We start from the raw sequence: 55,609 nt of genomic DNA on the forward strand, positions 1-55,609 counted from the left end.
CCCGGAGAAAACCGTGCTGATGCCCACCCTGGAAGCCGAGTGTTCCCTGGATCTGGGCTGTCCTATCGAGGAGTTTACCGAATTTTGCGATGCCCACCCGGATCATACGGTGGTGGTCTATGCCAACACCTCGGCGGCGGTCAAGGCCCGGGCAGATTGGGTGGTAACGTCCAGCATCGCCCTGGAAATCGTCGAGTACCTGGATAGCGAAGGCCACAAGATCATCTGGGCGCCGGACCGTCATCTGGGCGCCTATATCGAAAAGCAGACCGGCGCGTCCATGTTGCGTTGGCAGGGTGCCTGTATCGTGCACGACGAGTTCCGTGCCAAGGCCCTGAAAGAATTGAAGGCCCAGCACCCCGAGGCCGCCGTACTGGTGCATCCCGAATCGCCCATGTCGGTGATCGAGCTGGCCGATGCGGTGGGCTCAACCAGCCAGCTGATCAAGGCGGCACAGACGCTGCCCCAGAACAAGCTGATCGTGGCGACCGATAAGGGTATCTTCTACAAGATGCAGCAGGCCTGCCCTGACAAGGACATGGTCGAAGCGCCCACCGGCGGCAACGGTGCCACCTGCCGTAGCTGTGCCCATTGTCCCTGGATGGCGATGAATGGCCTGGTGGCGATTCGGGATGCCCTGAAAGCGGGCGGCGCCAGCCATGAAATTCATGTGGATGAGGACACCCGGGTCAAGGCCCTGATCCCCCTCGACCGCATGTTGAACTTTGCCGAGCAGCTGAAGCTTAAAGTCAAAGGCAACGCCTGACCCAAAAAAACCGGAGCATTCAGCTCCGGTTTTTTTTTGCTTTTCCTATATACCCTTGCGAACCCTCGCTCCGAGGCCGAATCTCCGCGCCCAAAATGGCGCAGCGGAGCCTATATGGAGCTATTCACGGCGAGTCGGCGGGGTAGGCCATCTGTCCGACCTTGACAGAGCAACCCAATAAATCGGTTATTAAATCTGTTTGATATAACTCGTTTGACGATCTCGCTCTGAACAGTCGAGTGTCAGCGTATGCCGATCACCGGCCGCCAGGGGAGGGAGTTCGAGGATGGCGGTTTCTATGCAGACAAAGTCCGACCAGCCAAGGGGCGGGATATCGGCGGGCACCCGGGATCCCGGATTCCACAGTACCAGGCTGTCATGGCCCTGGTGCCGCAATCTGGTCTCATGGCGGGAATGATGTATCCGGGTGATCGGTGCCGGGGTTGCGTAAATACGATCCACCGGCTCCTTGAATACCGTTTCCTCCCGCTTGCTACAGGCTTGCTGTAACAGGCTGTCGAAATACTCGTGACCCAGACCTTCAATTCGACATTGCTGCACATGGGCGCAACGAAAATAACTGTGCAGGGCCGCCTGTATCTGCATGGGGTCGCTACCGTTATTCTCGCTGTGCAGATGCAGCGTCAGGTCGGCGCCTATTTCAATTTCCAGTACCAGTCGCCACTGTTCACCCTGATGACCAGGACAAAGCTCCGGTGTCAGCACCAGGGTCAGGTGGGTACCGGTCTCGGTTTCTTCCAGTCCATCCAGGTGCCAGCTCTGCAGGCGGGCAAAGCCGTGTTGAGGCTGCCCTTCGGCGCCTTTGCCGAACCAGGGCCAGCAGATGGGAATGCCGCCCCGAATCGCCTTGCTGCCATCGAGCACGGCGGCCTCGCTCAACCATAACAGCGGGCGTTGGCCATGGCGCTGGTAGTGCAATAGCTGTCCGCCGAACAGGCTGATCAGGGCGCTTGCATGGGCATTGTCTACCCGAATAAAGGCCAGGCCGGCGTCGTTGTACATTAGTTGTGCCCGGGGCGAAAGGGCACTGTGTTGGGTTAGCTGGGGCAGCATGCTGGGATGTCCGGTGTGTAAATAAAACGAAAAAGCGGCCTAAGCCGCTTTTATTCTACGCTGGTCACTCAACCATTTTTAGCGGTATCTGGAAATATGGGCGATCAGATCCAGTACCTTGTTGGAGTAACCAATCTCGTTATCGTACCAGGCCACCAGTTTGACGAAATTGTCGTTCAAGGCGATGCCGGCCTTGGCATCGAACACAGAGGTGCAGGTTTCACCGAGGAAGTCGGTGGAGACCACCTCATCATCGGTGTATGCCAGGATACCCTTCAGTTCGTCTTCGGCAGCGGCCTTGATGGTGGCACAGATCTCTTCATAGCTGGCGGCTTTCTCCAGACGTACGGTCAAATCCACCACGGATACATCCGGAGTCGGCACCCGGAACGCCATACCGGTCAGCTTGCCATTCAGCTCGGGGATCACCTTGCCGACGGCCTTGGCGGCACCGGTGGAGGAGGGGATGATGTTCTGAGCGGCCCCACGGCCGCCGCGCCAGTCTTTGGCAGAAGGGCCATCGACGGTCTTCTGGGTGGCGGTGGTGGCATGCACCGTAGTCATCAGGCCTTCGACGATACCAAATTTATCGTTGATAACCTTGGCCAGGGGAGCCAGGCAGTTGGTGGTGCAGGACGCGTTGGACACGATATCCTGGTTATCGTAGTGACCGTGGTTGACGCCCATCACGAACATGGGGGTGTTGTCCTTGGAGGGACCGGTCAACACCACCTTCCTGGCACCGGCCTGGATGTGCTTGCGGGCGGTTTCATCGGTCAGGAACAGGCCGGTGGCTTCGGCCACCACGTCAACATTCACCTGATCCCATTTCAGGTTGGCAGGGTCACGCTCGGCGGTGACCCGGATGGTTTTGCCGTTAACAACCAGTTGGCCGTCCTGGACGTCGACGGTCCCCTTGAAACGGCCGTGTGTGGAGTCGTATTTCAGCATGTAGGCCATGTAGTCGGCGTCGAGCAGATCGTTGATGGCAACGATTTCAATGTCGTTACGTTCGAAAGCGGCACGGAATACGAAGCGACCGATACGGCCAAAGCCGTTGATACCTACCTTGATTGTCATAAGATTCACCTGACTCTGTAAGTTATTAAAGTGTAAGTTTTATGAAATTTGATGCTAGTAAAATTACAAAAATAATCGATTCAGTCAACCTTGAGTAGGGGTAAATCTTGTAATTCAATGTTATTTATGAAATTTAATTTCTTCTTTTTGTGTGGTTTATCACATTTGGATCTAATGCTGGCCCCCTGTAAAGGCCTGGGGCCGGGGCCAACAAATAGTCTTGTTTTAAGTTTAGTATGTGGGGGAAATTCAGCTTTCACCTTGATCTTCAGCACCTTTATAGATTTCCGCGACGGCGGTAACTTGCTCAGAGGCTTATGGCGTTTAGCGACTGAATATCTGAGGCCAGTGGCAGTTCGACCATGGTCGGCGGGAGGTAAAGGTTGGTCTCACATGGTGTTTTTCTTCCCATGGATGAGTGGGATCCGGCTCACAGCCTGTTAATAAGGAATGGGGATCTCTTCGAAGTTAGGGTATTTTGGTTTTCGTTTGAATCTCAATTGGCGGGCCCCGATCTGGTAATCCCCCCCCCTATCCACTAAAATAGCCCTGCTTCCACACAGAGCAGGTGAGGCACATCATGCTGCCCGCTACAACTAAAACGGTTACGTGAAATAAAAGGATCTGGTCGATGACCCACGAGAGCTACCTGTCCGCTTGGCAACAGAGCCAGGAACTGGCGGAGTCTATGCAACCCCTTATCGGTAAACTGTATCGCAACCAGGGTATCGAAACCTGTGTTTACGGTCGGCCACTGCTGAACGCCTCTACCATTGACATTCTCAAGGCCCACCGGGTGGTGCGTCGCCACGAAGGTCATGTGCTGTCGGTAGAAGAGAGCTTCCCGGTATTGAAGGCCATCAGTGAGCTTGAATTGGCACCGGCCACCATCGACCTGGGTAAACTGACCGTCAAGTACTGGGCCAACCATAAAGATGAGTCCGGCCTGGACGATTTCCTGAAAACCGAGCTGGCCGCGGGCCTGGCTGCCGGCCACAGCTCTCAGAGCACCGATGTAGTGCTTTATGGTTTCGGTCGTATCGGCCGTCTGCTGGCCCGGCTGCTTATCGAGCGTGCCGGTAACAGCAACGGCATGCGCCTGCGCGCCATTGTGGTTCGCGGTTCAGGCGATGATCTGGAAAAACGTGCCAGCCTGCTGCGCCGTGATTCCGTGCATGGCCCCTTCAACGGCTCCATCGAAGTCGATGAAGAAAACAATGCCATCATTGCCAACGGCACCTATATCCAGATCATCTATGCCAACAGCCCGGAAGAGATCGATTACACCCAGTACGGCATCGACAATGCCCTGGTGGTCGATAACACCGGAAAATGGCGTGACGAAGCCGGCCTGAGCCTGCATCTGAAGTCTAAGGGTGCCGCCAAGGTACTGTTGACCGCGCCGGGCAAAGGCGACATCAAGAACATCGTATTCGGTGTTAACGATGACATGATCCTGCCGGAAGACCGTATCATGTCCGCCGCCTCCTGTACCACCAATGCCATTACCCCGGTATTGAAGGCGGTGAACGATGCCTATGGTGTGAAAAACGGCCACGTGGAAACCGTGCATTCCTACACCAACGATCAGAATCTGATCGACAACTACCACAAGGGCGATCGTCGTGGTCGCAGTGCCGCCCTCAACATGGTACTGACCAGCACGGGTGCGGCTTCAGCGGTAGCCAAGGCGCTGCCCGAACTGAAAGGCAAGCTGACCGGCAACGCAATTCGCGTGCCGACACCCAATGTTTCGATGGCGGTAATCAACCTGAACCTCGAAAAGGCCACCACACTTGAAGAGCTGAACGATTACCTGCGCCAGGTTGCCCTGGATTCGCCGCTGCATAATCAAATCGACTTCAGCACCAGCAGCGAGCTGGTGTCCACCGACATGGTTGGCTCCCGTTTCGCCGGTATTGTCGACTCACTGGCGACCATTGTGGATGGTGATCGTGCCGTGCTGTACGTATGGTATGACAACGAGTTCGGCTACAGCTGCCAGGTAGTGCGGGTTATGCAAAAAATGGCCGGCATCAACCTGATGGACCTGCCTGCCTTGTAAGTGAGGTGGATGGGATAAAGGGGCACAGGCTGCCCCTTTTGTGTTTCTGGAGGGTAAACTATGTCTTTTCAACAAGTGGTCGCCAATATGCCCCGCGAGGTATATGAGCGGTTAAGGACAGCGGTAGAGCTGGGGAAGTGGCCCGATGGCAACCCCTTGACCACCGAGCAGAAAGAACACAGCATGCAGGCTGTGCTGGCCTGGCAGTCCATGCACAATGACAGCCTCGAGCACATGACCATCGCCAGGGGCGGCGAGCTGGTGCTGAAGAGTAAATCCGAGCTGCGCCGCCAGTTCCGCGATGAACAGGAAATTACCCGCTTCAAGCCTGAGTAATCCCTGCTTGTATACTGTTTAAAAAAATCGGCCTCGGGCCGATTTTTTGTTTTTTGCCTGGGCTGAAATGTAGCAGGCCCGACCCCGGCCGATATGCATCGCGGCCGGGGCATCTGTAAACATCCCTATTTGTTGTACATTATTTGCCATGTTGTACAACCTTGGCTATGGTATAGCTAGGGTTGTACAAGAGGGGTTTATATGTACAAGTTTGACGCAGGCAAGATACAGGTAGGCATCAGCGGCTGCCTGTTGGGTCAAAAGGTTCGTTTCGATGGCGGCCACAAACGATCCGATTTCTGCACCGAAGAGCTGGCCAGGCTGGTGGATTTCGTGCCCGTTTGCCCGGAAATGGCCATCGGCCTGAGTTCACCCAGGCCCAGCATACGGCTGGTGCAGCGTGATGCCGACGTCCTCGCGATCACCGCCAATGGGCAGGATGTCACTGCGCCGCTGCGCGACTACGGCCGGCAGCTGGTCGGCCGGCTCGGCTACCTTAGCGGCTATATCCTCTGTGCCAAATCTCCCAGCTGCGGCATGGAGCGGGTACGGGTCTATCATGCCAGCGGCGAGGGCTGCGAGAAGTCAGGGGTTGGCGTCTACGCCGCCGAGCTGATGCGCAGTCATCCCCTGCTGCCGGTAGAAGAAGACGGCCGGCTCAACGATCCCCTGATCAGGGAAAACTTTATTACCCGGCTTTATGCCTACCACGACTGGCAAAGCCTGGTCCACCAGGGCATCACGCCTGCCCGCCTGATTGACTTTCACAGCCGCTATAAATACCTGTTGCTGGCCCATCACAGGAGCAGCTATCTGCGGCTGGGACAATTGTTGTCGGACTTGTCCGCAGAGCCTGAACACAAGGCCAGACACTATATCGAAGGGTTGATGGCGGCGCTTGCCCGTCAGGCCAGCCGCAGTAATCACACCAATGTACTGCAGCATTTGCAGGGCTATTTCAAACAGCAGCTGAACTCGCGACAGCGTCAGGAGCTGGCCCATACCATTCATCAATACCAGGATGGCCTGCTGCCGTTGTTGGCGCCGATCACCCTGTTGCGTCACTACCTGGCCGAGTATCCCAATGAATATCTGCAACGACAGGTATATCTCAATCCTCATCCGGAGACCTTAAGGCTGCGCTATGGCATCTGATCCCCAATATCCAATCCGGGATGTATCCCGATTGACCGGCATCAACCCGGTCACCCTGCGCGCCTGGCAACGGCGTTATGGCCTGCTCAAGCCGGCCCGTACCGAAAAGGGCCATCGCCTGTATTCGGACGACGATATTGCCCTGATCAGGCAGATCCTGCACTGGCTGGATCAGGGGGTGAGCATAGGTCAGGTCAAGGGACTGCTGGCCAGTCCGGAGCCGGTTATCGGCGGCTCCAACTGGGAGCAGGCCAGGACGCGCCTGCTGGATGCGGCTCAGGCGCTGAATCTGGGGCGGCTGGAAACCGAGCTCCATGAGCTGGCCAGCCTGTATCCGGCCGAGTTGTTGCTGCGCCGGGTGATCGAGCCCTGGCTGGCTGCGCTTGTCCGGCAGGCCCGGCCTGACCGGGCGCTGATCGAGCAAAGCGCCCGCGGCCTGCTGACCCGGGTGTTGTACCAGATACTGACCATCCAGAGCGGACCGCGCATCGCCGTTGGGCGGGTTGGCCAGGTGAATGAGCTGAATGTTGTCATGGCCCAGTTCGAATTGCAGGGGCTGGAATGCCGCAGCATTAACCTGGGGCAGCTGGAGCCGCAGCAACTGCCGTTGATGTCCGGTCGACTGCAGCCGGATGGCCTGGTGGTCTTGCTGGGGGCGGGACTGAACGCCGCCTGGTTCAAGGAGATGGCGCCGTACTGGCCCGACAACTGTTGTTTTGTCGGCGAACTGGGCACCCTGTATCAGCAACAGGGCTGGCTGGACCGGCCGTTCGCCGTCAGCATCAATGACATCGCAAGGGGGCCGCATGCGCCATTTGATATGGTTCAGAACTGATCTGCGGGTCGCCGATAATCCGGCCCTGCACGAGGCCTCCGCCGAGGGGGCCGAATTGCAGGCGGTGTTTATCGCCTGTCCGGGACAGTGGCGGCAGCATGGCATGGCCGCCATTCAGCGGGACTTTCTCGCTCGCAACCTGATGGCCCTCAGTCGAGAACTGGCGGCACTGGGCATTCCCTTCACCCTGCTGGAAGCTGACACCTTTACCGAGGTGCCGGGGCTGCTCGGTAGTCTGGTAGACGAGCAGGGAATCGATGCCCTCTACGCCAACCTGGAAATCGGCATCAACGAGCGGCGTCGCGACCAGGCGGTGCAGCAGGCCTTGTCCGTTCCCGTGCGGTTGTTCAACGGCGATTGTGTGGTCAGTCACGGCAGCTTGCGGCCGCGTAGTGGTGACATGTACAAGGTATTTACTCCCTTTGCCAAGGCCTGGCTGGCCCAGGTGCGGGCCAGCGGTTATCGGCTGTTGCCGGTGCCCTGCAGCCGCGGGCCGGCTCTGGAGGTGACCCCTGTCGAGCTGTCGGATGGACAGGTTTCGAGTGAAGCCTGGCCCGTTGGGGAACGGGCCGCGTCTCGGCAACTGACGGCATTTTGTCATGGGCAGCTCAGGGAGTACGGTGAACAACGAGACTACCCGGATGCCGAGGGGACCAGCAGGTTGTCACCCTACCTGGCACTGGGAGTCCTGTCACCGAATCAGTGTCTTGCGGCGGTGGAGGCCGAGCTCGGTTACCTGCCCCTGAGCCGGGGCGAGCAAGGTTTTACCTGGATCAACGAGTTGATCTGGCGTGAATTCTATCGACACCTCATGGTGGTCTATCCCCGCCTGTCCATGAATCGACCATTCAAAGTGGAAACCGGGGCCTTGAAATGGAGCAACAATCACCTGTCGTTCGAGCTTTGGTGTCGGGGCCGGACCGGCTATCCGCTGGTGGATGCGGCCATGCGTTGCCTGAATGAAACCGGCTGGATGCACAACCGGTTGCGCATGGTAGTGGCCAGCTTCCTGACCAAGGATCTGCATATCGACTGGCGCTGGGGAGAAGACTACTTCATGTCCCGGCTGATCGACGGCGATCTGGCCGCCAACAACGGCGGCTGGCAGTGGGCGGCGGGTACGGGGGCGGATGCCGCCCCTTATTTTAGGGTGTTCAACCCCACCACCCAGAGCGAGCGTTTCGATGCCGACGGTCGCTTTATCAGGCGCTGGCTGCCGGAGCTGGCAGCCGTGCCGGCGAAAGTCATCCATGCGCCCCACGAGTGGCTGACCCGGCACGGCATGGCCCAGGCGTATCCGCCCCCCGTGGTGGATCATGCCCGGTCCCGGCTGCATGCCATTGCCATGTTCGATGCCCTCAAGGATCGGCAGGAGGCGCCATGAGCCCGGCCATCAGCGCGTTCTGCGCCCTTTACCGGCAGCTTGGTGCCGATAACCTGCACCTGTTGTCCTCTGTCTACCGCCAGGACGTCCGTTTCTGCGATCCGGCCCATGAGCTGCAGGGGATCATAGCCCTGAGCGCCTATTTTGAAGGGCTGTTTACCCAGGTCAGCCATTGTCGTTTCGATATTGAACAGGTCATGGAGCAGGACGGGGAAGCCTATGTGCGCTGGCAGATGCACTTTGGCCATCCTCGTTTAGGGGGCGGCAGTGACATCGCCGTGCCCGGAGTCAGCCACCTGCGTTTTGATCAGCACATCTATTTTCACCGGGATTATTTCGATCTGGGCGCCATGCTCTATGAACAGCTGCCGCTGCTGGGTGGAGTGGTCCGCGCCCTCAAGAGGAGGCTAGCGTCATGAAACGGGTATTGATTACCGGTGCCAGTTCGGGCATCGGCCTGCAGCTGGCACGGGATTACGCTGCCGACAGCTGGCAGGTGGTGGCCTGCGGTCGCGATCGGGAAAAACTGCAACGGGCCCTGGCCGGTACCGATAGCGAATTCTGTGTGTTTGACATGCAGAACAGGGGAGAGTGTCAGGCCGTCTTGTCTGCGGTTGTCGAGCCTGATCTGGTGATCCTCAATGCGGGGACTTGTGAGTATGTGGATGATGCCCGGCACTTTGATGCAGCCCTGTTCGAGCGGGTGATCGCCGCCAACCTGATCGGCACGGCCAACTGCATCGCCCCCCTGATCGGGCGCATTCGTGCCGGTGGTCGGCTGGCGCTGGTCAGTTCGTCGGTGACCTTTCTGCCGTTGACCCGCTCCGAAGCCTATGGCGCATCCAAGGCGGGCCTGGATTATCTTGCTCGCACCCTGGCTATCGATCTGGCGCACCATGACATAGGGATCAGCCTGATCCGCCCGGGGTTTGTCGATACCCCCCTAACCCGAAAAAACGACTTTCCCATGCCCGGACGGGTCAGCATGGCGGAGGCCAGCCAGGCCATCCGTCAGGGGCTGGCCCGAGGCAAGCGGGAAATCTGCTTTCCCTTTGCCTTTATCACTGTCATGCGACTGCTGTCCTGGCTGCCCAGGGGGATATGGTTCCGTCTGGGACAAAAGATGGTCGGGAGGCCGTCATGAGCAGGATTGCCGTTATCGGCAGCGGCATCTCGGGGCTGACGGCGGCCTACCTGCTTGATGGTCGGCATCAGCTGACCCTGTTCGAGGCCAATGATTACCTGGGCGGCCATACCGCCACCGTCGACGTTACCCTGGGTGGCCGGCACTATGCGGTGGATACCGGTTTTATCGTGTTCAATGATCGTACCTATCCGAATTTTCAGGCCCTGCTGGTAAAACTCGGAGTGCCGGTCCGGCCTACCGAAATGAGCTTCAGTGTACACAATGCGCTGACTGGGCTGGAATATAACGGCCATAGCCTGGGCACCCTGTTTGCCCAGCGAAGCAACCTGTGGAGCGCTCGTTTTTACGGCCTGCTGGCGGAAATCGTACGCTTCAACCGTGTGGCCAAACGGGCACTGATAAACAATGAACTGAGCGACAATGACACCCTGGGCGGTTTCCTTGACCGGCACGGCTTTTCGGATTTCTTCGCCGGTCATTACCTGCTGCCGATGGGGGCTGCGATCTGGTCGGCCTCCCTGGATGACAGTCGGGAATTTCCGCTGGCGTTTTTCCTGCGTTTTTTCAATCACCACGGGCTGCTTAACCTGATAGACAGGCCCAGGTGGTATGTGGTGGAGGGAGGATCGCGCAGTTACATTCCTTACCTTACCGCATCCTTGCATGATATTCGCCTGAATTGCCCGGTGAGACGGGTTATCCGTCATGCCGACGGGGTACAAATTGAAAGCGGGCGTGGAGCCGAGCGGTTCGACGAGGTGATATTTGCCTGTCATGCGGATCAGGCGCTGGCGCTGCTGGCCGATGATGCCAGTGTCGTCGAGCGGGAGCTGCTCGGGGGGCTGGCCTACCGTAGCAACGAAGTGGTGCTTCATACGGATACCCGGCTGCTGCCTCGTCATCGCAGGGCTTGGGCCAGTTGGAACTACTGGCTGGATGGTCGGCCCGAAGCCCTGCCCTGTGTCACCTACAACATGAATATATTGCAGGGTCTGGCCGCCCCCGAGACGCTGTGCGTGACCCTTAATCGCAGCCGGGATATCGCCCCCGACACAATCCTGAGGCAGTTTCACTATGCCCATCCGGTATACAACCGGACGGCGATTACCGCCCAGGGGCGGCGGCGGGAAATATGCGGCCGCCAGCATACCCATTTCTGTGGTGCCTACTGGTACAACGGCTTTCACGAAGACGGGGTGAACAGTGCCCTGGATGTCTGTGCCCGTTTTGGAGTGGGATTATGAACAGTGCCATCTACACAGGCCAGGTCCGTCACCGGCGCTTCAGCCCCCGGCGGCACAGTTTCCTTTACCGGCTGTATATGCTGGCGCTGGATCTGGACGAACTGGGGCAACTGGATGCCCGGTACCGCTGGTTTGCCTGTGAACGTTTCGCCCCCTTGAGCTTTTGTCGTCGCGATTACCTGGGGGATCCGACCCGGCCGCTGAAGGCGGCGGTGCTGGACGAGGTGCAGCGACTGGGCGGTTATCCCGGCGGGCTCGATCGGGTGGTGATGCTCGGTCAGGTGCGCTGCTTCGGGCTGTACTTTAGCCCGGTCAACTGTTTCTTCTGCTACCGGGACGGGCAGGCTCGTTACCTGCTGGCCGAGGTGCACAACACGCCCTGGAACGAACGGCACACCTACCTGGTGAATCTGGAGCGGCCGGCGGCCACGCCCAAGGCCTTCCATGTCTCCCCCTTTATGGCGATGGACATGGCCTACCACTGGCGCATCCGGCCGCCCGGACGGCGGCTGCTGGTGCATATCGAAAGTCGGGCCGACATGCGGCTGTTTGATGCCACCCTGGCGCTGCAGCGCCGGCCGTTCGGTACAGGCACCCTGAAGGCAGCCCTGCTGCAATGGCCGATGATGACCCTGACCATAGTACGCGGCATCTACTGGCAGGCAGTCCGGCTGTGGTTAAAACGCATGCCTTACTACTCACACCCTTAAGGAGCCAAGATGGACACGACCCTGACTATCTCGCCACCACGCCTCCTGGAGCGGTGGGCCCGGCAACTGGCCTTTTCCCTGCTCGGCGGACTGAAGGGGGCAGGATTGACCGTACTGGAGGGCAATGACCGCTTTGTGTTTGGTGACCCGGGGGCCGAATTGCAGGCCTGCGTGCGGGTGTTCGACCCCCGTAGCTATCGTCGCTTTCTGACCGGCGGTAGTATCGGGGCCGCCGAAGCCTGGGTTGACGGCGGTTGGCACAGTCCGGATCTGACCGCCCTGACTCGGCTGTTTGCCCGAAACATGGCGGTACTCGACCGGATTGAGCGTCGCCTCGGCTGGTTGACGGCGCCTTATCACCGCTTGCTGCACCGGGTGAACCACAACTCCAGGGCAGGAAGCCGAGCCAATATTGCGGCTCATTACGACCTGGGCAATGACATGTACCGGCTGTTCCTGGATCCCCATATGCAGTATTCCTCGGCGGTGTTTCCGGTGGCGGATGCCAGCCTGGAAACGGCCCAGGAACACAAGCTCAGGCTGATCTGCGAGCGACTGGCGTTACGGCCGGAACATCATCTGCTGGAAATCGGTACCGGCTGGGGCGGGCTGGCCTGTTACGCCGCCCGCCATTATGGCTGTCGGGTGACCACCACCACCCTGTCACGGGCTCAGTATGACTATGCCAGGCAGCAGGTGGAACGGGGGGGCCTGACCGGAAAGGTAACCCTGCTGTTGCAGGATTACCGGGAACTGGACGGCCGTTATGACCGGCTGGTGTCGGTGGAGATGATCGAGGCGGTGGGCCATGAATACCTGCCGGTGTATTTCAAGGCGTTGAACCGTCTGCTCAAGCCTGATGGCCGGCTGTTGATCCAGGCGATAACCATTGACGATCAGCGCTACGACCAGTACCGAAAGGGGGTGGATTTTATCCAGCGTTATATCTTCCCCGGTGGCTGTGTACCCTCGGTGAGCGAAATGTGCCGACAGCTGAGAGAGCAGACCGACATGACCCTGACCCGGCTGCATGATTACGGCCTGCACTATGCCGAGACCCTGAAGATCTGGAGCGAGCGCTTCCGGCGGGCCGAGCCGGGGCTGATGGCACTGGGTTACGGTGAGGATTTTCAGCGGCTGTGGGCCTTCTATTTTGCCTATTGCGAAGGCGGTTTCCGTGAAGGCAGCCTGGGGCTGGTGCATTTCGAGGCGGCCAAGCCGGGGGCGAGGCGATGTCAAGGCGGCAATGGGCTTGGTGGCTAGCCTGTCGGGCTGACGGGGTAGCGGCGATGAAGGGAGGAACCGGAAAATGTCGAAATGGCAATGGGGACAGCTGGTCGCCTTCCAGGCCTACTGGTTGCTGGCGGTAGTGGGCCAGAACAGTGGTATCGGGCTGACCCTGCTGTTGCTGATGATGCACTTCTACCTGACCCCCAGTCGGCGGGCCGATGGCCGGGTGATGGTGCTGGCGTTAATCGGCATGGTCAGCGACAGCCTGCTGACCTGGCTGGGGGTATTTCGCTTCGATGCCTTCCCGCTGTGGTTGGGTCTGTTGTGGTTTGGCTTTGTGCTGACCCTGGGGCACAGCATGCGCTGGCTGCGCCGCCTGCCCTGGTATGGACTGGTGCCGGTTGGTGCCGTGGCCGGGATGGCATCTTACATGGCCGGTTGGAAACTGGGGGCGGTGGCGCTGCCCCTGGGACCCGGCCCCAGCAGCCTTGTCCTGCTGGCGGTATGGGGCGGCCTGTTGCCACTGCTGGTGGCACTGGATCAATCATTCAGGAGGTGGGTATGAAAACCCTGATATTACTTGGCTGGCTGCTGGTATTCCCGGTGCTGGCTACCCCTGTGTCCGATCTTACCCTGGTGGGAGAGGGCAAGATGCGCTGGCTGTTCTGGGAATTGTACCAGGCCCGGTTTTACAGCCAGGATGGTGAATATCGGCCGGGAGACTATCCGCAGGCACTGGAGCTGCGTTATGCGCGCAATATTGACCGTGACGATCTGCTCGAGGCGACCGTGGTCGAGTGGGAGCGGCTGGGCATCGACTGGAAGCCGGAGTGGCCCCGTCAGCTGGCCCGGATCTGGCCCTCGGTGAGCCGGCGTGACGAGCTGGTGCTGCGAGTCGACGACAATGGCATCAGCCGTTTCTATTTCAACTGGCAGCTGCTGGGCGAAATGACCGACCCCGAGTTTGGTCCCGCCTTCCTTGAAATCTGGATGTCGTCCAACAGCCGGGATCCTGCCCTGACCCGCCAACTGAAAGGGAGCTGATATGCGTATCCTGATAGCCAGCCTGAGCCTGCTGCTGATGTCCTGCAGCAGCCAGATTGCCGAGTATGCCGGCACCACCCCGCGCTTTGAACTGGACCGCTTCTTCAACGGTGAGCTGGTGGCCCACGGCATGGTACAGGACAGATCCGGTCGGGTGTTGCGCCGCTTCAAGGTGGACATGGTGGGCCGCTGGAACGGTAACAAGGGGGTGCTGGAAGAGGACTTTGTCTACGATGACGGTGAACGGCAGCGGCGGGTATGGCGGCTGGAAAAATTGCCCGATGGCGGTTACCGGGGCAGCGCCGATGATGTGGTGACGACGGCACAGGGACAGACCCGGGGCTTTGCGCTGAACTGGCGCTATACCCTGGCGGTGCCGGTAGAGGGCAAGGTCTGGAATATCGACTTTGACGACTGGATGTACCTGCTCGACGAGCAGCGGCTGATCAACCGGGCCGAGATGAGCAAATGGGGCTTTCGGGTCGGCGAAGTGACTTTGCTGATCGAGAAGCGGGGCTGACTGTCTTTGTGGGAGGCTGAGTGGCGAAATGTGGGAGGCCCGACCTCGGGGCGATATGGCCCAGGCCATCAAAAAATGAGAATCCAGCCCCTGGCCGATAACCGCCAACTATTATCGCGCCGAGGTCGACGCTCCCACAATGGTCGCCCCTCCTACCGCACAATCAGCATTCGGCAAATGTCCCTGTGGGAGGCCCGACCTCGGGGCGATGGGAGCAGGCAGCGAACTCACACCTGCGGCTTTCATCGCGGCGAGCTTGCCGTTCTCACAGGGGCCAGCGTTTCCAGAAACCGCCTCAATCCCTGAAGGAACTCAGAACTCCGGGGTGGAAATCTCGTCCAGCGACAGCGAGAAGCTGGGCACGAATACCTCCAGAAAGTAGCGGGTTTCGTCGTTCATCCGCTGTTCCAGCATGGTAAACAGGCGCTGCTTGGCCTGGGCAAATTCCCGGTTGCCGGCGGTCAGCTCTTCTTCGCATTTCAGGTAGGCGCAGAGGATGTCGGCGGACTTGACCAACCGGCCGTACTCATCGTCGTGGGTGCCATTGAGCAGCGGGGCATAGGCGGCCTGCAGTTCGGCGGGCAGCATCCTGGTCAGGGTATCTTCGGCGGTTTTTTCAATGTCCTTGTAGGCGCGGGCGATGTCTTCATTGAAATATTTGACCGGGGTCGGCAGATCGCCGGTCAGTACTTCGCTGGCGTCGTGAAACAGCGCCTGCACCGCCGCCTGGTTGGGATCCAGCCGACCGTTGAAAAAGGTGTTTTTGATAAGGGCCAGGGCATGGGCCACCATGGCCACCTGCAGGCTGTGCTCGGCGACGTTCTCGGGCTCTATGTTGCGCATTAGCGGCCAGCGCTGGATCAGTTTCATTCTGGCCATATGGGCAAAAAAATGGCTGCGGTTCATGGGCGCTCCTGTTGGTCCGGGCTGCGGTCTGGCTATAATGGCACTCTTTAGTTCAATGGAGAAGATAATGGACAAGCAAACCCAAACCGAGCTGGAAGCCGCCGCCTTTCGCGCCTTGGTCGCCCACCTGGACAAGCGCAAGGATGTGCAGAACATCGATTTGATGAATCTGGCCGGGTTCTGCCGCAATTGCTTGAGCAAATGGTATCTGGCCGCCGCCCAGGAGCAGGGCGTGGACATGAACTATGATCAGGCGCGGGAAGTTGTGTACGGCATGCCTTACGAACAGTGGAAGGCCCAGTATCAGGCCGAGGCGACCGCCGAGCAGAAGGCTGCCTTCGAGAACAACCACAAGCATGACTGAGCCCTGGTAGGTTAGAATTTATTCTGGCAGCAGGGAGTCAGGTTGAAACCTGACCTACAGGTGCATGCCGGATCTCCGGTCTGTTGTAGGTCAGAATTTATTCTGACAGCGAGGTGTCAGGTGAAAACCTGACTTACTGGTGTATGCCGGCTCTCTGGATTGTTGTAGGTCAGAATTTATTCTGACAAGGGGCAGGTTAATACCTGCCCTATAGACAACCTATTCCCTATTTACTGTTGATAGTGCTTGAGGAAACGGGCGATACGGCCGATGGCGTCTTCGATGTCTTCCACCCGCGGCAGGGTGACCAGGCGGAAGTGATCCGGCTTGGGCCAGTTGAAGCCGGTGCCCTGTACTACCAGCATCTTTTCCTGCAGCAGTAGATCCAGCACCATCTTCTGGTCATCCTTGATCTTGTATACCTTGGGATCCAGCTTGGGGAACATGTAGATGGCGCCCTTGGGCTTGACGCAGGACACTCCGGGAATGGCGTTTAGCAGTTCCCAGGCCTTGTCCCGTTGTTGGCGAAGACGGCCGCCGGGCAGTATCAGTTCGTTGATGCTCTGATAACCTCCGAGCGCGGTCTGGATAGCATGCTGCATCGGAACATTGGCGCACAATCGCATGGACGCCAGCATTTCCAGCCCCTCTATATAATCCCGGGCCAGGTGCTTGGGACCACTCAGCATCATCCAGCCCTGGCGGAAGCCGGCGGCGCGATAGCTTTTCGACAGGCCGTTGAAGGTGGCGACCAGCACGTCGTCGCACAGGGTACAGACCGACTGATGGGCGACATCGTCGTACAAAATCTTGTCGTAGATTTCATCGGCGAAGATGATCAGCTTGTTCTGGCGGGCGATTTCAATCACTTCCAGCAGAAACTCGGTGCCGTACACGGCGCCGGTGGGGTTGTTGGGGTTGATCAGCACTATGCCCTTGGTGCGCGGGCTGATCTTGGCCTTGATATCGTCCAGATCCGGGTACCAGTCGGCCTCTTCATCGCACATGTAGTGCACGGCCTTGCCCCCGGACAGGGTGACGGCGGCGGTCCATAGCGGATAATCGGGCGAAGGCACCAGGATTTCGTCGCCGTTGTTGAGCAGCGCCTGCATCGCCATCACGATCAGTTCGGAGACGCCGTTGCCAATATAGATATCGTCCAGATCGGTGGTGCGCAGCCCTTTCTGCTGGTAGTACTGCATGACCGCCTTGCGTGCCGAAAACAGGCCCTTGGATTCACAATAGCCCTGGCTGGTGGGCAGGTTGGAAATCACGTCCTTGAGGATTTCTTCCGGCGCCTCGAAGCCGAAGGGGGCCGGATTGCCGATATTGAGCTTGAGGATGCGATGGCCTTCTTCTTCCAGGCGGCGGGCTTCCTTGTGCACCTGTCCGCGAATGTCATAGCAGACGTTATCCAGTTTGTGTGATTTTTCTATGGAATACATGGGTGTTAACGGCCTCGTGTTCAATAACTGGCAATGATCGCTGCTGACTAACAACTTGACGCCGAGCCAAGTTCATCTCGTTTGGATGACACCGGGACGGGAATATATCCGGGAGCAGGCAAGCCAGGGGAATCGTGTATTGGCCCCATAATGGGCTTTTGGTTCACGGAATAAAAGGGGCAAATAGGAGGTTTTGGCTAAAATTTGCTGTCAAAGGGGATTTTTAACCAAAAAGCGGCCCGCAGGCCGCCTTTGCTGAAATATACGATTACTGGAACAAGCCCAGGTGCTCCTTGGCGTAGGCTTCGAACTCGGTGCAGCCGCCGATGTGTTTCTGGTCGAGGAAAATCTGCGGCACGGTTTCCACCGGCTTGCCGACGGTTTTTTCCAGATCTTCCTTGCTGATACCCTCGGCGTGGATATCCACATAACGGTATTTGAAATCTTCGCGGCTTTCGGTCAGTTTTTCCGCCAGTTCTTTGGCGCGCACACAGAAAGCGCAACCGGGACGACCAAAAATGACTGCAAACATCTGCCTTCTCCTGTTTCGTTAGATTGCCGCCAGTATAAGGGCCGGCAATCGGGAATGAAAATCGTTAGTGCATTAGCCATCAATCGGCTTTGACTATTGCCTGTCCGTTGACCACGGCTTCCAGCAATTGGCGCTCGAAACGACGGGCCGGCCATTCGCCCTGGCCCCGGGCGATTTGTTGCTCCTGTTCGGGGCTTATCGACAGGTTGTTTTGCAGTAATACGAAGGCCTTGCGCCGGCCGTCTTTGGTATCGATAAAGCCGGCCAGGTTCTGCACATGGGCGATGGTGCCGCTCTTGGCCTGCACCTTGCCCCTGAGCGGGGGATTGAGCAGACTGCGGCGATAGAGCAGGGTGCCACTTTCACCGGCGATCGGCAGCTTGTCCATCAGCCAGTTTGCCCGTTCGTCCCTGGCCATAAACAGCAATACCGCCAGTAGATCCCGGGCGCGCAGCAGGTTATGGGCCGACAGCCCGGAGCCGTCGGCCAACCAGCTCGGCCCCAGGTCGATATCGGCCTGCTGTTGCAGTATTTCCCGTACCGCCTGGGTGCCGTTGCGGAAGCTGCCTGGCTGGTCGAAATATACCCGACCCAGGGTACGCAGCAGGCTGTCAGTATAGAGGTTGTCGGAATGCAACAGGATCCGCCCGGTCAGCTCACGCAAGGGGGGAGAGTCGTGGTGAGCCAGGGAGCGCCAGCCGGTGGTATCCTGCCGGCTGGCGGTGATCTTGCCGCCGATGACGATACCGGCCTGGGTCAGGGCCCAGCGGGTCAGCTGCCGGCCCCAGTCGTCCACATCCTGAATGGCGAAGCGCAGCGGCCAGGGGTCTTTGCGCGGCCCTGTACAACCGGTCAGCCGATACTGGTTGGGTGGACTCATCTCCACTTCCAGCGCGCAGAAGGTGCGCTTTCGTTCCGCGGTGTCGAGCACTTGCACCTGGGCGCTGACCTCGACCGGCTGGTGGGCCGGCACCGTGGCCCGGGCCGGCTGGCCCGCCTGGGCATAGAGGGCGCCCTGTACGCAGTTGCGATCCAGGATCAGTGCCGCCACCGGCGCGCTGTAGCACACGCTGAGATCATTCCAGGACCAGCCGTTGCCCAGGTCATAGCCGCTGAATTGCTGCTGGTTGAGCAGCACATCACCTTCAATGCGGCGGACCCCCTGGCGGGACAGCTGGGCCAGCAGGGCCCCGAGCTGTTCCCGGGTCAGGCTGGGATCGCCGACAAAGTCGATCAGCAGGTCGCCCTTGAGGGTGCCGTCTTGTATCTGGCCCCGGGTCTTGAGGTGGGTCCGGTAGCGCCAGTCCGGGCCCAGCTGCAGGGCGGCGGCCAGGGTGGTGATCAGTTTCTGGGTGGAGGCGGGCTTGAGCAGCAGATCTTCGCCCCGGGCCGCTTCTATATGGCCGCTGTCGGCATCGGCCAGCATCCAGCCGAGCTGGCTGTTGGCGGGCGGGGTGACGGCATTGGCCAGCCCGCTCAGGCCCAGCATCAGCATGGCCAGCACCGAAGAGGTTGTGCGGGCATGGCGGGGGAAGGCACAGCACGCCGACACGCCGTCAATACTTCCCTGTAGGCTCGGCGGCGCCATCCCTGGCGCCAACGGTCGGCTTAGCTGACGCTTTTCCTCGCCTTGGGGAATAAGGGCTATGGTCAGCGACTTTAATAAAGCAAACAGGCGTGGTCTCATGGTCTCACTTATAACGAATGGGCGGTGCGATACCGGCCCTGGTAATCAAAAATCTTGTCTTTAATTTGCCAGCCCCGCTTCTTCTGGCGGGCAATCACGAAATCGGGATGGCGGAACTTCTGGGCCTGCTCCAGGACCTCGTCCAGGCTGGTAAAGTTCGGCTCGGATCCGGGCGCCGGCCAGTGGGGCTGCACAAAGTCCCGATAAAACCGGCCCTGTTTGCCCTTGTCGTCGAAGCCTATCCATTGCTGCAGCTCGGTGCCGTCTTCGTCGTGGTAGGTGACCTTGAGCGCCGGACCGTACTTGCCCCTGGTCTGCGCCAGGCTCAGACCCGCGCAGCGTAGCACCAGGGCATCCTTCAGGGCCAGCGCCTCTTTTAGCTGTTTGTCCGGATCGACCAGCAGCTGGCCGCAGTGGCTGCATTCCCGGGCGGCGATGTCGTTTTCCTGCAGGCAGGCGGGGCAGGACTTGAAGCGAAAACGATAACCGCAGGGCTCTTTATTGCCGTCGTCATCTTCAAACAAGCCCTGGCACAGGCGGCCAAAATGTTCCAGCAGTTGGCCCTGTTGGTCCGTTCTGCCCCAGAAAATATTGGCGAAACCGCAGGCGGGGCAGGGCACCTGTACCTGGGTGGTGTCGGCGGCGGGCTTGGGCTCGCCCACCTCGGGCGCAAACAGATCCATGTTGTTGCCCGCGTAGTCGAGCACCAGGCAGTCTTGCTTGCCCGGTGACAGCCGCAGGCCACGGCCGACGATCTGCTGATAGAGGGCCACCGACTGGGTGGGACGCAGCATGGCGATCAAGTCCACATGGGGGGCATCGAAGCCGGTGGTCAGCACCGCCACATTGACCAGAAACTTCAGCTCCCGCTCCTTGAAACGGCGGATGATATCGTCTCGCTCGGGCCCCGGGGTACTGCCTGTGATCAGTGCGGTGTTATCTTCGGGCAGCAGGCCGGCGATTTCCTCGGCATGGCGCACGGTGGCGGCGAACAGCATCACTCCCTCACGCCCGACGGCGTATTCCTCTATCTGCCGCACTATATGGGGGGTAACCCGGGGCTGGCGCGCCAGGGCCCGGTCCAGCTCCTGTTCGCTGAACAGCCCCTGCTCGAACAGCCGGGAAAAATCATAATGCACCACGGGGGCGTCTATCTGGACGGGCGGGCACAGATAGCCCTGCTTGATCATCAGCCGCAGCGGCAGCTCGAAGATGCACTGCCGGAAGAAGCGCGGCTCACGGCTGCGCACCATGCCGTGATAGTGCTGCTGGTAGATCCAGCCCAGCCCCAGCCGGTAGGGGGTGGCGGTCAGCCCCAGCACCTTGAGCCGGGTATTTTGCTTGGCGAGGTGACTAATTACCTGTCGGTACTGGTTGTCGTCTTCCATCGACACCCGATGGCATTCGTCGATGATCACCAGGCTGAAATCCCTAAAGGGCTCCAGGTTGCGAGCCACCGACTGCACCGAGCCAAACACCACCTGGGTATGGCTCTGCTTCTGCTTGAGCCCGGCGGAAAAAATCGCCGCATTCACCCCGTAAGACTGATACTTGGCGTGGTTCTGCTCGACCAGCTCCTTGACGTGGGCCAGCACCAACACTCGGCCACGGGCGATGCGTGCCAGTTCGGCGATCACCAGGCTCTTGCCGGCGCCGGTGGGCAGCACCAGCACCGCCGGCTCGCTGTGGCGGCGAAAATACTCCAGGGTGCGGGTGACCGCTTCCTGCTGATAGGGTCTTAGGGTAAACATCTTTTTTCTCTGAGTCTGGCGATGGCAGGCACAACACGCCGACGCGCAGCAAGTACATTGATGTATGCTCGACGACGGCATCCTTGCCGTCGTCGGTCGGCTTGGTTGCACCCTGCTATTCCACTGAAATATTGTGCGGCGAAAAGAGACAAAAATACGGTTAATTGGAACTTGCTGATAGCGGTTAAGGATAAACATATTTCAGCCAGTTATGAAACCAGCGGTGTGTTTTGGCAGGACACCAGGCAGACAGCACTGAAGACAGAGGGCGGCTGGAAAGCCCCGTCGGCCGACCTTCCGCTTCAGGGATGACGCGACAGAGCGTATAGGGATGTATTTACAGCGTGTCGGCGGAGGAGGCGTTTCAGCCGACTGACACCTGGCATGACTCACAGATCCTGTATCACCAGCAGCTTCAAACATCACATCAGGCCTCACATTTGCCCCGGAATAAGGTATCTTTAGCCTTTCTTTACGAACAACCGAGGCAAACTTCCCAATGATCATCAAACCCAAGGTTCGTGGTTTTATTTGTACCACCACCCATCCCGTTGGTTGTGAAGCGAATGTGCGTGAACAAATCGCCTACGTCAAGGCCAAGGGCGGCCTGGAGCAGGGCCCCAAAAAGGTGCTGGTAATTGGGGCCTCCACCGGCTATGGCCTGGCCTCGCGCATCAATGCCGCCTTCGGCAGCGGTGCCGCCACCATTGGCGTCTTCTTTGAAAAGCCGGGCACCGAGAAAAAGCCCGGCTCCGCCGGCTGGTACAATGCCGCCGCCTTCGACAAGGCCGCCAAGGAAGAAGGCCTGTATGCCAAGAGCATCAACGGCGACGCCTTCTCCAATGCCTGCCGCGAGCAGGTGATTGAGCTGATCAAACAGGATCTGGGACAGATCGACCTGGTGGTCTACTCTCTGGCCTCGCCGGTGCGCAAGATGCCCGACTCCGGTGAAGTGGTGCGCTCCGCGCTCAAGCCGATCGGCGAACCCTACAAGTCCACCGCCCTGGATACCAACAAGGATGTGCTGGTGGAAGCCGTGGTCGAGCCGGCCAACGAGCAGGAAATTGCCGATACCATCAAGGTGATGGGTGGCCAGGACTGGGAACTGTGGATGAATGCCCTGGCTGACGCCGGTGTGCTGGCCGACGGCGCCAGATCCGTGGCCTATTCCTATATCGGTACCGATCTGACCTGGCCTATCTATTGGCACGGCACCCTGGGCAAGGCCAAGGAAGATCTGGACCGTGCCGCCCGCGCCATCGACGCCAAGCTGAAGGCCAAGGGCGGTTCCGCCAACGTGGCCGTGCTCAAGTCGGTGGTCACCCAGGCCTCTGCCGCCATTCCGGTGATGCCGCTGTATATTTCCATGGCCTTCAAGGTGATGAAGGAGCAAGGTATTCACGAAGGCTGCATCGAGCAGATCCAGCGTCTGTTTGCCGAGCGCCTGTACAGCGGCGAAGCCACCCCGCTCGACGAAAACCACCGTATCCGCCTGGACGACTGGGAGCTGCGCGACGAAGTGCAGAATGCCTGCCGCGAGATCTGGGCCCAGGTGAAAGACGACAACATCTACCAGCTGACCGACTATCAGGGCTACAAGGAAGAATTCCTGCGCCTGTTTGGTTTTGGTCTGACCGGCGTCGATTACGATGCCGACGTCAACCCGGAAGTGAGCTTCGAGGTGATTGAGCTGGCCTGAGCCGGTTTAACACTTCGCTAAAAACCCCCTGCAGATGCTGTCTGCAGGGGGTTTTTGTTTGCCTGCATGACAGCCCGGCATGGAGCTGTCCAGGCAAGGCGATGGATGGCCACCAGGACGCCGGTTTCCTGATCCCGGCCAGGTGGCTACCCTGTGCATCAGGTTCAGGGAGAGTACGCGGACGTTAGGCGTGTGATACCGGCTACACTGTCAGCAGCGCCGACTTTCATGGCCGCCGCCTGTTTTCAGCGCAACACAGCCGCAGGGCTGGCGGTCTGGTTGCCGTGTCAGCGATAACAAGGAGAATGCGATGGCCGACGACAATCACTGGCAGTTGATAGCGGCAGACGAATTTTGCTGCCCGGCTGCCCCTACGGTTACCCGCTTTCAGCAGGCCTGGCAGCGGGTGCTGCGCATCCTCGGGCTACGTAGCAAGGACGCGGTGGAGCAGGGGGATGACATCAGGTTGCCTGGCTACCGGGAGTTTGACCGAACGCCTGCGGTGACTGCCCTGGGCGAAGACCTGGCCGGATGGATTGAGGGTAATGAACACAGTGTCTGCTTTCTGCTGGATCCGCCGTTCAGTGGCTCTGCCGCCATCGTCCGAGACTGGGCCTGGCAACAGGGCTGGGTCATGCTGACTCCACCGGATATCGAGCTGGTGAGGGCGGTGCGGGTAGAGGAATGGTGGCAGCAACAAAAACTGATCGGTGGTCCCTGGGTGATTGATGATTTGGCCCGTTACCTGCTGCGTAGCGCCGATGGCCTGCGTTTTATCCGGGCGCTGTTGCCCAGGCTGCTGCACGGTGAATTCGGTCAGGGACTGGTCGTGTGTGACAGCTGGACCTTTGCTTTCCTGCGGCGGACCTGGCCACTCGGTTTGCCGCGGGTGTACTGCTTTGCCCCGGCCGAAACGGATTTGTTGCGTCAGGTGGGGATCAAGGGCTCGGATCGGCAGCTCCACCGGCTCGCCGCCCGGGCGCGGGGCAATGTCGGCCTGGCGCTGGCGTTATGGGCTTGTCGACTGAATGAAGACAGGGCGCTGCCAGAGCTGCCGCTGGAAGCGGACGATAGCACCGCCTTTGTGCTGTATTCACTGTTGTTGCACCGGGGCCTGAGCGGCGAGGGCTTGCAGCTGGTGCTGCCGGTGGTGGTGCCGGACCAGCTTAATGTGCAGCTGTTGCGGCTGGAACAGTTCGGCATTATCGAGCGGGAACGAGAGTGCTGGCGGCTGAGCGTGTATGGCTATCTGGCGGTACGCGACTTTCTCGGCGGCCGGGATTATTTGCTGGACGACTTTTAAGGGGGAAGCATGGATACGGAGCGGGTAGCCAGGTTATTCCGGGATATCACCACCCAGACACTGATTGAAGCCCTGATGGTGGTGGTGGCGGCGATAATGCTGGTGTGGCTGAGCCAGAAGCTGTTGCCCTGGCTGGCTGAAAGGCTGCACAGCAACCGGCGGCTGTTTGTGCTGGCGCTGATCCCCACCACGCGCATCCTGGTGATTCTGGTTGCCCTGATCTGGATCGTGCCGTTGTTTATCGAGCCTTCGGTGCAGAATACCCTGGCGATTCTGGGGGCCGCCGGCCTGGCTATTGGTTTTGCGCTCAAGGATTATGTCAGCAGCCTGTTGGCGGGCATAGTGGCGGCCTATGAGTTGCCCTACCGTCCCGGTGACTGGATCGAGGTAGAGGGCTGCTACGGCGAGGTGAGGCACGTCGGCATGCGGGTGGTGGAAATCGTGACAGCTGACGATACCGTGGTGTTTGTGCCGCATCAGAAGCTGTGGACCGGACTTATCCGTAATGCCAACAACGGTGGCGCCAGTCTGATGTGTGTGGTGAGCTTTTATCTGGCGCCGGATCACGATGCTCATGAGGTTCGCAGGGTGCTGGAAGACGTGGCCCTGTCCAGTCCCTATCTCAAGCTGAGCCAGCCGGTGCTGGTGGTGCTGGAAGAGAAACCCTGGGGCACCCATTATCGTATCAAGGCCTATCCCATGGATCCGCGCCAGCAGTTCCAGTTTATGTCCGATATCACCGCCCGTGGCAAGACAGCTTTGCGGCAGATGCCGGTAAGCTTTGCCCGCCTGCCCGCGGACTATGCCACCGGCGGTACTGAGATGAGTCCGTAAACAGCGGTGAGGTTGCAAGGCAGAGAAACGATATAAAGGACCGATTTATACAGTGTCATCCGGCATCACTGCCGGTCAAGTCGTTTTGCATCAAGACCAGGGGAGCGCGTAGAGGGCACCCGATTGGCTCTGGCGGTAGCCCAACTGTGGGCGGCCACAGGGTGATAGAGTGTTGCTTAAAATTGGTAACTTCAAGAGTGCCGCAATGAGCGGTATGCCAATCCCGGCGACCACCCTGACGGCACTCATTTCGAAAGGCTCATCGTGCGGAATTTTTTGTCTCATCGCTAAACGCAGCTCCCATACGCCTGTATGCCTCGACGAGGAGGCCGTCAATACCCCAGTCCACTATGGTCGACCTCATCGATAACGACCATAGTGGTTGCCGGGGATTTTTGGAGGTCATCGACCAGCAAATCGGTGATACCTTTTACAAGGGCCGATTTTTGCTATTAGCTCACTCCTTCACGGGTGACCTTGATATTAACGTAGGGCACTATCCTCTCATGTCGGAGAGAGGAAAGCAGGCTCCCGGTGGCGAAGGTATATTCAAGGTGCGGGATCAGCCGAAATGTTTGCCGCGACGAATTGCGGGCTGGAAGAGGAGCAGGATATGGCCAGTGGTTGGGCGAAAGACGGGGCGGTACAGGATCAGATAGACGCCAATGTGGAAGACGCGGTCAAGGAAGCCAGAAACCGCTTGGGGGCGGGCGAGAGCCTGACCCATTGCGAGGAATGCGATGCGCTGATTCCCGAGGCGCGGCGCAAGGCCTTGCCCGGCGTCAGCCTCTGTGTCAGCTGCCAGTCGGCGCTGGAAAAGCAGCGGACGACGCAGGCCGTCATCAACCGGCGCGGGAGCAAGGACAGCCAGCTAAGATAATTCATGGTACCGGCAATGGATGAATGCCAACCCATTAGCCAGCCGTGCGGGACCTTGCCCATGAGGCGTGGGTCCGGGCGGTGATAACAGGCCCGTGCCGAATGCGCCGGATTTGGCTCTGCCGTTAAAGTTTCTGTACAATGGACGTCCTTTTTTCTTCCTTTTCCCCCGGTTTCCTCCCAGGATACGCCCCTGGCATGACTCACCACTTGATCGGAGCAGCACGTTGACGCAGCAAACTGAACAGTTTAAAGATTTTGGCTTGGATACCCGCCTGCTAAAGGCACTGGATCATCTGGGTATAGACACGCCTACCGAGATCCAGTCCCGGGCGATCCCGGCGGCGCTTACCGGCCATGATCTGATAGCGTCATCAAAAACCGGCTCCGGCAAGACACTGGCGTTTCTGCTGCCGGCGATACACCGGCTGATTAAAACCCGGGCCTTAAGCAAGCGGGATCCGCGCGCGGTGATCCTGGCACCGACCCGAGAACTGGCCAAGCAGGTGTATGTGCAACTGCGCGCCCTGACCAGCGGCACCTCCATCAATATCGCCCTGGTGCTGGGCGGTGAAAACTTCAACGATCAGCTCAAGGCGCTGCGCAGAGAGCCGCACGTGATTGTGGCCACGCCAGGCCGGCTGGCGAACCATCTGGATGAGCGCTCGCTGAACCTCAATGGCCTGGAGCTGTTGATTATGGACGAGGCGGATCGCATGCTGGATTTGGGTTTTGCCAAGGAGCTGAACCAGATCAACGAGGCGGCCGATCATCGCCGTCGCCAGACGCTGATGTTTTCGGCCACCCTCGATCACGCCGAAGTGGACGCCATGGCCGAGAAGCTGCTTAAGTCACCCAAGCGCATTGCGGTGGGGGCGGCCAACGCCGAGCACCTGGATATCGAACAGCGCCTTTATCTTTGTGACCACCTGGATCACAAACAGGCGTTGCTGCATCACATCCTGGCCAGCGAAAGCTATCCGCAGGCGATCGTATTCACCGCCACCCGCGCCGACACCGATAGGCTGGCGGCCCTGCTGCAGGAGCAGGGGCTGGCGACCACGGCGCTCAGCGGCAAGATGAGCCAGGCGGAGCGCAACCGCATTATGGACGGATTCAGCCGTGGCCAGCAGCAGATTTTGATCACCACAGATGTCGCCTCCCGAGGCCTGGATCTGTTGCAGGTTGCGCTGGTGGTGAACTTCGATATGCCCAAGCAAGCGGAAGAGTATGTGCACCGCATCGGGCGTACCGGTCGAGCCGGCGCCAAGGGCACGGCGGTCTCCCTGGTCGGTCCCAAAGACTGGGATGCCTTCAAGCGGATCGAACGCTTCTTGCAGCGGGAGCTCGGTTTTATGACCATCGCCGGGCTGGAAGGCAAGTTCAAGGGCGTTAAGCCCGCCCCCAGCAAACCGGCCCACCCGCCGAAAGGCGGCCCGGCGGCCAAGCACGCCGGTCACAAGGGCAAGGCCGCTCCGGGCTCGCGCAAGCCGGGCAAGGCCGTGGTCAAGGCGCCCCAGGATCGCAGTGATCGTTTCCAGCCGGGTACCGGCCTGGGATCCGATGACGGCATGGCGCCGATGAAGCGCAAGAAGCCCACAAACAGCTGAGCCAGCGGCCGTTAACTGCCGGGTTATCGTGATTGGCTGGCGGCGGCCAGGATAAGCCCAAAGCCGACGAGCAGGCCGCCGAAGGCGCGCTCAATCCAGTGGCGGACCGCCAGCAGCCGGTCGCGCACCGAGCTGCTGGAAAAGAACAGTGCGACCATGGTGAACCAGGCGATGTGCGCCAGCGAGATGAAGGCGCCGTAGCCTGCCTGTACCGTCAACGATGTCGTGGGTTGCACCACCTGCATAAACAGGCTGAGGATGAAGATGGTTGTCTTCGGGTTCAGGGCGTTGGTGAAGAAGCCGGTGCGCAGGGCGGTCAGGTCCGACAAGGGGGTCAACCTGGCCGTATCGGCCACCTGAGCAGATCTGGCGCGCAGCATCTTGATCCCGAGGTAGACGAGGTATGCGGCCCCCGCCAGTTTGATGGTGTTGAACAGCCACAGCAAGTGCTGGATGAGCAGACCCACCCCCAGCACCGTATAGCTCACATGCACCAGCACCCCCAGCCCGATACCCACCGCCGTCAGTACGCCCGCCCGGCGCGACAGCATCAGGCTGTTGCGCGATACCATGGCGAAGTCCGGACCCGGGCTGATCACGGCGAACAGGGTAATGGTGACTACTGCTAACAGTTCAGTCATAATGAGTATCCCTAAAGGTTCAATAAAGAACCTGATCTTAAAGCGGCAGAGCCGTGATGAATAACGATCAATGCTGACATGAAGTGTGAATTTGGCTCACAGAAAGAGGCGTCTCAGCTTCCCTCACTCACGGCGCTGCGCTGTTTCGAGGCGGCGGCCAGGGCCGAAAGCTTCAGCCGGGCCGCCGATGAACTGCATCTTACCCATGGGGCCATCAGCCGTGCGGTGCGCCAGCTCGAGGATGATCTGGGTGTGGCCTTGTTTGAGCGGCGTAACCGCCGGGTTTTCCTGACCGATGCCGGCCACAAGCTGTTCCGGGCGGTAAGCGATGGCTTGGGGCTGATCCGCCAGGCCTCACGCGAGCTGCGGGACAAGGCACAGTCGCGGCCATTGGTGGTTTCCTGCGAGCCGACCCTGCTGATGCGCTGGCTGATCCCGCGCTGGCCCGCCTTCCAGGTCTTACATCCCGGACTGGACATCCATCTGGTGGCCGGGGGCGGGCCTGTCTCTTTTGACAGTGGCATCGATCTGGCCATTCGCCGCAATGACTTCGACTGGCCTCCCGGCCTGTACGCCTGCCGGATGTTCAATGAACAGGTTGGCCCCGTGTGTCATCCCGGCAGGGTGGAGCAGTTTTTCGATATGGCGGCGGTTCCGGCGCTGCGCGCCCAGGCGCCACGCCTGCACACCAAGACCCGTCCGCAGGCATGGCGGGAATGGATGACGGCATCCGGTCTGGCGTTGGCAGACCGGGCCCCGGGCCAAACCTTCGAGCATTTCTACTTCAGCCTGCAGGCGGCGGTGGCCGGTCTCGGCGTGGCCATCGGTCCTTACCAGCTGGTACGCGATGATCTGGAAGCCGGCGTACTGGTTGCCCCCATGGGCTTTACGGAAGACGGCAGCAGCTACTGCCTGCTGGCAGAACGGGAGCCAACTGTCGGCAGCGCCCATGCCCATCTGCAGGCCTGGCTGCAATCCGTTATTTCCTAGCCCCTGGCTGATGCGCGACAGATACGGTTAGAGGCGTTTCATAAAGCGCTGTTTTAAACGTCAAGATGGCGAGCCCATCAATATCACGGAAATAACGCTCGCCCATGGTTTCCTGCGTATTGGGGGTCTAACTAACTGTTCCTAATTGTGCTACAGAAATCAGGCTCGAACGCAGACTCGCCGTAAACCCATCCCTGGGGGCTCCGCCGCGCCATCCATGGCGCGGAGGGTCTGCTTATCGAATCCTGACTTCTGTCTCGAAATGGTGCGGTATTTGTGTCAGTTATGTAGTAGCGCACTATAAGCAGTCATTTGGCTGTAGTCATTCCGCCATTGTAAAAAAGCCAGGATGCTCACTGATGGGATCAAGGTCAATGGCCTGTCTGCATCTGTCCAGATACCGAAATGCGCTAAACCATGCCAAGCGCTAAATGGTAAAACAGCGGCCCTTGATCTATCCCAGTGATAATTCAAGGGCCGCTTTTGCCGTTTAGTCAGGCAAGTTCACCCCGTTCAGCCGGACAGATAATTCGGCAGCCACAGCACTATCTCCGGGTAGATGCTGACGATGGCGGCCGCCAGGCACATCAGCACAAAGAAGGGGATGGCCGACCAGGCGACGCGGCCGATGCGTTCGCCGGTGAGCCCCTGCAGCACAAACAGGTTGAAGCCGACCGGCGGGGTGATCTGGCCGAGCTCGACCATAATCACCAGAAACACGCCAAACCAGATGGGGTCGAAGCCGGCCTGGATCACGATGGGCAGGGTGATCGGCAGACTCATTACTGTGATGGAAATACCGTCCAGGAACAGCCCCAGCATGATATAAAAAAGCGCGAGCGCCACCAGCAGCAGGGCGGGGGACAGCTCCAGGCTGGCGATATAACCGGCCAGCTCCCGGGGCAGGTGCAGGTAACCCATGGCGGTAGAGAGCAGCGCGGCCGCCACCAGTATGCTGCACACCATGGTGGAGTTGAGCACGGTGGAGGCGAGCGACTCTTTGAACAGGGTCCAGCTCAGTTGCCGCTCCAGCGCCAGCAGCACCAGGGTGGCGGCCACCCCGACCGCCGCCGCTTCGGAAGGCGTGGCGATGCCCGAATAGATGGAACCCATTACCAGCAGGATCAGGATGATCACCGGGGCCAGCAATGCCAGGCTCGAGAACATGGACACCTCGGACGTCAGTCGGCGGGGGGCCTTGTCCGGCCGCCTCAGGGCGATGGTGACGATATAGCCCGAATACAGCAGGGCGATCAGCAGGCCCGGGATCACCCCGGCCATAAACAGCTGGCTGATCGACACCTCGGCCTGCACGCCGTAGACGATCATCACGATGGAGGGCGGGATCAACAGCCCCAAGCTGCCGGCGCCCGCCAGGGAGCCGATCGACAGGTTGCGATCATAGCCGCGGCGCGACAGCTCGCTGGTGGTGATTTTGCCGATGGTGGCGGTGGTGGCGGCACTGGAGCCGCTCACGGCGGCAAAGATGGCGCAACCGAAGACATTGGTATGCAGTATGCCGCCGGGTATTTTCTGTGCCCAGGGTTCCAGCCCCCGGAACAGCCGGTCGGATATATCCGACCTGAAGATCAGCTCGCCCATCAAAATAAACAGCGGTATCGCCGACAGTTCCCAGGCGTTGCCGGCACGGAACAGGATGCGGCTCAGGATCACCCCGGCGCGATCCAGGTTGAAATCCCCCAGCCAGACCAGCGACCCCAGCGCCACCGCCACCAGGCCGGCGAACACCCAGGTACCCAGCCCCAACACCAGGAAAATCAAGCCGATGACCCCAGCCGCTATCAATACGGTTTCCATTACCCCTCTCCCTTTGCCGTGGTGGGAACATCGCCGGCGGCCAGGCTAAGGGCCCTTGCCAGCAGTGTCAGGCAGAGCAGCAGCATGCCCAGCAGCACCATGCCTTCGGGCAGCCACAACGGCGTTTCGGCAAGGGTGTCGCTGACCGTGCCGCGCTGATAGCTGCGCCAGACGTTGTGCCCCCAGTACCAGGCGAGGGTGGCGAAGGAAAACAGTGCCAGCAGGGTAGAGGCCAGCTCGGGTAGCCAGTGCAGCCGGCGCGGCAACTTGTCCAGCAACACGCTTACCCGGATCAGGGAGCCCCGCTCCAGCGAGTAGCCCAGCCCCAGGAAGGTCAGGGTGGCCACCGCGTAGCCGACGAACTCGTCGAGCACGAAGGTGGAGGCTCCGAACAGCCGCATGGCGATCTCCAGCAGAATATGCCCCGCAATATAGAGGATCAGCAGCATGGCAAGCAGTCCCGCCAGCTGATTGAGCCGGCGGGTGATGTAGCCTAACAGGCGGGCCATGGGTCAGCCTTCCTGCCTGAACCGAGCCAGGATGTCCCGGCCGCGCTCCCCGGTTTCCTCCACCCATTTCTCGATGGCTTTTGCTGCCGCCTGCTCGAGTTGGGTGGTGAATTCTCCGGGCAGCTGGTCGTTGATGCTAACCCCGTGCTGGCCCAGCTGCTGATAGTTCTTGGTCACCCGCGCGCGGACTTCCTGCCAATTATGCGCGTCGGTCAGCCTGGCCGCCTCCAGGATGGCCTGCTGCTGGGCATCGTCGAGCCTGTCAAATTCGTCTTTATTCATATGCACCATATTGAGCGGGATGGCGTACTGGATGGCGCTGTAGTGATTGAGGTGTTCCCAGAAGCTGGCGTTGGCTCCGGCTTCCGCCGAGGTCAGCACGGCTTCGATGCCGCCGGTCGACAGCTGGGGCACCACATCGGCCCAGGACAGGTTCACCGGTGAGGCACCGGCTTCCCGCAGGGTAATGGTACCGTTCTTGTCATAGGTGCGGATCTTCAGGTTTTTAATACTGTCTTTTGAGGCCACTTCCTTTTTTGCCCAGATGCCGCTGGCCGGCCAGGGGGAGGCGTACAGCAACACCTGATTGTTGTCGGCGAAGACCTTTTCGTAATGGGGGCGGGCTATCCGGTACAGTTTTTCTGCCTGATCTTCGTTGCTGGCCAGGAAGGGCAGGGAGGACAGGGAAAATATCGGGTCTATGCCGCCCAGGGTGCCGGCCAGGGTATCGGCTATCTGGATGGCGTTGTCGGCTACCGCATAGAAATGATCCGCCGACTTGAAGCCCAGGGCGCCGCCGGTATGCAGGGTGATGTTCACCTCGCTGTTGGTCAGTTCGCTGACCTTGCCGATAAAGTAGCTGTCGCCTTCGGCGTGTATTGAGCTGTAGTTGTATTCGTTGGAGAAATCCATTCTGGTTTCGGCAACGGCGTGGAGGGGCATCAGTGTCGAAAGTGCCAGTGCAAGGGCCGAAAGTGAGCTTTTCATATGGTCTACATCCCTGAGAGTATGGTGCGTCCTCTCGAGTCTGAGGGCTCGGAGCATGAATTATGGTCTCATATGCGACCATGATGTACTCAATTGCGTCCTTCCCCCAGTGGTTTTTTGCCCGCCGTGGGAGCATTATCCCCGGCGGCGGGTCCATTGGGTGTCATGTGGATTTAACGAGGACAGTACCCATGCACAAGTTTATGTGTGGCCTGATATTGGCTGCCTGTTCCGGTGCGCTTGCCGCCGATAACGGCCTGATCAGCGTCAAGAGCGATTACGACGTCAAAACGACCGCTGACCGGCTAGTAAACCTCATGGCCACCAAGGGCATGAGCGTGTTTATCCGGATCGATCATGCCCGGGGTGCGCAGCAGATCGGGGAAACCCTGCGGCCCACCGAACTGGTTATTTTCGGTAACCCCAGGGTCGGCACGCCATTGATGCAGTGCAGCCAGAGCATGGCTATCGATCTGCCCTAGAAGGCGCTGATCCGGGAAGACGAAGCCGAGCAGGTGTGGCTGTCTTACAACGACCCCCGATACCTGGCGCAACGCCACGGCATCGAAGGTTGTGATGAGGTGCTCAATAAGGTGGAGGCGGCATTGGCCAGCTTCGCCGGGGCAGCCACGGCCGATCAGGCTGCCGGCGAATAAGGCTGCTCAATCAACTCCCCCTGCAGTTTTGCCTGCAGGGGGCCAAGAACAAGATAGATGACCTTCCCGGTGAGCAGCCTGGCTGATAGATACTCCCCGGGCTCGTCAAGCATCAATGATGCATGCCGGCATGTGCATCTTTCTTTACTGCCGATTCCACGGCGATTTCCACTTCTACCTTACCCGCCTTTTCGAACTGCAGGGTCAACGGGAACCTGTCTCCTTCCCTGGGTTGGCCGGTCAGGTTGATCAGCATCAGGTGGTAGCTGCCCGGCTTCAGTGTCACATCCCCATGGGCGGGTATCGGCAGTGCAGGTAGCTGCCGCATCTGCATCATGTCGCCTTCCATCATGCTCTGATGGATTTCCACTTGTTCTGCCAGCGGGGTACGGGCGCCCAGCAAGGCGTCTTCTTCGTCGCCCTGGTTATTGATGTTCATGAAGGCGCCGGCCACCTTCGCCATGGGCGGTACCGCCCGGCTCCAGGGGTGATCGATCTGCAAGGCGCCCGCCCGATATTCATGGGCCTGGGCGGTGGCGGTAGTCAACAGGATGACGGAAGCAAGCAGTGAACGAATGAACATATTTTATCCTCAAGGTACGGTGGCCGGGTGGTTTGGGCCACGTATGAAATGCGTTCCCATTGTAACGGGATGTGGACAGAAGTCAGCTCCATTCAGGGCATGAGCTGAGCACCTATGGGGAAAGTCGTCTTGCAATAACGGAGTACGTCAGGCGTCAGGAAAGGTCTTACTACCGCTGCCGGTCCTTTGCCAGGGATCGGTATCGGCAGTATGCTGATGTGAAACCTCTCCCTGCTACAGGACGCACTATGGCTAACTTCAATACGGGTCGTACTTCACTGCTGGGTTGTGCCATGGGTCTGCTGCTGGCCGCCGCGCCGGTATTGGCCGAACCGCCGGAAGGCAAGGGCCACGGGGCCCATAAAGAGTTCAAACAGGCCCACGGCAAGGCGCGCCACCATGAAGATAATGATCACCAGGGGAACGGTCAGGACAATGGCAGAGCTCGGGAGCATCGCCGTTACCGGGAAGATCAGCAGGGCAACGACAGAGACAGGGCGCATCGTCGTGATAACCACAGGGACGGCCACCATGGCCCCTCGATAGATGAGGCCCGGGTACGGCTGATCTTCCGGGATTACCACCGCCAGGTTGACCATCACCACCATGATTACGAGGCCCTGCCCCCGGGTATTCGCATGAACCTTAAACGGGGCAAGCCGCTGCCCCCGGGAATTGCCAAGCAATTTGATCCGCACCTGTACAGCCGGCTGCCCCATTACGATGGCTATGAATGGCACCGGGTCGGTCGGGATGCGGTTTTGGTTGAGATTGCCACCCGGAATATTCACCTGATCCTGGAGCATATTCTCGACTGACATCGTTCGCTGAACAGAGACGCGCCCCGGCTTGGCTCATCCACCGGGGCTGTTGCATGGAGGGGGCTTGTTCGAGGAGGGACAAGCGGTGCCGTCAATCATGCCTGGTGGTCAAATACCAGGGCTTTGAGCCCGGCTTCGGGGTCGATATCCGCAAACTCGGGCGGATTGTCCAGCCGCTCGACAAAGCGCAACCGGGGGGCCTGCTCCGCCATGCCGTCGATCAGGAACCGGCTGGCAATGTCCGGATCGTTGACGCAGGCCAGCACCCGGCCGTTGTCGGTCAGCAGCTCGGGTAGCCGGCGCAGGATTTTTTGGTAGTCCCGGGTCAGCGCAAAGCTGCCTTTCTGGAAGGAAGGCGGATCTATGATGATCAGCTCATAGGGCCCGAGCTTGCGCACCTTGCCCCAGGACTTGAACAACTCATGGCCGAGGAAGGTCACCTTGCCAAGGTCGTGGCCGTTCAGCCGGTGATTGTCCCGTCCCCGGGCCAGGGCGGATCTGGCCATGTCCAGGTTGACCACCTGCTCGGCCCCGCCGGCCAGCGCCGCCACCGAAAATCCGCAGGTATAGGCGAACAGGTTGAGTACCCGCTTGCCACGGGCCTGGCGCTGTACCCAGCGGCGGCCATAACGCATATCCAGGAACAGGCCGTGATTCTGGTTGCGGCCCAGCATCAGCTGATAGTTCAGACCCTGCTCACGGACCCTGGGCTCCGGTTCCAGTTCTCCCCACAGTACTTCCAGCGGCGCGCCTTCACGGCTGCGATGCTGCAGCAGCAGGGCGCGGGCGCCGCTGTTCCGCCAGACCTCCTGGCCGGTCAGCTCCCGCAGCAGGGCTTGCAGACCTGTCATGAAGGCCGGTTCCGGCTCCCGAAACAAGGCCACCAGCAACTGGCCGTCCAGCCAGTCCACGGTCAGCTGCTCCAGCCCCGGCCAACAGCGGCCCCGGCCGTGGAACAGCCGCCTTGCTTCGTCGGGTGCGCTACCAAGGGCGTTTTGCAGGTGGGCATACAGGGTGGGCAGGGCGGTGGGATCCATGAGTATCAGTCCGGCAAGAAAAGCAGGCGCCATTCTAGCGGCCTGCTTTCGATATGGCCACCCGCAAGCAGGGTCATGGGGGCAGCCGAAGGCGCTTCATTCAGCGGGTGATGATGCCGGAGAGGAAACGGCGGTTGACGGCGCTGTGGGGCTTGAGCGCCAGACGTTCGTTGGCGAGTGCCTGGGCAAGGTCGTTGAGCCCGCCGCGCACCGCCGCCTCGGCCAGGGTCCAGTCGATGATATCGCGCTGGGCATGGCTGCCGCCGAAGCGGTTGGCGATATAGCGCCCCCCATGGAGCTTTTCCGCCGCCAGCGGGTAGTCGCCCCGCCAGAAGGCCACGAAACCTTCAATCAGCGGCAGGCCCGTGGTCCGCATCCAGGCGGCCGCTTCTCCCGTTTCGCGGCCGGTGGTGCGGCAGGCTTGCAGGAGCCGCTCCAGTGCTCGCTCCCGTCCGGCACCGAGGCAGGCCATGGCGGCATGCCAGTCGTTGAACGGGTAGAGGCGGCCGTCGGCATGCTGGTCCCAGGCCTCGGACAACTCCTGCCAGCGTTCGCCGAGTGCCAAACCCGCCAGTTGCAGGCGCCACAGCAGCGCCGAGGCGTCAACCATGTCGAGTGCCATGCTGCTGCGGCCCGCGCGGATATGTCCGTCATAGAGGGCCAGCGCCTGGTCTTGCTGATCCAGATCCAGGTGGTAGAGCGCGCGGTGCCACCAGTTGTGTACCTTGAAGAAGTTGTCATCGCCGGACCAATAGGGTTCGCGCATCATCATCCAGCCGATGCCGTCTTCGGCCCGGCCCTGCATTTCCATCACATGGGTGACCGCATGGTGAGCCCAGCAATCGAGCGGCTCCATGGCCACGGCCTGCCGGCCGGTGGCTTCGGCCCGGGCGTAATCGCCGTTTTCTTCGAGCCCGAAGGCATACATGCCGAGCAGGATGGAGTAACCCGGCATGTCGGGTGACCAGTACGGCAGTGCCCGGGCAATGCGATCGCGTAGCTCGCGGGCGTTGGCGCGGTAGAAGTCCAGCAGGTGTCCGCACTGGAGGGCAAGCAGGTCACGGGGATAGTGCATGCAGTGCCGATCCAGCGCCAGGGCAGCGGCGCTCCAGCCGTCGGCGAGCAGCAGTTCGAGGGCGGCAAGCAGCGAAGACTCGCGCTCGCCAAGCCTGAGGGTCTTGGTGTGGTCTACCAGGCTACGGGCGTAAACGGTGGCTTCCGGCTCGGTGGCCACTGCAAACAGCCAGGCCTTCATAAGCGGTGCCATGGCGAAATCGGGGGCGGCAGCCAGGGCCCGGTCGAGCAGTTCGACAGGGTCGCCCCGATACAGGTTGAATGCCGTCACGGCCTGGTCGAACAGGGTCACGGCCTCCGCCGTGGCCCCGGTAAGCGGGTTTCCTTGTTTATCGGTGAGCATCTTGATGACTCCTCAATGGCAAAGGCGGCGCCATCCGGGGAGGGCACCGCCGACCGCTAGTTCTTCAGGGTCGGATATCCTTCGATGAATACCCAGCCGGTCGCCTCTGCCGGAACATGACAGGTCTGGCAGGTCTCGGCAAAGCCCTTGGAGACATTGGTGCTGGGATCCTTGGCTTCATATAATGCCCAGCCCCAGCCCTTGTCCCAGTGCGGGCTGTCAAAACGGCCCTTGTCGTCTTTGACCATGACAAACCATATTTGCGGTTCGCCGGCCCATTGAGCCTGACCGGTGGTCTTGGTGCCGGATTCAATGCTGCGGATTTCCTTGATCAATATGGTGCCGTCCGGAAAGGCCCCCGTGTCCCTGTATCCCTGCACCGCCTCCGGCTGGGTATAGACATCGTGGAATCCATGGCCGGGCGCTTCGGGATCCTCCACTATCCAGGAGCCCAGATGGGGCCAGCTTGAGCGTGCATCCTCGGGCAGTGAGATGCCGCCTTGTTGATCCACGTAGCGGCCATAGGTTTGTTCGGCGAGATCGGCCGCCACGGCGGATAATGGCCCCGCCATCAACGCGGCCAGCAAGGTACCCGGTATTATCCTGTTCATCGTTCAGCTCCTGCCGTTGAGAAGCATGGCCGCCTCCGGCAGGCTGTCACCGGAGCCGTCATGCGGTTATGGGTGCAGTAAGCATGGACCATAAAACAGGAGCGGGCCTGGTCTGGGGATGGCCGATTAGCCCGTCTTGTAGATGCTGGTGCTAAAAAAGTATCTAAAGTTTTGATTTTAGAGTGGAAAGGTAGTCCAGCAGCACCTCGGTGGCGTCACTCAGCACCTGATACTGACCGGCCTTGCCCAGCACCCGTATACCCTGCAGTTGCAGCAGCAGGAAGCGGCTGACTTTCTCCGGCACCACGTCCGCCTTTAATTCCCCCGTCTGGCCCGCATTGGTCAGTGCCCGGGCAAATGCCTGCTCCAGCCGGCTGAATAGCCGCGCGCTGGCCTGCTGCACAAAGGGCTCGGTCAGGCCGTGCTCCAGCACGGCGTTTTGCAGGAAGCAGCCGTACTGCTGGTTACGCTGCAGGGCAATAAAGCGGCTGATATAGTCCCGAACCTCACCGAGGGCGGCCCGGGGATGGAGTATGGCCTCCACCGGTGGAAAAGAGACATGTTCCAGATAGTAGTCGAGCGCCTCCCGATACAGGCGTTGCTTGTCGCCGTAGCTGTTGTACAGGCTGAAGCGGTTGATGCCCAGATGTGCCACCAGATCCGCGATCGAGGTATTGGCATAGCCTTGCTGCCAGAACAGCTCCATGGCTTCGATAAGTTTTTCCTGTCTGTCAAAGTTGCAGTTTCTGGCCATATTGCTTCACTTTAAGGGATCTATTTGATTGTTGACCGTTCATTCCGTAATGGCGTAAATTGTAACCTAACCGAACGTTTAGAAAAAGGATTGATGATGAAACTCTATGAACTGGCTGCTTCGCCTAGCGCCCGTCGTGTCGGTATTTTTCTGGCGGAAAAAGGCATTGAAATCGAACGGATTCCCGTGGATATCCGCGGTGGCGAAAACCTGAGCGACGAATTCAGGGCGATGAGTGCCAACGGCCGCATTCCGCTATTGGCGCTGGATGACGGCAACTATCTGTGCGAGTCGGTGGCTATCTGCCGCTACCTGGACGAGTGCTCTCCCACTGACACCTCGTTGTTCGGCAATACCCCGCTTGAGCGTGCCCGGGTGGAAATGTGGCATCGCATCGTCGAGCTGGATGGCCTGGTGCCGGCGTTTCAGGCGTTTCGTAACCTGACCCGGGTCTATCAGGATCGGGAAAACTGCGTCGAGGCCTGGGGACACGAGTCGAAGGCGAGGGTACAGGCCTTCTTGCCCAGGTTGGACCAGCGGCTTGCCGACTCGCCCTATCTGGCCGGTGACGAATACAGCATCGCCGATATCTGTGCCTATGTATTGATGGAGTTTATCAGCCGGATGGATATCGAAGCCGATCAGAGCCAGCCTCATCTGCAGCGTTGGCAGCAGCAGGTGGCGGCGCGGCCCGCTATCCTGTCCCTGTAAATCACCCGAACCAGGAAGATGACCATGATCGACCTCTATACCGCCGCGACGCCCAATGGCTTTAAAGTTTCCATCGCCCTGGAGGAGATGGGCCTGGCATACCAGCTTCATCCGCTGGACCTGAGCGCCAAGGAGCAGAAGCAGCCGGAATTTCTGGCAATCAATCCCAATGGCCGCATCCCGGCCATCGTCGACCGGGACAACGACGATTTTGCGGTGTTTGAGTCGGGTGCCATCCTGTTGTATCTGGCCGAAAAAACCGGCAAGTTCCTGCCCGATGATGCCAACAAGCGCTCTCGGGTGATCCAGTGGCTGATGTTCCAGATGGGCGGTGTCGGCCCCATGATGGGCCAGGCCAATGTGTTTTACCGCTACTTTCCGGAAAAAATTCCGGCCGCCATCGACCGTTACCAGCATGAAGGCCGTCGATTGTTCGAGGTGATGGATGGCCAGCTGGCCAAGTACCGCTATCTCGCCGGCGATGAATACAGCATCGCTGATATGGCCGCCTGGCCCTGGGTGCGAGGCTACGAATGGAGCGGGATAGATATCGAGGGGCTCCCCCATCTGCAGCGCTGGCTGGATGAACTGGCCCAGCGACCGGCTTGTCGGAAAGGCATTGTCACGCCGCCTCCTGCCGAGCTGAGCGATGAAGAGCGGGCCGAGCAAATCCGCAATATGGTCACCCGCTAACCTGAGGCACCGGTTATTATTGGCACCTCATCCGCGGCGCGTACCCGGGTGGGGTGTTTTTGTGTCCGGCCTAGTGTCTTGCGCATCGGGGGCGGGCAAGCAAGCCGATATTGGCCAATAATGAAATAACAACCTTATCGGGTCGGCCTGGTCCGGTTTTTGCTGTTTCCACTCTTTCATCTGTTGCAGTGCCGGCAGCCTTGCATGCAGTATATGCCCCGATCCGAGGCTGTGAGGGCGTCGGTCCCCTGGCCTCATCATAAAAATTAACTCAAGTGGTTATATAATGAGCGAATTATTTTCCCTGGCGCGCTGGATGCCTGGGCTTGCGGTATTGCTTCATTATCAGCGCTCCTGGCTGGTGCCGGATCTGCGGGCCGGCCTGTCGGTGGCGGCGGTGGCCTTGCCGGTTGCTATCGCCTATGCGGAACTGGCGGGGGTGGGGGCCATCGTCGGTCTTTATTCCTGTATTTTACCCATGGTCGCCTATGCCTTGTTCGGCACCTCCCGGCAATTGATCGTGGGACCGGATGCGGCCACCTGTGCCGTGATTGCCGCCGTGGTTACGCCGCTGGCGGCCGGTGATGCAAGCCGCCATTGGCAGCTGGTGATGACCATGACGGCGATGACCGGAATCTGGTGTCTTATCGCCAGCCGTTTCAAACTGGGGGTGCTGGCGGACTTCCTGTCCCGGCCCATCCTGATGGGGCTGCTCAACGGGGTCGCCATTACCATCATAGTGGGCCAGCTTTCCAAGGTATTGGGGTTTACCTTCGATCAGCGTCATTTGATCGAGCGGATTGCCGAGAGCCTGGGCTATTTTTCCCGCATCCATCTGCCCACCCTGGGGATCAGCCTGCTTACCCTGGTGTTGATGTTGCTCTGCAAGCGGTTTCGACCCCAATGGCCGGGTAGCATGCTGGCGCTGGCCGTCAGCGGCGGCCTGGTATGGGCGCTGGATCTCGGCTCGCTGGGCATTGCCACCGTGGGCACAGTGGGCTCGGCGGCCCTGCTGCAAATACCCGAGTTCCCGCCCGGGCTGATGCGGGAACTGGTGTTGCCGGCATTGAACCTGGCGATGGTGAGCTTTGTTTCCATGATGCTGACCGCCCGTAGTTTCGCCGCCAGGAATGGCTATGAAATCGATGCGGACAAGGAATTCCGGGCCCTGGGCTTTGCCAACCTGGCCTCGGCGGTGTCCCAGGGATTTGCCATCAGCGGTGCCGATTCGCGCACCGCGGTCAACGATGCCAACGGCGGCAAAAGCCAGCTGGTATCCATTATTGCCGCCGCCGCCATCGCCCTGGTCACCTTCTATCTGACGGCGCCGCTGCAATATATCCCCACCGCGGCCCTGGGGGTGGTGCTGATCATGGCATCGGTGTCACTGATCGACGTCAAGGGGCAGTGGGCCCTGCGTTATTCCGACAGCTCGGCGTTCTGGCTGGCGGGCATCACCTTTATCAGCGTGCTTTCCATGGGGGTGATCCCGGGCATTACCCTGGCGGTGTTGCTCGGCCTGTTTCAGTTTCTGCGCAATGTCATGCGTCCCACCGAACAGCTGCTCGGCATGAACGAAGCCGGGGTCGTGCATACCATGGGCCGCAGCGAGAAGGTCAAAGCCATTCCCGGGGTCTTGATTTATCGTTTCAACTCGCCGCTGACCTATTTTAATGCCTCCTACTTCAAGCGCCGGGTGCTGCATCTGCTGGCGCAGGAAGCGGTGACGCCCAAGTGTCTGGTGATCGATGCGGTAGCCTGCTTTACCCATCAGGATATCAGCGTGATGAGCATGGTGGCCGAGCTGCACAAGGAGCTGAAACGTCGGGGAGTTCAGATGGTGATGGCGGGAAGGAGGACCCAAATGACTCATTGGTTCAAACAGGCCGGGATCCGGGTGGGGGAAGAAGGTATCCATATCTATCCCGATACCTACCAGGCCTTGCTCGAGACCCGACATTACCGGGAGGCCGAGGCACCGGCGTCGGTCGCACCGGAGACGGCCCCCCCGGAACAGGAGGTCGGCAAAATCGTGCCTCTAACGAGTGCCGGCGGCCATGGCCGGTGAGCGTTCCCTGTGCCGGTGTAGCAGCATTAGCAGCGATTAATTAACTGTCGTAGAGGAAGGTCACCATGAGCACCGATAAGCCCGGCGTATCCCTGGCCCTGTTGATACCGCCTCCCTTGGTGGTGGCCTTGTTCGGGATAATGATGTGGGTATGCGCCCAAGAGTTTGGTATTGGTCGTTTTGTGCTGATATGGCCGGATCTGGTGATCGGTTTGCTGCTGGGTGGCGGCCTGTTGCTGATCGGCAGTGCCGCCGGCGCCCTGCTCAGGGCCAGGACCACGGTCAATCCGCTGCGGCCCGGCAATGCTTCCCGGTTGGTAGTGACCGGCGTGTTTCGTTGGTCACGCAATCCGATTTATCTGGGGGATTTGCTGCTGTTGCTGGCCTGGTTCATGTGGCTTGGGCAGCTGGCCAACCTGCTGCTGCTTGCCGGTTATGTCGGCTATATGAACCGTTTTCAGATTATGCCCGAAGAGCGTATCCTGGCGCAGCGTTTCGGGGACGCCTACCTCAATTACTGTGCCAGGGTCAGGCGCTGGATATGAAGGCGGAACCTGCTCCATCACAGCCTGAGGGGGAAGACCAATTGGAATTGGCCTTCCCCCTCACTCTGGCGTCGCCCGGCAGGCCATGGGCATGTTACTCACCGAGCAGGCGAGAATTAACAAGGTGAAGGCCGGTGCGAACCAGAACAGGCGGTGATTAAGGTTCGATACGGATATCTTCTTTGAGGGCGGCCAGCTCCTGGATATGAGAGGGAGTAACGCCGCAGCAGCCGCCAATGATGCTGGCGCCGGCCTTCATCCATAATCGGGCGAAATCGCGGTAAGCCTCTGGGGTCAGATCTTCCCTGAGTGTGCAGAGCCCGTCATTGGCTTGGTGCGCGTCACCGATGGGGAGGAAGCTGTTGGCATAAACTCCCAGCCGGATGTCTTGCTCCAGGCCTAAGCCAGCCAAGGCCTTCCTGGCTGTGGTAATGGCTGCTTCCATCACTTCGGCACAGCTGCAGTTGAACAGGATGGCGGACAGCCGGGTCTTATCCAGCCAGCCGACGGCTTCAAACACGGTTTCTCCGGAGCGCAACCGGGGCTCTCCATCAACCTCATCCTGAATGGTAAAGGCCAACCACAGTGCTTTATTGGTCGGCAAGACACTGTGTGCAATCAGCTCGGCTTCGGCAATGGATGACACCGTTTCGGCCAGCCAAAAATCCACGTACGGTTGCTGGTGCTGTATCAAAAGATCGATAATCGGCCGGGCACTGTCTGCCGAAAACAGGTCGGGTCGATAAGATCCCAGTGCCGGAGGAAGGCAGCCGGCCACGGCGACACCTGGATACCCGTTTGCACTTTTACGGGCCAGGCCGGCGGCCTGTTCGATCAGGCGACTGCCGGCTTGCTTGAAGCGCTTCTCTCCGATATGAAAAGGCACCAGCGCATAGGTGTTGGTGGTGATGACCTCGGCACCTGCTGCCAGAAAATGTTCATGGGCCTGTGAGACAAACTGCGGGGCTTCAATCAAGGCTTGAGCAGACCATTCAGGCTGCCTGAAAGGCGCGCCGATACGCTGGAGCTCGCGGCCCATGCCGCCATCCATAATGATCGGATAGGTGGATATTGTTTTCATTTAATACTATGTTTTTATTGAAAAATTTCGATGATCATAGGGTTGTTTCCGAGGCGGGGCAAGGCCGGGAACAGGACATGGGGGGGCGACGGCCGGAATGGGAATATTTTTTTCTGGGTAAAATAGGGATATTTTTATCAGGATTGGCATTTGATGATAATTAATTGTTCATATCCGTTATCTTTATCTGCACGGCCGGGTTATTTCGCTTTTTAGTGCTGAATGTGTAGAATTGGCGCGTTCATGCATTGAACAAAGTGACGTAATGAAACCTCCTGAATCCTGCTTATCCGAACAACGCCTCGTTACCAGCCTCAGCGGCGGCTTCCTGCTCCTCTTCGTGTTACTCGCCTTTTTCGACCTCAATCAGATGACCGACTGGATCAACACCGGCTTCGCCTGGGCGGCGGATGTGTTTGGCCCCTTGTGGCAGGTCTGGATGCTGGCCAATCTGGTGGTGGCGCTGGTATTGGGCTTGTCCCGCTATGGAGATATCCGCCTTGGGGGCAAGGGACGGCCCGAGAGCTCGACCTTTCGCTGGCTGGCGGTGATCATGTGCACCCTGCTGGCTGGCGGCGGTGTGTTCTGGTCGGCGGCCGAGCCCATGTACCACTATATGACCACACCGCCGATGTTTGTCGATTCCGGGGTGTCAGCAATATCGGCGGCGCTGGCCCAGAGCTTCCTGCACTGGGGGTTTCTGGCCTGGGCTTCGCTGGGGACCTTGTCGGCAGTGGTGGTGGTCTATGCCCATTATCACAAGGGGCTGGCGATGCGGCCGCGCACCCTGCTCTACCCGATGGTGGGCGAACGCATCGAGCATCACTGGCTGGGCACCCTGGCCGATGTGGTGTCGATTATCGCGGTGGCGGCCGGCACCATAGGCCCCATCGGTTTCCTCGCCACTCAGCTGGGGTTCAGCTTTGAGGCGCTGCTGGGCTGGGATAACGGCTACGGGTTGCAGTTGGCGGTACTGGGCGGCCTGGTTCTGCTCTATACGTTGTCGGCGTCGACCGGGATAGAGCGTGGCATTCAATGGCTGTCGAGCGCCAATGTGGTATTGGCGGTGCTGCTGCTGGCCGCCATCTTGCTGGCGGGGCCCGGCAACTTTATTATCGATGCCTTTCTCAATGGCATGGGCGTCTATCTGCAAGATTTCATGCCGATGGCGCTGAACCGGCAGGATGACGCCTGGTCGGGCTGGTGGACGGTATTTTTCTGGGGCTGGTTTATCGGTTACGGCCCCATGATGGCGTTGTTTATCGCCAGGATTTCCCGTGGTCGTACCCTGCGCGAACTGGTGTTGGCGGTGGCGATCATGGCACCGCTGGTCACCAACTTCTGGTTTGCCGGCCTGGGTGGCGCCGGCATTTTCTACGAGCAGGCTGTACCCGGTAGCGTGTCCCAGCCGCTACAGGATGGCGGTCTGCCGGCGGCGCTGTTGGCCGTTACCCAGCAACTGCCGTTGGCCGAGCTGATGGTGCCGGCATTTCTGGTGCTGACGGTGACCTTCGTCGCCACCACCGGTGATTCCATGGCCTATTCCATTGCCATGGCCATCAGCGGTGATCATACTCCACGTACCCGGGATCGTATTTTCTGGGCGCTGACCATGGGTCTGGTGGCCGCGGTGTTGCTAAAGATGGGGGAGGGCGGCATCAATGCCCTGCAGTCCTTTATCGTGCTTACCGCCGTGCCCGTATCGCTGTTGCTGTTGCCGGTGCTCTGGACCGGACCCAGGGTGGCCCATGCCATGGCTTATGAGCAGGGCATCGTTACCCAACAGGTACGCAGCGATGAACTGGCCAGCCAGAAACAGGGCGTGCCCCGGCCTGATGGTGGCAAGAGGAGGGAGTCCGGAAAGGCGGATCACCTTTCCGGTTGATCGTCCGGCTCTAACGCTATCCTGTATCGCTGACTGACAGTCCCCAGGAATTTCCCTGGTGTTATCAGTGCATGATATAGCGCAGCACAGCATTGTGCATATGGACGCTTGTTTCCTGGAGGAGCGCATCGAAATCGAGTCTGCGGCGGTGGATTCGGAGCTGGCCACGGTCGAGGTTATCCTGCGCGAGCGCAGTTTGCCGAACCAGCCCAGGGAGTGGTCGAAACAGCTACATATCCGCTTGAATGTAGCGCTGCCGGATTTGCTAGCGGGTCATGATGAGGGGGAGGGAGCCGGCGGGGGCTCGGCTCCCAGGCCGGCTTGGCGGGGATCAGTTATTTCTGCGCCATACCACGGGAAACCAGTCTTCGCGCATGATATCACCCTGCCGCAGGCCGATACCGGTAAAGGGCGGTGACGTTGCGCCGCCCCGTTCGGCGAAGCGTACATCGTCGCCCATAAAACGGGTGGAAAAGGCCCGCCGACGACGCCGGGTCGGATTGCCCGGCGCCCCGTGCACGGTTTTGAAGTTGAAGATCAGCGCGTCGCCCAGCTCCAGCTCGGGAGTCAGGATGTCGAACTCACCACCATCGATGTCGGGCATTTCCATAAACTGGCTGTCGTCATTATACCAGGATTCATTGGTAGACCAGCGACTGGGACGGATCAGACTGGGCCACTTGTGGGAGCCCAGTACCACCTGGAGCGTGTTATCCCTGGTGACCGGATCCAGCGGTATCCAGTAGCTCGCCGTTTTCTCGCCGTTGACGCAGTAGTAGGGCATATCCTGATGCCAGGGAGTGGGCTTTGAGGTGCCGGGCTCCTTCACCAGAATATGTTCGTGGAACACCTGGATATAGTCGGAGCCGGTGATGTCTCCGGCAATGGCAGCTCCCGGCGACTCTTCTATCCAGCGTTTGAATTCGGGGATGCGCTGCCAGTTGCAATAATCCTCGAAGAAACGGCCGCCGGCGCCGCTGGCGACGTTTTCCCGGCCGTGGGGCCCCGGGGCGCGCAATACCTGTTCAAACCCTTCCCGCAGGGGGGCAATCCAGTCTTTGAATACCCCCTTGATGACGATGGCGCCATCGCGCTCGTAGGCCTCTTTTTGCTCCTGGGTGAGCAGGGTCGGGCTGAGTGTCTGCATGTCGATAAGTCCTTCTTGTCCGGTGATGAACGACAGGGATGACTTTAACAGGCAAGTAACATAGGTTATAAATACACTTTTTGTATTCAGGATATAGATAAATGGCTATACCATTTACCTTCCGCCAGCTCAGCTATTTCGTCACCGTTGCCCGGCACGGCAATATCAGCAAGGCGGCGGAGGCACTCTATGTTTCCCAGCCGTCTGTGTCGATCGCTATTCATCAGCTGGAAAACCTGCTGGGGCAGCCGCTGTTGTTGCGTCACCGGGGGCAGGGGGTGAGCCTGACGCCCAAAGGAGAAACCCTGCTGAAGGAAGCGCAGCTAATCCTGACCACCTCGACCAATCTGCTGGCTACCATGGAGGAGGACGAACATCAGATAGAAGGACAGCTGGCTATCGCCTGTTTCAGGGATATAGCGCCCTATTATCTGCCCCGATTGATCAATGAATTCGGGCGCAGCTACCCCCGCATCAGGTTATTGATGCTGGAGCAGGATCTGGCCGGGGTCAGTGAGGCGTTGACCGAGGGGAAGGCCGAGCTGGCGCTCAGCTATGATCTGGGCCTGGAGCAGCAGATTGAGAGCCGGGTACTGGATGAGCTGAAACCCTATGTGCTGGTACCGGCCGGGCACAGGCTGGCGGCGGAAGAAAGGGTGTCCCTGGCAGACATCAGCGATGAGCCGCTGATCTTTCAGGATTTACCGCTAACCCGGGAGTATTTCATGTCGCTGTTCTGGCATCAGGATCTCAAACCCAATATCAGATACACCACGGCGTCGTTTGAGATGCAGAGGGGCCTGGTTGCCCATGGCCATGGCCTGGCCCTGTCCTGTACCCGGCCGGTGGGTGATCGCAGCTACGACGGTTTTCCCATCGTCTGTCTGCCGCTGGTAGATGACTTTCCACCGCAAAGGGTCGTGCTGGCACGGTCACGGCGGTTTACCGCGTCCGTGCCGGCACGTCTGTTTATGGACTTTGTCGGCCGAACCGTTACCGACCCGGACTAAAGCACCTGTGAGGCTATCCAGCCAAAGAGGATCAGGGGGATGTTGTAATGGATAAAGGTGGGAATCACCGAATCCCGGATATGATCATGCTGACCATCCGCATTCAGGCCGGCGGTGGGTCCCAGGGTCGAGTCGGAGGCGGGTGAGCCCGCATCCCCCAGGGCGCCGGCGGTACCCACCAATGCCAGGGTCGCCAGGGGCGAGAAACCGAAGCTCAGGGCCAGCGGTACATAAATCGCCGCTATGATGGGCACGGTAGAAAAGGAAGAGCCTATACCCATGGTGATAAACAGGCCGACCAGCAGCATGATCAGGGCGGCCAGTGCCGGGCTGTTGCCGATCAGGGCGGTCGAACTGGTGACCAGTTCGGGAATGGCGCCGGACGCTTTCATCACGCTGGCAAAGCCGGATGCCGAAATCATGATAAAGCCGATTAGTGCCATCAGCCGCATGCCCTGGGTAAATACATCGTCCTGTTCCTTCCACTTGAACATGCCATTCATCGACAACAAGGCGAAGCCGAGCAGGCCGCCCAGCACCATGGAGCCGGTGGTCAGCTGCACTGTCAGGGCGCCGACAATGGCCACCAGGATGACGAAGAGTTGCAGCCGTGACAGGCCGGCTGCATTGTCGTCCCGGGATTGAACGGCAACATCCGAATGTCGGTACTGGCGGGGAGTGCGATAGCTGTAAAATACCGCGACCAGCAGTCCCAGCACCATGCCCGCCGCGGGGATCAGCATGGCTTTCGGCGCCATGGCGGCGGTAACCGTCATGCCCAGCTCGGCTCCGGCCTCATTGACATTATTGGTGAGGATGTCATTGAGGAAAATGGTGCCGAAGCCGACCGGTGTGGTCATATACATGATGGTGATGCTGAAGGTGATAACACAGGCGACGGCCCGGCGATCCAGCTGCATCATGCTCATCAGTCCCAGCAGGGGAGGGACCAGGATGGGAATAAAGGCGATATGGACCGGCACTATGGTACCCGAGGCTGCGCCCACCAGGATCAAGGCACCAAACAAGGTCCATTTGATACTGTTCAGGCGGCCGTTGCCGGCACCTCCGCCGATCATCTTCAGGGTATGCTGTGATACCAGCCCGGTAATGCCGGTGCGCGATAACGCCACGGCAAAGGCCCCCAGGGTGGCATAGGCCAGCGCAACAGTGGCGCCGCCACCCAGGCCATTGTTGAAGGCGGCGATGATCTCCTCGACCGACATCCCCGCATACCAGCCGCCCACCAGTGCGGCCACTACCAGGGAGAACACCACGGATACCCGGGCCAGACATAAGCCGACCATTACCAGGATGGCCAACACGATTGCATTCATTGATACGACTCCTTGTCATTTGATTCATGCATTTTCAATACAATGTCCATAGCCTTGATATTTGCATCCGTTTTTAATGTGAAAAGCAGAATTTTAATCCATATAGATCGGGGAACAACGGGAGCTCACCGAGAAAACACCTGGTGAGTGAGTGGAAATTAACACTCTTCAAATATTGCGATTAAATACATTCTGTATATGAGCTATATAGCTAAAAAGCTATGAATGGGGCGAGTGGCACCGTTTTCGGTGCGTCCTGGAAGGCTGACAGTCCGGATGGCGCCGCGGCCGGTATCGGCGGGCTCAGCCCCTCGCCTAAGGACCCTGGGCGGGTGTATACTGGCCGCCTCTCGGATGCATTTTACAGGACACAGGGGACAGGTCGCATGATCCCAAGGTTAGATCTGCAGCAGCAGATAAACCCCACCTATTTTTCTTTTCTCGATTCTTTGGCCAGCAGTGGTTTTCGCGGTGATATAGAGCGCAGCTATGGCAGCCGGCTGGCGATGGCCACCGACAACAGCGTCTACCAGTGCTTGCCCCAGGCTGTGGTTTTCCCCCGCTCAACCCAGGATCTGGTGGTGATGCTGAGCCTGGCCGGCAAGGACGCCTACCGGGATATCCGCTTTGCGCCCAGGGGCGGCGGTACCGGCACCAACGGCCAGTCGCTGAACGATAATATCGTGGTGGACCTGTCCCGTCATATGCATCAGCTGTTGAAGGTCGATGCAGACGGCCGCAAGGTGCGGGTGCAGACCGGCATGGTCAAGGATCGGCTCAACCAGCTGGTCGCCCCCTATAAGCTGTTTTTCTCCCCCGATCTGTCAACCAGCAACCGGGCGACCATCGGCGGCATGATCAATACCGATGCCTCTGGTCAGGGCTCCCTGGTGTATGGCAAGACCTCGGATCATGTGCTGGGGGTGACCGCCGTGCTGGTGGACGGCAGCATCATCGAGACCGGGCCGGTCAGCGGCGAGGCACTGGACGCCAAGCTGGCCGAAGACAGTCGGGAAGGGGAACTGTATCGCTGTGTCCATGACAGCGTCACCGGGCATGCCGACGAAATCGAGCGGCGCTTTCCCAAGCTCAACCGCTTCCTGACCGGCTATGATCTCAAGCATGTCTACGACAAAGAGCGGCACTGCCTGGATCTGACCCGGCTGCTGTGCGGCTCCGAGGGATCACTGGCCTTTATCACCGAGGCCTGGCTGGATCTGACCCCCATTCCCGCCTGCCGCACCCTGGTGAACGTCAAATACGACAGCTTCCAGTCCGCCTTGCGCAATGCGCCGCTGATGGTGGAGGCCGAGGCGCTGTCGGTGGAAACCGTCGACTCCCGGGTACTCAACCTGGCCCGGGAAGATATTGTCTGGCATTCGGTCAGCGATCTTATTCAGGATGTGCCGGGCAAGGTGATGGACGGCCTGAACATGGTGGAATACGCCGATCAGGACCCGCAGGCCCAGCAACAGAAGGTCTCGGCCCTCTGTGCCCGGCTGGACGGGCTTATCGAGCGGGGCGAGGCCGGGGTGATTGGTTATCAGGTGTGTGATGATCTGGCCTCGCTCAACCGTATCTACGGTATGCGCAAGAAGGCGGTGGGCCTGCTGGGCAACACCAAGGGGCGCAAGAAGCCGGTGGCCTTCGTGGAAGACACAGCGGTGCCGCCGGAGCACCTGGCGGACTATATCAATGAATTCCGGGCCCTACTCGATGAACACGGTCTGCAATACGGCATGTTCGGCCATGTGGACGCGGGCGTGCTGCATGTGCGTCCGGCACTGGACATGACGGATCCCGAACAGGAGGTGATGCTGCGGAAAATCTCCGATCGGGTGAACGCGCTCACCGCCAAATACGGCGGCCTGATGTGGGGCGAACATGGCAAGGGCTATCGCTCCGAATACAGCCCCACCTTCTTCGGCGAAATTCTGTTTACCGAGCTGCGGCGCATCAAGTCGGCGTTCGACCCCTTCAACCGGCTCAACCCGGGCAAGATCTGCACCCCGCTCGACAGCCTGGAACAACTGGTGTCGGTGGACGCCACCAAGCGGGGCTTCTTCGACCGGCAGATCCCGGTAAATGTGCGTGACGGCTTTACCCAGGCCATGGACTGTAACGGCAATGGCCTGTGTTTCGATTTTGATGTGCGTTCACCCATGTGTCCGTCGATGAAGCTGACCGCTGATCGCCGTCATTCGCCCAAGGGCCGGGCCGGCCTGGTGCGGGAATGGCTGCGCCAGCTGTCGGCCCAGGGCTTCGATCCCCTGGCGGAAGAAGCGGCGGTAATGAGTCGGGGCTCCAGCGTCAAGAGCCTGGTGGAGCGGGTCAAATCCACCTGGCAGAAACACCGGGGGGAATACGATTTCTCCCATGAAGTAAAGGAGGCGATGGACGGTTGCCTGGCCTGCAAGGCCTGCTCCAGCCAGTGTCCGATCAAGGTGGATGTGCCCACCTTCCGGGCCCGTTTCCTGCAGATGTATCACCAGCGCTACCAGCGTCCGCCCAAGGATTATCTGGTGTCCTGGGTAGAAAGTTACAGTCCCTGGATGGCCAAGGCGCCCAGGTTGGTGAATCCGCTGATCAAGCATAAATGGGTACAGGCCGGAGCCAGGTCGGTACTGGGCATGGTGGACATGCCGTTGGTCAGCGAGCCCAGCCTGCAGACGCTGCTGGCCGACAGCCCGGCCGGCCAGTTTGATCTGGTGCGGCTGCAGGGCATGAACGAGGAAGAAAAAGCCAGGACTGTGCTGATAGTGCAGGATCCCTTTACCTCCTTTTACGACGCCCAGGTGGTGTATGACCTGGTTCGCCTCGCCACGGCCCTGGGCCTGAATCCGGTGGTGCTGCCGTTCAGACCCAACGGCAAGCCTGCCCATGTCAAAGGTTTCCTGCGTCGCTTCGCCGCCATGGCCGCCGACAGTGCCCAGTTCCTCAATCAGCTGGCGCGGCTGAATATTCCTCTGGTCGGTGTGGATCCGTCACTGGTGCTCTGCTATCGGGATGAATATGCCAAGGTCCTGGGTCAGGCCCGGGGCGACTTCGAGGTGCTGCTGCCCCAGGAGTGGCTGCTGCAGGTGATCGACAAGCTGGCGCAGAAGCCGTTGGCCGGCGAGCCCTGGTACCTGTTTGCCCATTGCACCGAGAAGACCGCCAAGCCCGCGACCCACCAGGACTGGAGCCGCATCTTCGCGCATCTGGGGGCCAGGCTGGAGCCGGTCTCCGTGGGCTGTTGCGGCATGGCCGGCACCTATGGCCATGAAAGCCAGCATGTGGAAGGCTCCAAGACCCTGTATGGCCTGAGTTGGCAGGAGCCGCTGGCCAGGCTGCCGCAACAGCGCTGTCTGGCCACCGGCTTTTCCTGCCGCAGCCAGGTCAAGCGGATGGAAGGCCAGGGTATCAAGCACCCGGTTCAGGCTCTGCTAAGCTTGTTGGCGTAACACAACAAGGAGCAGCATATGGGCCTTTTTTGGGGATTGATTATCGGTGGCCTGGCCGGCTGGATTGCCGGCAACCTGATGAAGGGGCGGGGATTTGGCCTGCTCGGCAACATAGTGGTGGGCCTGGTCGGTGGTTTTCTCGGCGGACTCTTGTTCCGTCTGTTGGGTCTTGCCGCCACCGGTCTGCTCGGGTCCTTGATCATGTCGGTGGTCGGGGCCGTGCTGTTGATCTACGTGGTGGGCAAGATCAAGAGCAGCGGTTGACGGGCTACTTTCCTGTGGCTGAAGACGGGCAGACACCTTTCGGCATTAAATCATCGGTTGTACGGCCGGATAGAGGTTATCTCATCGGCACCATCTGACCATGAACGCTGGCGTAGCGTTGAGATTTTTGAGACTCGTCGCAATAAATACGCTGCAGAGGAGCCGGTTCGGCTCCTCTTTTTATGCAATTAAGCGCAATTTGCGCTGGACAGTTGGGGGCAACTGTTGGAGAATACGCCCGCAGCCCAGTTGGGCATGACCTTTTGTGATGTGGATCACGATAGTTCAGGCGGCGTTGTACCGGTTGAATATCGTACTCACCCGCCTTTCGGCATGCTACGTGGCGATGCATTGATTGCATCCGACAAAACCCTGGGTTTAGTGTAGCTGCCAATATGTGCGTTGAAGCGGGTTATTATTGCGTTGGTCTGGAGGTTAACGCAAATCACGTCCGCGCCAAACGAAGCGGCCCTGTTATGGGAACCGCACGTCCCCTCCATTTGGGCGCGACGACACAAGTCTGGCAGATCGACATCCATGATGAGCAAGATCGCCTGGTAATGACCAGCCGATCAACCATGGCGGTGTTGAGACAAAAACGGCCAGATTAGCCTTGTGAATCTTAGTGTAACACTCACTGTGTGAAGGGAAGCCCTCGCCTCTGCGAGTCGGGCTGTCCCTGGCCTTTTACGTATCAGTCCGCCGACATTCTATTTATTCGGAACTGTTAAATGACAAATACTTCTACTGTACCTGCTACTAACGTGCCTGCTTTTACCGATCTTGGACTGGCGCCTGCCGTATTAAATGCACTGACCGACGCCGGTTATGTGCAGCCTTCTGCTATTCAGGCCGCCGCTATCCCGACCCTGTTGAGTGGTCGTGATGTCCTGGGTCTGGCACAAACCGGTACTGGTAAGACTGCCGCCTTCGCGCTGCCTTTGCTGAGCCGCATTACCGGTGGTAATGCAACCCCGCAGGTACTGGTGCTGGCGCCGACCCGCGAGCTGGCCATCCAGGTTGCCGAGTCCTTCGAGGGCTACGCCAAATACCAGAAAGACATTCGTATCCTGTCCATCTATGGCGGTCAGGCCTATGACTCCCAGATCCGTGCTCTGAAGCGTGGCGTCGACATCGTGGTCGGTACCCCGGGTCGGGTGATGGACCATATGCGTCGCGGCACCCTCAAGCTGGACAACCTGCAGGCACTGGTACTGGACGAAGCCGATGAAATGCTGCGTATGGGCTTTATCGACGACGTCGAGTGGATCCTGGAGCAGACTCCCGACAGCCGCCAGATTGCCCTGTTTTCGGCCACCATGCCACCGGCCATCCAGCGTGTTGCTCAGAAATATCTGAAAGACCCGCAGGAAGTGCGCATCGCCAATAAGACCCGCACCAACTCCAGCATTCGTCAGCGTTACTGGTTTGTGCGCGGCATGTCCAAGCATGAAGGCCTGTGTCGCCTGGTCGAGACCGAAGACATGGATGCCATGCTGGTGTTCGTACGTACCCGTAAGGATGCCGAAGATCTGGCCGAGATGATGGGCCGCCAGGGTCACGCCTGTGAAGCCCTGCACGGTGATATTCCCCAGAAACTGCGGGAAAAGGTGATCGATCGCCTGAAGAACGGTCGCCTGAACATTCTGGTGGCCACCGATGTGGTTGCCCGTGGCCTGGACGTGGAGCGTATCAGCCATGTGGTCAACTTCGACATGCCCCACGATAACGAGTCTTACGTACACCGTATCGGTCGTACCGGTCGTGCCGGTCGCGAAGGTGATGCCATCCTGTTTGTTACCGGCCGTGAAAAGCGTGGTCTGTACAACCTGGAGCGCCACACCCGTCAGCCGATCGAAGAGATGCAGATGCCGTCTGCCGACGACATCAACAAGAAGCGTGCCGAGCGCTTCAAGTCCCGCATCCGTGCCAGCGTCGAAGCCGATGAAAAATCCCTGGCTCCGTTCGTTGAAATGATCAACGGTCTGCAGGAAGAAGGCCTGGACAGCGCCCAGCTGGCCGCCGGCCTGGCTTGCCTGCTGCAGGGTGATCGTCCGCTGTTTGTGGAAGACAGGCCCATGGCCGCCCGTCGTCCGGACGTGCGTGAAAGCCGTGAGCGTGGTCCTCGTTCCGATCGTCCCCGTGGCGGTCGTGACGATGTGTCCGGCGTGATGATGGAGCGCTTCCGGGTCGATGTGGGCCGGGTGCACGGTGTCAAGCCGGGCCACCTGGTCGGCGCTATCGCCAACGAGGCGGATCTGGAGTCCCGTTTTATCGGCCAGATCCAGATCCACGATGAGTTTTCCACCGTTGATCTGCCCGAAGGCATGACCAGCGAAGTACAGCAGGTGCTGCAGAAGGTGCGGGTATGTCAGCGTCCGCTGAACCTGGCCAAGTACGAAGGTGGCCCAATGCCGGCCCGTCGTGACTTCCGCTCGCGCAATGACGATGACCGTGGCGGCAAGTTCCGTCCCCGTCGCAACGACAAGCGTCTGAATGGCTGATTAGTCAGTCAGACAGCCCTGTGATAAAGCCTGCCGAGTGATCGGCAGGCTTTTTTTTTGGTTCATTGCGGGTCAGTGAGTACCTTGAGTCTGGTTTGGAGTTGTCTGTAGACGACGCCAACAGGCAACTCCTTGGCTTCAGGGAGGATAAAGGGATCTTCTGCTCCACCGACCCTCCGCGCCAAGGATGGCGCGGCGGAGCCTACATGGAGGTATGGACGGCGAGTCGGCGGAGCAGGCGCTTTGTCCTGCCTTTGCAGAGCAGCCCAATAGATCGGTTGTTTAATCTGTTTGGTATAAGCCGGTGCTGAAGCGGGAAGAGCTGTTTCTGGCCCAGCAGCGGTTGATGACGGTGTACCTGCGAAAGATCAGCTTAAAGTGCTCTGGTATGCCCCGTCAGAAAGAGAAGTCAGGCGGTGTTGGCAGGCGTTGGCTTGGTTACACTTTGGTCTGAGGCCTGGCACCGGTGCAGCAGTTCGAAAGGCTATGTGGAAGAC

At 59.6% G+C, this 55,609-nt stretch carries 53 protein-coding genes and 1 pseudogene (1 of these 54 cut by a window edge); 34 read left to right on the top strand and 20 right to left on the bottom strand.

The window, feature by feature from the left end; genetic code table 11:
• A protein-coding gene (nadA, locus tag DCS96_RS01335) for a quinolinate synthase NadA (protein ID WP_116472575.1) crosses the window boundary here: on the top strand, nt 1-766 show its 3' portion. The gene continues 296 nt to the left of window position 1, outside the view; only the last 766 of its 1,062 coding nucleotides appear in the window; its start codon lies beyond the left edge, outside the window; it ends in the stop codon at nt 764-766.
• A gap of 189 nt (nt 767-955) precedes the next feature.
• On the opposite strand, the gene DCS96_RS01340 is transcribed toward nadA, so the two are convergent.
• Together DCS96_RS01340 and gapA are read right to left on the bottom strand one after the other, a co-directional pair.
• Nucleotides 956-1,840: a D-hexose-6-phosphate mutarotase gene (locus DCS96_RS01340; RefSeq protein ID WP_116472576.1), complete on the bottom strand. Its 885-nt coding sequence runs from the start codon at nt 1,838-1,840 to the stop codon at nt 956-958.
• A 78-nt stretch (nt 1,841-1,918) separates the two neighbouring features.
• The gene (gapA, locus tag DCS96_RS01345; protein WP_116472577.1) at nt 1,919-2,920 is read right to left on the bottom strand and encodes a glyceraldehyde-3-phosphate dehydrogenase; all 1,002 of its coding nucleotides are present in this window, start codon (nt 2,918-2,920) and stop codon (nt 1,919-1,921) included.
• Between the two features lie 631 nt (nt 2,921-3,551).
• Between gapA and DCS96_RS01350 the strand changes: the two genes are divergently transcribed.
• The 13 genes from DCS96_RS01350 to DCS96_RS01410 all read left to right on the top strand — a co-directional run bounded on the left by DCS96_RS01350 (nt 3,552) and on the right by DCS96_RS01410 (nt 14,590).
• Nucleotides 3,552-4,985, top strand: a complete 1,434-nt coding sequence (locus tag DCS96_RS01350) for a glyceraldehyde-3-phosphate dehydrogenase (protein WP_116472578.1) — start codon at nt 3,552-3,554, stop codon at nt 4,983-4,985.
• 60 nt (nt 4,986-5,045) lie between these two features.
• On the top strand, nt 5,046-5,321 hold the full coding sequence (locus DCS96_RS01355; RefSeq protein ID WP_116472579.1) for a YeaC family protein: 276 nt from the start codon (nt 5,046-5,048) through the stop codon (nt 5,319-5,321).
• Between the two features lie 201 nt (nt 5,322-5,522).
• On the top strand, nt 5,523-6,476 hold the full coding sequence (locus DCS96_RS01360) for a YbgA family protein (protein WP_116472580.1): 954 nt from the start codon (nt 5,523-5,525) through the stop codon (nt 6,474-6,476).
• The gene (locus tag DCS96_RS01365; RefSeq protein ID WP_116472581.1) at nt 6,466-7,311 is read left to right on the top strand and encodes a MerR family transcriptional regulator; all 846 of its coding nucleotides are present in this window, start codon (nt 6,466-6,468) and stop codon (nt 7,309-7,311) included. Before DCS96_RS01360 ends, DCS96_RS01365 begins: the two co-directional genes overlap by 11 nt.
• Complete coding sequence (gene phrB / locus DCS96_RS01370; protein WP_116472582.1) at nt 7,283-8,695, top strand: deoxyribodipyrimidine photo-lyase; 1,413 nt, start codon at nt 7,283-7,285, stop codon at nt 8,693-8,695. Before DCS96_RS01365 ends, phrB begins: the two co-directional genes overlap by 29 nt.
• Complete coding sequence (locus DCS96_RS01375; protein ID WP_116472583.1) at nt 8,692-9,114, top strand: nuclear transport factor 2 family protein; 423 nt, start codon at nt 8,692-8,694, stop codon at nt 9,112-9,114. The genes phrB and DCS96_RS01375 overlap by 4 nt, the downstream gene beginning before the upstream one ends.
• On the top strand, nt 9,111-9,839 hold the full coding sequence (locus DCS96_RS01380; protein ID WP_116472584.1) for an SDR family NAD(P)-dependent oxidoreductase: 729 nt from the start codon (nt 9,111-9,113) through the stop codon (nt 9,837-9,839). Before DCS96_RS01375 ends, DCS96_RS01380 begins: the two co-directional genes overlap by 4 nt.
• Nucleotides 9,836-11,086 (top strand): NAD(P)/FAD-dependent oxidoreductase, encoded by a 1,251-nt coding sequence (locus DCS96_RS01385; RefSeq protein WP_116472585.1) that lies wholly within the window; start codon nt 9,836-9,838, stop codon nt 11,084-11,086. Before DCS96_RS01380 ends, DCS96_RS01385 begins: the two co-directional genes overlap by 4 nt.
• The gene (locus DCS96_RS01390) at nt 11,083-11,796 is read left to right on the top strand and encodes a DUF1365 domain-containing protein (RefSeq protein ID WP_116472586.1); all 714 of its coding nucleotides are present in this window, start codon (nt 11,083-11,085) and stop codon (nt 11,794-11,796) included. The genes DCS96_RS01385 and DCS96_RS01390 overlap by 4 nt, the downstream gene beginning before the upstream one ends.
• A gap of 9 nt (nt 11,797-11,805) precedes the next feature.
• On the top strand, nt 11,806-13,059 hold the full coding sequence (locus DCS96_RS01395; RefSeq protein WP_116472587.1) for an SAM-dependent methyltransferase: 1,254 nt from the start codon (nt 11,806-11,808) through the stop codon (nt 13,057-13,059).
• Nucleotides 13,060-13,105: 46 nt separating this feature from the next.
• Nucleotides 13,106-13,591 carry a DUF2878 domain-containing protein gene (locus DCS96_RS01400; RefSeq protein WP_116472588.1) on the top strand — a complete coding sequence of 162 codons (486 nt, stop codon included), beginning with the start codon at nt 13,106-13,108 and terminating at the stop codon, nt 13,589-13,591.
• On the top strand, nt 13,588-14,070 hold the full coding sequence (locus DCS96_RS01405) for a chalcone isomerase family protein (protein WP_116472589.1): 483 nt from the start codon (nt 13,588-13,590) through the stop codon (nt 14,068-14,070). The genes DCS96_RS01400 and DCS96_RS01405 overlap by 4 nt, the downstream gene beginning before the upstream one ends.
• A gap of 1 nt (nt 14,071) precedes the next feature.
• On the top strand, nt 14,072-14,590 hold the full coding sequence (locus tag DCS96_RS01410) for a DUF3833 domain-containing protein (RefSeq protein ID WP_116472590.1): 519 nt from the start codon (nt 14,072-14,074) through the stop codon (nt 14,588-14,590).
• Between the two features lie 312 nt (nt 14,591-14,902).
• Here DCS96_RS01410 and yfbR read toward each other — a convergent pair whose 3' ends face one another.
• Nucleotides 14,903-15,496 (bottom strand): 5'-deoxynucleotidase, encoded by a 594-nt coding sequence (yfbR, locus tag DCS96_RS01415; RefSeq protein WP_116472591.1) that lies wholly within the window; start codon nt 15,494-15,496, stop codon nt 14,903-14,905.
• Nucleotides 15,497-15,563: 67 nt separating this feature from the next.
• Here yfbR and DCS96_RS01420 point away from each other — a divergent pair, with 67 nt between their 5' ends.
• On the top strand, nt 15,564-15,860 hold the full coding sequence (locus DCS96_RS01420) for a DUF1244 domain-containing protein (RefSeq protein WP_116472592.1): 297 nt from the start codon (nt 15,564-15,566) through the stop codon (nt 15,858-15,860).
• A gap of 230 nt (nt 15,861-16,090) precedes the next feature.
• Here DCS96_RS01420 and DCS96_RS01425 read toward each other — a convergent pair whose 3' ends face one another.
• The 4 genes from DCS96_RS01425 to DCS96_RS01440 all read right to left on the bottom strand — a co-directional run bounded on the left by DCS96_RS01425 (nt 16,091) and on the right by DCS96_RS01440 (nt 21,275).
• Entirely contained in the window at nt 16,091-17,305 is a 1,215-nt protein-coding gene (locus DCS96_RS01425; protein ID WP_116472593.1) for a pyridoxal phosphate-dependent aminotransferase, read from the bottom strand.
• Nucleotides 17,306-17,573: 268 nt separating this feature from the next.
• The gene (locus DCS96_RS01430) at nt 17,574-17,837 is read right to left on the bottom strand and encodes a GrxA family glutaredoxin (RefSeq protein ID WP_116472594.1); all 264 of its coding nucleotides are present in this window, start codon (nt 17,835-17,837) and stop codon (nt 17,574-17,576) included.
• A 79-nt stretch (nt 17,838-17,916) separates the two neighbouring features.
• A complete protein-coding gene (gene dacB / locus DCS96_RS01435; RefSeq protein WP_232818159.1) occupies nt 17,917-19,524 on the bottom strand; it encodes a D-alanyl-D-alanine carboxypeptidase/D-alanyl-D-alanine endopeptidase in 1,608 nt (535 codons plus the stop codon).
• Between the two features lie 8 nt (nt 19,525-19,532).
• Nucleotides 19,533-21,275 carry a DEAD/DEAH box helicase gene (locus DCS96_RS01440; RefSeq protein WP_116472595.1) on the bottom strand — a complete coding sequence of 581 codons (1,743 nt, stop codon included), beginning with the start codon at nt 21,273-21,275 and terminating at the stop codon, nt 19,533-19,535.
• Nucleotides 21,276-21,774: 499 nt separating this feature from the next.
• Here DCS96_RS01440 and fabV point away from each other — a divergent pair, with 499 nt between their 5' ends.
• From fabV to DCS96_RS01455, 3 genes are all read left to right on the top strand, one after another.
• On the top strand, nt 21,775-22,974 hold the full coding sequence (gene fabV / locus DCS96_RS01445) for an enoyl-ACP reductase FabV (protein ID WP_116472596.1): 1,200 nt from the start codon (nt 21,775-21,777) through the stop codon (nt 22,972-22,974).
• Nucleotides 22,975-23,284: 310 nt separating this feature from the next.
• The gene (locus DCS96_RS01450; RefSeq protein WP_116472597.1) at nt 23,285-24,277 is read left to right on the top strand and encodes a hypothetical protein; all 993 of its coding nucleotides are present in this window, start codon (nt 23,285-23,287) and stop codon (nt 24,275-24,277) included.
• Nucleotides 24,278-24,286: 9 nt separating this feature from the next.
• Nucleotides 24,287-25,111, top strand: coding sequence for a mechanosensitive ion channel family protein (locus tag DCS96_RS01455; RefSeq protein WP_116472598.1), 825 nt, complete (start codon nt 24,287-24,289; stop codon nt 25,109-25,111).
• 332 nt (nt 25,112-25,443) lie between these two features.
• Here DCS96_RS01455 and DCS96_RS19020 read toward each other — a convergent pair.
• Nucleotides 25,444-25,548: pseudogene (locus DCS96_RS19020) on the bottom strand (tautomerase family protein); the annotation flags it as partial.
• Nucleotides 25,549-25,682: 134 nt separating this feature from the next.
• On the opposite strand from DCS96_RS19020, the gene DCS96_RS01465 reads away from it, so the two are divergent.
• Nucleotides 25,683-25,991, top strand: a complete 309-nt coding sequence (locus tag DCS96_RS01465) for a DksA/TraR family C4-type zinc finger protein (protein WP_456300725.1) — start codon at nt 25,683-25,685, stop codon at nt 25,989-25,991.
• Between the two features lie 262 nt (nt 25,992-26,253).
• Nucleotides 26,254-27,600 (top strand): DEAD/DEAH box helicase, encoded by a 1,347-nt coding sequence (locus DCS96_RS01470; RefSeq protein WP_232818160.1) that lies wholly within the window; start codon nt 26,254-26,256, stop codon nt 27,598-27,600.
• A gap of 23 nt (nt 27,601-27,623) precedes the next feature.
• Here DCS96_RS01470 and DCS96_RS01475 read toward each other — a convergent pair whose 3' ends face one another.
• Nucleotides 27,624-28,241 (bottom strand): LysE family transporter, encoded by a 618-nt coding sequence (locus DCS96_RS01475; protein WP_116472600.1) that lies wholly within the window; start codon nt 28,239-28,241, stop codon nt 27,624-27,626.
• A gap of 78 nt (nt 28,242-28,319) precedes the next feature.
• On the opposite strand from DCS96_RS01475, the gene DCS96_RS01480 reads away from it, so the two are divergent.
• Nucleotides 28,320-29,231 (top strand): LysR family transcriptional regulator, encoded by a 912-nt coding sequence (locus tag DCS96_RS01480; RefSeq protein WP_116472601.1) that lies wholly within the window; start codon nt 28,320-28,322, stop codon nt 29,229-29,231.
• A gap of 513 nt (nt 29,232-29,744) precedes the next feature.
• On the opposite strand, the gene DCS96_RS01485 is transcribed toward DCS96_RS01480, so the two are convergent.
• Genes DCS96_RS01485 through DCS96_RS01495 form a run of 3 tightly spaced genes read right to left on the bottom strand, consistent with a single transcriptional unit; the run spans nt 29,745 to nt 32,545 of the window.
• Nucleotides 29,745-31,049, bottom strand: a complete 1,305-nt coding sequence (locus DCS96_RS01485; protein WP_116472602.1) for a TRAP transporter large permease — start codon at nt 31,047-31,049, stop codon at nt 29,745-29,747.
• Nucleotides 31,049-31,558, bottom strand: coding sequence for a TRAP transporter small permease subunit (locus DCS96_RS01490; RefSeq protein ID WP_116472603.1), 510 nt, complete (start codon nt 31,556-31,558; stop codon nt 31,049-31,051). Before DCS96_RS01490 ends, DCS96_RS01485 begins: the two co-directional genes overlap by 1 nt.
• Before the next feature lie 3 nt (nt 31,559-31,561).
• Nucleotides 31,562-32,545, bottom strand: coding sequence for a TRAP transporter substrate-binding protein (locus DCS96_RS01495; RefSeq protein WP_116472604.1), 984 nt, complete (start codon nt 32,543-32,545; stop codon nt 31,562-31,564).
• Between the two features lie 191 nt (nt 32,546-32,736).
• Between DCS96_RS01495 and DCS96_RS18650 the strand changes: the two genes are divergently transcribed.
• Together DCS96_RS18650 and DCS96_RS18655 are read left to right on the top strand one after the other, a co-directional pair.
• The gene (locus DCS96_RS18650; protein ID WP_198649894.1) at nt 32,737-33,027 is read left to right on the top strand and encodes a DUF302 domain-containing protein; all 291 of its coding nucleotides are present in this window, start codon (nt 32,737-32,739) and stop codon (nt 33,025-33,027) included.
• A 33-nt stretch (nt 33,028-33,060) separates the two neighbouring features.
• Nucleotides 33,061-33,201, top strand: a complete 141-nt coding sequence (locus tag DCS96_RS18655; RefSeq protein WP_198649895.1) for a hypothetical protein — start codon at nt 33,061-33,063, stop codon at nt 33,199-33,201.
• A 112-nt stretch (nt 33,202-33,313) separates the two neighbouring features.
• On the opposite strand, the gene DCS96_RS01505 is transcribed toward DCS96_RS18655, so the two are convergent.
• On the bottom strand, nt 33,314-33,784 hold the full coding sequence (locus DCS96_RS01505) for a copper chaperone PCu(A)C (RefSeq protein ID WP_116472605.1): 471 nt from the start codon (nt 33,782-33,784) through the stop codon (nt 33,314-33,316).
• A 248-nt stretch (nt 33,785-34,032) separates the two neighbouring features.
• Here DCS96_RS01505 and DCS96_RS01510 point away from each other — a divergent pair, with 248 nt between their 5' ends.
• A complete protein-coding gene (locus tag DCS96_RS01510; protein ID WP_232818161.1) occupies nt 34,033-34,602 on the top strand; it encodes an anti-virulence regulator CigR family protein in 570 nt (189 codons plus the stop codon).
• Nucleotides 34,603-34,700: 98 nt separating this feature from the next.
• On the opposite strand, the gene DCS96_RS01515 is transcribed toward DCS96_RS01510, so the two are convergent.
• The 4 genes from DCS96_RS01515 to DCS96_RS01530 all read right to left on the bottom strand — a co-directional run bounded on the left by DCS96_RS01515 (nt 34,701) and on the right by DCS96_RS01530 (nt 38,424).
• Nucleotides 34,701-35,642 (bottom strand): class I SAM-dependent methyltransferase, encoded by a 942-nt coding sequence (locus DCS96_RS01515; RefSeq protein ID WP_116474483.1) that lies wholly within the window; start codon nt 35,640-35,642, stop codon nt 34,701-34,703.
• A gap of 100 nt (nt 35,643-35,742) precedes the next feature.
• A complete protein-coding gene (locus tag DCS96_RS01520) occupies nt 35,743-37,059 on the bottom strand; it encodes a tetratricopeptide repeat protein (protein WP_116472606.1) in 1,317 nt (438 codons plus the stop codon).
• Between the two features lie 56 nt (nt 37,060-37,115).
• The gene (locus DCS96_RS01525) at nt 37,116-37,670 is read right to left on the bottom strand and encodes a cytochrome P460 family protein (RefSeq protein ID WP_116472607.1); all 555 of its coding nucleotides are present in this window, start codon (nt 37,668-37,670) and stop codon (nt 37,116-37,118) included.
• A 163-nt stretch (nt 37,671-37,833) separates the two neighbouring features.
• A complete protein-coding gene (locus DCS96_RS01530; protein ID WP_116472608.1) occupies nt 37,834-38,424 on the bottom strand; it encodes a TetR/AcrR family transcriptional regulator in 591 nt (196 codons plus the stop codon).
• A 96-nt stretch (nt 38,425-38,520) separates the two neighbouring features.
• On the opposite strand from DCS96_RS01530, the gene DCS96_RS01535 reads away from it, so the two are divergent.
• The 4 genes from DCS96_RS01535 to DCS96_RS01550 all read left to right on the top strand — a co-directional run bounded on the left by DCS96_RS01535 (nt 38,521) and on the right by DCS96_RS01550 (nt 42,441).
• Nucleotides 38,521-39,135, top strand: coding sequence for a glutathione S-transferase family protein (locus DCS96_RS01535; protein WP_116472609.1), 615 nt, complete (start codon nt 38,521-38,523; stop codon nt 39,133-39,135).
• A 24-nt stretch (nt 39,136-39,159) separates the two neighbouring features.
• Entirely contained in the window at nt 39,160-39,828 is a 669-nt protein-coding gene (locus DCS96_RS01540; protein WP_116472610.1) for a glutathione S-transferase family protein, read from the top strand.
• A gap of 286 nt (nt 39,829-40,114) precedes the next feature.
• Nucleotides 40,115-41,896: a SulP family inorganic anion transporter gene (locus DCS96_RS01545; protein ID WP_116472611.1), complete on the top strand. Its 1,782-nt coding sequence runs from the start codon at nt 40,115-40,117 to the stop codon at nt 41,894-41,896.
• Between the two features lie 65 nt (nt 41,897-41,961).
• On the top strand, nt 41,962-42,441 hold the full coding sequence (locus DCS96_RS01550; protein ID WP_116472612.1) for a methyltransferase family protein: 480 nt from the start codon (nt 41,962-41,964) through the stop codon (nt 42,439-42,441).
• Nucleotides 42,442-42,598: 157 nt separating this feature from the next.
• On the opposite strand, the gene DCS96_RS01555 is transcribed toward DCS96_RS01550, so the two are convergent.
• Complete coding sequence (locus DCS96_RS01555) at nt 42,599-43,522, bottom strand: homocysteine S-methyltransferase family protein (RefSeq protein ID WP_116472613.1); 924 nt, start codon at nt 43,520-43,522, stop codon at nt 42,599-42,601.
• A 265-nt stretch (nt 43,523-43,787) separates the two neighbouring features.
• Here DCS96_RS01555 and DCS96_RS01560 point away from each other — a divergent pair, with 265 nt between their 5' ends.
• Complete coding sequence (locus tag DCS96_RS01560) at nt 43,788-45,407, top strand: BCCT family transporter (RefSeq protein WP_116472614.1); 1,620 nt, start codon at nt 43,788-43,790, stop codon at nt 45,405-45,407.
• A gap of 331 nt (nt 45,408-45,738) precedes the next feature.
• On the opposite strand, the gene DCS96_RS01565 is transcribed toward DCS96_RS01560, so the two are convergent.
• Nucleotides 45,739-46,554, bottom strand: coding sequence for a phytanoyl-CoA dioxygenase family protein (locus tag DCS96_RS01565; protein ID WP_116472615.1), 816 nt, complete (start codon nt 46,552-46,554; stop codon nt 45,739-45,741).
• Between the two features lie 101 nt (nt 46,555-46,655).
• Here DCS96_RS01565 and DCS96_RS01570 point away from each other — a divergent pair, with 101 nt between their 5' ends.
• Entirely contained in the window at nt 46,656-47,564 is a 909-nt protein-coding gene (locus tag DCS96_RS01570; protein WP_116472616.1) for a LysR substrate-binding domain-containing protein, read from the top strand.
• Here the strand turns inward: DCS96_RS01570 and DCS96_RS01575 are convergent.
• Nucleotides 47,561-48,901 carry a Na+/H+ antiporter family protein gene (locus DCS96_RS01575; protein WP_116472617.1) on the bottom strand — a complete coding sequence of 447 codons (1,341 nt, stop codon included), beginning with the start codon at nt 48,899-48,901 and terminating at the stop codon, nt 47,561-47,563. The two genes, DCS96_RS01570 and DCS96_RS01575, sit on opposite strands and share 4 nt — an antisense overlap.
• A 386-nt stretch (nt 48,902-49,287) precedes the next feature.
• Here DCS96_RS01575 and ydiJ point away from each other — a divergent pair, with 386 nt between their 5' ends.
• The 4 genes from ydiJ to DCS96_RS01595 all read left to right on the top strand — a co-directional run bounded on the left by ydiJ (nt 49,288) and on the right by DCS96_RS01595 (nt 55,112).
• Nucleotides 49,288-52,344 (top strand): D-2-hydroxyglutarate dehydrogenase YdiJ, encoded by a 3,057-nt coding sequence (gene ydiJ, locus DCS96_RS01580; protein ID WP_116472618.1) that lies wholly within the window; start codon nt 49,288-49,290, stop codon nt 52,342-52,344.
• Nucleotides 52,345-52,362: 18 nt separating this feature from the next.
• Nucleotides 52,363-52,608 (top strand): GlsB/YeaQ/YmgE family stress response membrane protein, encoded by a 246-nt coding sequence (locus tag DCS96_RS01585; protein ID WP_116472619.1) that lies wholly within the window; start codon nt 52,363-52,365, stop codon nt 52,606-52,608.
• Between the two features lie 395 nt (nt 52,609-53,003).
• Complete coding sequence (locus DCS96_RS19025) at nt 53,004-53,219, top strand: hotdog fold thioesterase (protein ID WP_408645989.1); 216 nt, start codon at nt 53,004-53,006, stop codon at nt 53,217-53,219.
• A gap of 120 nt (nt 53,220-53,339) precedes the next feature.
• The gene (locus DCS96_RS01595; protein ID WP_116472620.1) at nt 53,340-55,112 is read left to right on the top strand and encodes a DEAD/DEAH box helicase; all 1,773 of its coding nucleotides are present in this window, start codon (nt 53,340-53,342) and stop codon (nt 55,110-55,112) included.
• The last annotated feature ends 497 nt before the right edge of the window (nt 55,113-55,609 follow it).

This window comes from Zobellella maritima, from assembly GCF_003075035.1.
Lineage (GTDB): Bacteria > Pseudomonadota > Gammaproteobacteria > Enterobacterales > Aeromonadaceae > Oceanimonas > Oceanimonas maritima.

Excerpts from the sequence above, each read along its gene's own strand:
- DCS96_RS01585 (WP_116472619.1), top strand. The coding sequence starts at position 52,363 with ATGGGCCTTTTTTGGGGATTGATTATCGGTGGCCTGGCCGGCTGGATT.
- DCS96_RS01405 (WP_116472589.1), top strand. The coding sequence starts at position 13,588 with ATGAAAACCCTGATATTACTTGGCTGGCTGCTGGTATTCCCGGTGCTG.
- DCS96_RS01480 (WP_116472601.1), top strand. The coding sequence starts at position 28,320 with ATGAAGTGTGAATTTGGCTCACAGAAAGAGGCGTCTCAGCTTCCCTCA.
- DCS96_RS01455 (WP_116472598.1), top strand. The coding sequence starts at position 24,287 with ATGGATACGGAGCGGGTAGCCAGGTTATTCCGGGATATCACCACCCAG.
- DCS96_RS01380 (WP_116472584.1), top strand. The coding sequence starts at position 9,111 with ATGAAACGGGTATTGATTACCGGTGCCAGTTCGGGCATCGGCCTGCAG.
- DCS96_RS19025 (WP_408645989.1), top strand. The coding sequence starts at position 53,004 with ATGTGCGTTGAAGCGGGTTATTATTGCGTTGGTCTGGAGGTTAACGCA.
- DCS96_RS01560 (WP_116472614.1), top strand. The coding sequence starts at position 43,788 with ATGAAACCTCCTGAATCCTGCTTATCCGAACAACGCCTCGTTACCAGC.
- DCS96_RS01485 (WP_116472602.1), bottom strand. The coding sequence starts at position 31,049 with ATGGAAACCGTATTGATAGCGGCTGGGGTCATCGGCTTGATTTTCCTG.
- phrB (WP_116472582.1), top strand. The coding sequence starts at position 7,283 with ATGCGCCATTTGATATGGTTCAGAACTGATCTGCGGGTCGCCGATAAT.
- fabV (WP_116472596.1), top strand. The coding sequence starts at position 21,775 with ATGATCATCAAACCCAAGGTTCGTGGTTTTATTTGTACCACCACCCAT.
- DCS96_RS01430 (WP_116472594.1), bottom strand. The coding sequence starts at position 17,837 with ATGTTTGCAGTCATTTTTGGTCGTCCCGGTTGCGCTTTCTGTGTGCGC.
- DCS96_RS01570 (WP_116472616.1), top strand. The coding sequence starts at position 46,656 with ATGGCTATACCATTTACCTTCCGCCAGCTCAGCTATTTCGTCACCGTT.
- gapA (WP_116472577.1), bottom strand. The coding sequence starts at position 2,920 with ATGACAATCAAGGTAGGTATCAACGGCTTTGGCCGTATCGGTCGCTTC.
- DCS96_RS01440 (WP_116472595.1), bottom strand. The coding sequence starts at position 21,275 with ATGTTTACCCTAAGACCCTATCAGCAGGAAGCGGTCACCCGCACCCTG.
- DCS96_RS01465 (WP_456300725.1), top strand. The coding sequence starts at position 25,683 with ATGTTTGCCGCGACGAATTGCGGGCTGGAAGAGGAGCAGGATATGGCC.
- ydiJ (WP_116472618.1), top strand. The coding sequence starts at position 49,288 with ATGATCCCAAGGTTAGATCTGCAGCAGCAGATAAACCCCACCTATTTT.
- DCS96_RS01340 (WP_116472576.1), bottom strand. The coding sequence starts at position 1,840 with ATGCTGCCCCAGCTAACCCAACACAGTGCCCTTTCGCCCCGGGCACAA.
- DCS96_RS01450 (WP_116472597.1), top strand. The coding sequence starts at position 23,285 with ATGGCCGACGACAATCACTGGCAGTTGATAGCGGCAGACGAATTTTGC.
- yfbR (WP_116472591.1), bottom strand. The coding sequence starts at position 15,496 with ATGAACCGCAGCCATTTTTTTGCCCATATGGCCAGAATGAAACTGATC.
- dacB (WP_232818159.1), bottom strand. The coding sequence starts at position 19,524 with ATGAGACCACGCCTGTTTGCTTTATTAAAGTCGCTGACCATAGCCCTT.
- DCS96_RS01355 (WP_116472579.1), top strand. The coding sequence starts at position 5,046 with ATGTCTTTTCAACAAGTGGTCGCCAATATGCCCCGCGAGGTATATGAG.
- DCS96_RS01595 (WP_116472620.1), top strand. The coding sequence starts at position 53,340 with ATGACAAATACTTCTACTGTACCTGCTACTAACGTGCCTGCTTTTACC.
- DCS96_RS01410 (WP_116472590.1), top strand. The coding sequence starts at position 14,072 with ATGCGTATCCTGATAGCCAGCCTGAGCCTGCTGCTGATGTCCTGCAGC.
- DCS96_RS01400 (WP_116472588.1), top strand. The coding sequence starts at position 13,106 with ATGTCGAAATGGCAATGGGGACAGCTGGTCGCCTTCCAGGCCTACTGG.
- DCS96_RS01490 (WP_116472603.1), bottom strand. The coding sequence starts at position 31,558 with ATGGCCCGCCTGTTAGGCTACATCACCCGCCGGCTCAATCAGCTGGCG.
- DCS96_RS01530 (WP_116472608.1), bottom strand. The coding sequence starts at position 38,424 with ATGGCCAGAAACTGCAACTTTGACAGACAGGAAAAACTTATCGAAGCC.
- DCS96_RS01575 (WP_116472617.1), bottom strand. The coding sequence starts at position 48,901 with ATGAATGCAATCGTGTTGGCCATCCTGGTAATGGTCGGCTTATGTCTG.
- DCS96_RS01555 (WP_116472613.1), bottom strand. The coding sequence starts at position 43,522 with ATGAAAACAATATCCACCTATCCGATCATTATGGATGGCGGCATGGGC.
- DCS96_RS01365 (WP_116472581.1), top strand. The coding sequence starts at position 6,466 with ATGGCATCTGATCCCCAATATCCAATCCGGGATGTATCCCGATTGACC.
- DCS96_RS01565 (WP_116472615.1), bottom strand. The coding sequence starts at position 46,554 with ATGCAGACACTCAGCCCGACCCTGCTCACCCAGGAGCAAAAAGAGGCC.
- DCS96_RS01360 (WP_116472580.1), top strand. The coding sequence starts at position 5,523 with ATGTACAAGTTTGACGCAGGCAAGATACAGGTAGGCATCAGCGGCTGC.
- DCS96_RS01385 (WP_116472585.1), top strand. The coding sequence starts at position 9,836 with ATGAGCAGGATTGCCGTTATCGGCAGCGGCATCTCGGGGCTGACGGCG.
- DCS96_RS01510 (WP_232818161.1), top strand. The coding sequence starts at position 34,033 with ATGGCTAACTTCAATACGGGTCGTACTTCACTGCTGGGTTGTGCCATG.
- DCS96_RS01515 (WP_116474483.1), bottom strand. The coding sequence starts at position 35,642 with ATGGATCCCACCGCCCTGCCCACCCTGTATGCCCACCTGCAAAACGCC.
- DCS96_RS01495 (WP_116472604.1), bottom strand. The coding sequence starts at position 32,545 with ATGAAAAGCTCACTTTCGGCCCTTGCACTGGCACTTTCGACACTGATG.
- DCS96_RS01540 (WP_116472610.1), top strand. The coding sequence starts at position 39,160 with ATGATCGACCTCTATACCGCCGCGACGCCCAATGGCTTTAAAGTTTCC.
- DCS96_RS01375 (WP_116472583.1), top strand. The coding sequence starts at position 8,692 with ATGAGCCCGGCCATCAGCGCGTTCTGCGCCCTTTACCGGCAGCTTGGT.
- DCS96_RS01420 (WP_116472592.1), top strand. The coding sequence starts at position 15,564 with ATGGACAAGCAAACCCAAACCGAGCTGGAAGCCGCCGCCTTTCGCGCC.
- DCS96_RS01545 (WP_116472611.1), top strand. The coding sequence starts at position 40,115 with ATGAGCGAATTATTTTCCCTGGCGCGCTGGATGCCTGGGCTTGCGGTA.
- DCS96_RS18650 (WP_198649894.1), top strand. The coding sequence starts at position 32,737 with ATGCACAAGTTTATGTGTGGCCTGATATTGGCTGCCTGTTCCGGTGCG.
- DCS96_RS01550 (WP_116472612.1), top strand. The coding sequence starts at position 41,962 with ATGAGCACCGATAAGCCCGGCGTATCCCTGGCCCTGTTGATACCGCCT.
- DCS96_RS01475 (WP_116472600.1), bottom strand. The coding sequence starts at position 28,241 with ATGACTGAACTGTTAGCAGTAGTCACCATTACCCTGTTCGCCGTGATC.
- DCS96_RS01535 (WP_116472609.1), top strand. The coding sequence starts at position 38,521 with ATGAAACTCTATGAACTGGCTGCTTCGCCTAGCGCCCGTCGTGTCGGT.
- DCS96_RS01395 (WP_116472587.1), top strand. The coding sequence starts at position 11,806 with ATGGACACGACCCTGACTATCTCGCCACCACGCCTCCTGGAGCGGTGG.
- DCS96_RS01350 (WP_116472578.1), top strand. The coding sequence starts at position 3,552 with ATGACCCACGAGAGCTACCTGTCCGCTTGGCAACAGAGCCAGGAACTG.
- DCS96_RS01390 (WP_116472586.1), top strand. The coding sequence starts at position 11,083 with ATGAACAGTGCCATCTACACAGGCCAGGTCCGTCACCGGCGCTTCAGC.
- DCS96_RS01505 (WP_116472605.1), bottom strand. The coding sequence starts at position 33,784 with ATGTTCATTCGTTCACTGCTTGCTTCCGTCATCCTGTTGACTACCGCC.
- DCS96_RS01425 (WP_116472593.1), bottom strand. The coding sequence starts at position 17,305 with ATGTATTCCATAGAAAAATCACACAAACTGGATAACGTCTGCTATGAC.
- DCS96_RS01520 (WP_116472606.1), bottom strand. The coding sequence starts at position 37,059 with ATGCTCACCGATAAACAAGGAAACCCGCTTACCGGGGCCACGGCGGAG.
- DCS96_RS01525 (WP_116472607.1), bottom strand. The coding sequence starts at position 37,670 with ATGAACAGGATAATACCGGGTACCTTGCTGGCCGCGTTGATGGCGGGG.